This window comes from Pantoea sp. Ap-967 (assembly GCF_011752565.1).
GTDB lineage: Bacteria > Pseudomonadota > Gammaproteobacteria > Pseudomonadales > Pseudomonadaceae > Aquipseudomonas.
In genome coordinates, this window is the sequence record NZ_VWXK01000008.1 from 167788 (window position 1) to 224070 (window position 56283).

The 56283-nt window shown below is 63.9% G+C and carries 51 protein-coding genes and 1 tRNA gene (2 of these 52 cut by a window edge); 22 read left to right on the forward strand and 30 right to left on the reverse strand.

Annotated elements, in window-relative coordinates; genetic code table 11:
• The 7 genes from F3J45_RS11220 to F3J45_RS11250 all read right to left on the reverse strand — a co-directional run.
• A protein-coding gene (locus tag F3J45_RS11220) for a type II toxin-antitoxin system RelE/ParE family toxin (RefSeq protein WP_167061754.1) crosses the window boundary here: on the reverse strand, positions 1–151 show its start. The gene continues 170 nt to the left of window position 1, outside the view; the window shows 151 of its 321 coding nt (coding positions 1–151); its start codon is at positions 149–151; the stop codon falls past the left edge of the window.
• A gap of 153 nt (positions 152–304) precedes the next feature.
• A complete protein-coding gene (locus F3J45_RS11225) occupies positions 305–2005 on the reverse strand; it encodes a SulP family inorganic anion transporter (protein WP_167061757.1) in 1701 nt (566 codons plus the stop codon).
• 197 nt (positions 2006–2202) lie between these two features.
• Positions 2203–2276: transfer RNA gene (locus tag F3J45_RS11230), tRNA-Gly, on the reverse strand.
• Positions 2277–2410: 134 nt separating this feature from the next.
• Positions 2411–3301, reverse strand: coding sequence for an alpha/beta fold hydrolase (locus F3J45_RS11235; protein WP_167061760.1), 891 nt, complete (start codon positions 3299–3301; stop codon positions 2411–2413).
• A 334-nt stretch (positions 3302–3635) separates the two neighbouring features.
• Positions 3636–4328 carry a pseudouridine synthase gene (locus F3J45_RS11240; RefSeq protein WP_167061763.1) on the reverse strand — a complete coding sequence of 231 codons (693 nt, stop codon included), beginning with the start codon at positions 4326–4328 and terminating at the stop codon, positions 3636–3638.
• 173 nt (positions 4329–4501) lie between these two features.
• The gene (locus F3J45_RS11245) at positions 4502–4723 is read right to left on the reverse strand and encodes a cysteine-rich CWC family protein (RefSeq protein WP_167061766.1); all 222 of its coding nucleotides are present in this window, start codon (positions 4721–4723) and stop codon (positions 4502–4504) included.
• Complete coding sequence (locus tag F3J45_RS11250) at positions 4716–6206, reverse strand: sensor domain-containing diguanylate cyclase (RefSeq protein WP_167061769.1); 1491 nt, start codon at positions 6204–6206, stop codon at positions 4716–4718. Before F3J45_RS11250 ends, F3J45_RS11245 begins: the two co-directional genes overlap by 8 nt.
• Positions 6207–6419: 213 nt before the next feature.
• On the opposite strand from F3J45_RS11250, the gene F3J45_RS11255 reads away from it, so the two are divergent.
• On the forward strand, positions 6420–6860 hold the full coding sequence (locus F3J45_RS11255; RefSeq protein WP_167061772.1) for a hypothetical protein: 441 nt from the start codon (positions 6420–6422) through the stop codon (positions 6858–6860).
• A gap of 3 nt (positions 6861–6863) precedes the next feature.
• Here F3J45_RS11255 and F3J45_RS11260 read toward each other — a convergent pair whose 3' ends face one another.
• The gene (locus F3J45_RS11260; protein ID WP_167061775.1) at positions 6864–7976 is read right to left on the reverse strand and encodes an enoyl-CoA hydratase/isomerase family protein; all 1113 of its coding nucleotides are present in this window, start codon (positions 7974–7976) and stop codon (positions 6864–6866) included.
• Positions 7977–8102: 126 nt separating this feature from the next.
• Between F3J45_RS11260 and ung the strand changes: the two genes are divergently transcribed.
• Positions 8103–8798, forward strand: coding sequence for a uracil-DNA glycosylase (gene ung, locus F3J45_RS11265; RefSeq protein WP_167061778.1), 696 nt, complete (start codon positions 8103–8105; stop codon positions 8796–8798).
• 15 nt (positions 8799–8813) lie between these two features.
• Here ung and F3J45_RS11270 read toward each other — a convergent pair whose 3' ends face one another.
• From F3J45_RS11270 to F3J45_RS11295, 6 genes are all read right to left on the reverse strand, one after another.
• A complete protein-coding gene (locus F3J45_RS11270; RefSeq protein ID WP_167061781.1) occupies positions 8814–10493 on the reverse strand; it encodes a bifunctional UDP-sugar hydrolase/5'-nucleotidase in 1680 nt (559 codons plus the stop codon).
• Between the two features lie 113 nt (positions 10494–10606).
• Complete coding sequence (locus F3J45_RS11275; protein WP_205300477.1) at positions 10607–11635, reverse strand: AbrB family transcriptional regulator; 1029 nt, start codon at positions 11633–11635, stop codon at positions 10607–10609.
• Positions 11636–11645: 10 nt separating this feature from the next.
• A complete protein-coding gene (locus F3J45_RS11280) occupies positions 11646–13160 on the reverse strand; it encodes a tripartite tricarboxylate transporter permease (RefSeq protein ID WP_167061787.1) in 1515 nt (504 codons plus the stop codon).
• A gap of 3 nt (positions 13161–13163) precedes the next feature.
• Positions 13164–13622 carry a tripartite tricarboxylate transporter TctB family protein gene (locus F3J45_RS11285; protein ID WP_167061790.1) on the reverse strand — a complete coding sequence of 153 codons (459 nt, stop codon included), beginning with the start codon at positions 13620–13622 and terminating at the stop codon, positions 13164–13166.
• A 148-nt stretch (positions 13623–13770) separates the two neighbouring features.
• Complete coding sequence (locus F3J45_RS11290) at positions 13771–14751, reverse strand: tripartite tricarboxylate transporter substrate binding protein (RefSeq protein ID WP_167061793.1); 981 nt, start codon at positions 14749–14751, stop codon at positions 13771–13773.
• A gap of 31 nt (positions 14752–14782) precedes the next feature.
• Complete coding sequence (locus F3J45_RS11295) at positions 14783–16072, reverse strand: OprD family porin (RefSeq protein ID WP_167061796.1); 1290 nt, start codon at positions 16070–16072, stop codon at positions 14783–14785.
• A 199-nt stretch (positions 16073–16271) separates the two neighbouring features.
• Here F3J45_RS11295 and F3J45_RS11300 point away from each other — a divergent pair, with 199 nt between their 5' ends.
• Together F3J45_RS11300 and F3J45_RS11305 are read left to right on the forward strand one after the other, a co-directional pair.
• Entirely contained in the window at positions 16272–16943 is a 672-nt protein-coding gene (locus F3J45_RS11300) for a response regulator (RefSeq protein WP_167061799.1), read from the forward strand.
• On the forward strand, positions 16936–18315 hold the full coding sequence (locus F3J45_RS11305) for a sensor histidine kinase (protein ID WP_167061802.1): 1380 nt from the start codon (positions 16936–16938) through the stop codon (positions 18313–18315). Before F3J45_RS11300 ends, F3J45_RS11305 begins: the two co-directional genes overlap by 8 nt.
• Positions 18316–18409: 94 nt before the next feature.
• Here the strand turns inward: F3J45_RS11305 and F3J45_RS11310 are convergent, their stop codons facing one another.
• Positions 18410–19219 carry an HDOD domain-containing protein gene (locus F3J45_RS11310; protein WP_167061805.1) on the reverse strand — a complete coding sequence of 270 codons (810 nt, stop codon included), beginning with the start codon at positions 19217–19219 and terminating at the stop codon, positions 18410–18412.
• Positions 19220–19250: 31 nt separating this feature from the next.
• Positions 19251–20192, reverse strand: a complete 942-nt coding sequence (locus tag F3J45_RS11315; protein ID WP_167061808.1) for a folate-binding protein YgfZ — start codon at positions 20190–20192, stop codon at positions 19251–19253.
• A gap of 133 nt (positions 20193–20325) precedes the next feature.
• Between F3J45_RS11315 and F3J45_RS11320 the strand changes: the two genes are divergently transcribed.
• Together F3J45_RS11320 and F3J45_RS11325 are read left to right on the forward strand one after the other, a co-directional pair.
• Positions 20326–20580, forward strand: coding sequence for a succinate dehydrogenase assembly factor 2 (locus F3J45_RS11320; protein ID WP_009684770.1), 255 nt, complete (start codon positions 20326–20328; stop codon positions 20578–20580).
• Positions 20564–21043 carry a protein YgfX gene (locus F3J45_RS11325; RefSeq protein ID WP_167061812.1) on the forward strand — a complete coding sequence of 160 codons (480 nt, stop codon included), beginning with the start codon at positions 20564–20566 and terminating at the stop codon, positions 21041–21043. Before F3J45_RS11320 ends, F3J45_RS11325 begins: the two co-directional genes overlap by 17 nt.
• Positions 21044–21145: 102 nt before the next feature.
• Here F3J45_RS11325 and nadB read toward each other — a convergent pair whose 3' ends face one another.
• A complete protein-coding gene (gene nadB, locus F3J45_RS11330) occupies positions 21146–22750 on the reverse strand; it encodes an L-aspartate oxidase (RefSeq protein ID WP_167061815.1) in 1605 nt (534 codons plus the stop codon).
• 435 nt (positions 22751–23185) lie between these two features.
• Here nadB and rpoE point away from each other — a divergent pair, with 435 nt between their 5' ends.
• The 10 genes from rpoE (at position 23186) to pdxJ (ending at position 33181) form a co-directional block, all read left to right on the forward strand.
• Entirely contained in the window at positions 23186–23767 is a 582-nt protein-coding gene (gene rpoE / locus F3J45_RS11335) for an RNA polymerase sigma factor RpoE (RefSeq protein WP_003252049.1), read from the forward strand.
• Between the two features lie 31 nt (positions 23768–23798).
• Complete coding sequence (locus tag F3J45_RS11340) at positions 23799–24389, forward strand: sigma-E factor negative regulatory protein (protein ID WP_167061818.1); 591 nt, start codon at positions 23799–23801, stop codon at positions 24387–24389.
• Between the two features lie 12 nt (positions 24390–24401).
• Entirely contained in the window at positions 24402–25376 is a 975-nt protein-coding gene (locus tag F3J45_RS11345) for a MucB/RseB C-terminal domain-containing protein (RefSeq protein ID WP_167061821.1), read from the forward strand.
• A 188-nt stretch (positions 25377–25564) separates the two neighbouring features.
• Entirely contained in the window at positions 25565–27004 is a 1440-nt protein-coding gene (locus F3J45_RS11350) for a DegQ family serine endoprotease (RefSeq protein WP_167061824.1), read from the forward strand.
• A gap of 189 nt (positions 27005–27193) precedes the next feature.
• Positions 27194–28984 carry a translation elongation factor 4 gene (lepA, locus tag F3J45_RS11355; RefSeq protein WP_205299734.1) on the forward strand — a complete coding sequence of 597 codons (1791 nt, stop codon included), beginning with the start codon at positions 27194–27196 and terminating at the stop codon, positions 28982–28984.
• Positions 28985–28989: 5 nt separating this feature from the next.
• The gene (lepB, locus tag F3J45_RS11360) at positions 28990–29844 is read left to right on the forward strand and encodes a signal peptidase I (RefSeq protein WP_167061845.1); all 855 of its coding nucleotides are present in this window, start codon (positions 28990–28992) and stop codon (positions 29842–29844) included.
• Between the two features lie 162 nt (positions 29845–30006).
• Entirely contained in the window at positions 30007–30696 is a 690-nt protein-coding gene (gene rnc, locus F3J45_RS11365) for a ribonuclease III (RefSeq protein ID WP_167061848.1), read from the forward strand.
• On the forward strand, positions 30689–31591 hold the full coding sequence (era, locus tag F3J45_RS11370; protein ID WP_114171483.1) for a GTPase Era: 903 nt from the start codon (positions 30689–30691) through the stop codon (positions 31589–31591). Before rnc ends, era begins: the two co-directional genes overlap by 8 nt.
• A gap of 123 nt (positions 31592–31714) precedes the next feature.
• A complete protein-coding gene (gene recO, locus F3J45_RS11375) occupies positions 31715–32398 on the forward strand; it encodes a DNA repair protein RecO (RefSeq protein ID WP_167061850.1) in 684 nt (227 codons plus the stop codon).
• A gap of 60 nt (positions 32399–32458) precedes the next feature.
• Entirely contained in the window at positions 32459–33181 is a 723-nt protein-coding gene (gene pdxJ, locus F3J45_RS11380; protein WP_205299733.1) for a pyridoxine 5'-phosphate synthase, read from the forward strand.
• A gap of 77 nt (positions 33182–33258) precedes the next feature.
• Here pdxJ and F3J45_RS11385 read toward each other — a convergent pair whose 3' ends face one another.
• Entirely contained in the window at positions 33259–34641 is a 1383-nt protein-coding gene (locus F3J45_RS11385; protein WP_167061854.1) for a heavy metal sensor histidine kinase, read from the reverse strand.
• Entirely contained in the window at positions 34638–35312 is a 675-nt protein-coding gene (locus F3J45_RS11390; RefSeq protein ID WP_167061856.1) for a heavy metal response regulator transcription factor, read from the reverse strand. The genes F3J45_RS11385 and F3J45_RS11390 overlap by 4 nt, the downstream gene beginning before the upstream one ends.
• Before the next feature lie 199 nt (positions 35313–35511).
• On the opposite strand from F3J45_RS11390, the gene F3J45_RS11395 reads away from it, so the two are divergent.
• Positions 35512–35715 (forward strand): hypothetical protein, encoded by a 204-nt coding sequence (locus F3J45_RS11395; RefSeq protein WP_167061858.1) that lies wholly within the window; start codon positions 35512–35514, stop codon positions 35713–35715.
• A 30-nt stretch (positions 35716–35745) separates the two neighbouring features.
• Here F3J45_RS11395 and cmoB read toward each other — a convergent pair whose 3' ends face one another.
• Entirely contained in the window at positions 35746–36702 is a 957-nt protein-coding gene (cmoB, locus tag F3J45_RS11400) for a tRNA 5-methoxyuridine(34)/uridine 5-oxyacetic acid(34) synthase CmoB (protein ID WP_167061861.1), read from the reverse strand.
• Positions 36699–37502: a carboxy-S-adenosyl-L-methionine synthase CmoA gene (gene cmoA / locus F3J45_RS11405; RefSeq protein WP_370526368.1), complete on the reverse strand. Its 804-nt coding sequence runs from the start codon at positions 37500–37502 to the stop codon at positions 36699–36701. Before cmoA ends, cmoB begins: the two co-directional genes overlap by 4 nt.
• Before the next feature lie 178 nt (positions 37503–37680).
• Here cmoA and F3J45_RS11410 point away from each other — a divergent pair, with 178 nt between their 5' ends.
• Positions 37681–38844, forward strand: coding sequence for an alpha-xenorhabdolysin family binary toxin subunit A (locus tag F3J45_RS11410; protein WP_167061883.1), 1164 nt, complete (start codon positions 37681–37683; stop codon positions 38842–38844).
• A complete protein-coding gene (locus tag F3J45_RS11415; protein WP_167061901.1) occupies positions 38834–39754 on the forward strand; it encodes an alpha-xenorhabdolysin family binary toxin subunit B in 921 nt (306 codons plus the stop codon). The genes F3J45_RS11410 and F3J45_RS11415 overlap by 11 nt, the downstream gene beginning before the upstream one ends.
• A 6-nt stretch (positions 39755–39760) precedes the next feature.
• On the opposite strand, the gene F3J45_RS11420 is transcribed toward F3J45_RS11415, so the two are convergent.
• The 5 genes from F3J45_RS11420 to F3J45_RS11440 all read right to left on the reverse strand — a co-directional run bounded on the left by F3J45_RS11420 (position 39761) and on the right by F3J45_RS11440 (position 48965).
• Entirely contained in the window at positions 39761–40153 is a 393-nt protein-coding gene (locus F3J45_RS11420) for a protease inhibitor I42 family protein (protein ID WP_167061905.1), read from the reverse strand.
• Between the two features lie 134 nt (positions 40154–40287).
• The gene (lon, locus tag F3J45_RS11425; RefSeq protein WP_167061908.1) at positions 40288–42708 is read right to left on the reverse strand and encodes an endopeptidase La; all 2421 of its coding nucleotides are present in this window, start codon (positions 42706–42708) and stop codon (positions 40288–40290) included.
• Positions 42709–42886: 178 nt separating this feature from the next.
• Positions 42887–45298, reverse strand: coding sequence for a glucose/quinate/shikimate family membrane-bound PQQ-dependent dehydrogenase (locus tag F3J45_RS11430; RefSeq protein WP_167061911.1), 2412 nt, complete (start codon positions 45296–45298; stop codon positions 42887–42889).
• A gap of 27 nt (positions 45299–45325) precedes the next feature.
• Complete coding sequence (locus F3J45_RS11435; RefSeq protein WP_167061914.1) at positions 45326–46672, reverse strand: carbohydrate porin; 1347 nt, start codon at positions 46670–46672, stop codon at positions 45326–45328.
• A 289-nt stretch (positions 46673–46961) separates the two neighbouring features.
• The gene (locus tag F3J45_RS11440; RefSeq protein ID WP_167061917.1) at positions 46962–48965 is read right to left on the reverse strand and encodes a TonB-dependent receptor; all 2004 of its coding nucleotides are present in this window, start codon (positions 48963–48965) and stop codon (positions 46962–46964) included.
• 165 nt (positions 48966–49130) lie between these two features.
• Between F3J45_RS11440 and F3J45_RS11445 the strand changes: the two genes are divergently transcribed.
• Both F3J45_RS11445 and F3J45_RS11450 read left to right on the forward strand, forming a co-directional pair.
• Positions 49131–49352: a VF530 family DNA-binding protein gene (locus tag F3J45_RS11445; RefSeq protein WP_023378991.1), complete on the forward strand. Its 222-nt coding sequence runs from the start codon at positions 49131–49133 to the stop codon at positions 49350–49352.
• A gap of 1 nt (position 49353) precedes the next feature.
• The gene (locus tag F3J45_RS11450; RefSeq protein WP_167061921.1) at positions 49354–49989 is read left to right on the forward strand and encodes a Pr6Pr family membrane protein; all 636 of its coding nucleotides are present in this window, start codon (positions 49354–49356) and stop codon (positions 49987–49989) included.
• A 100-nt stretch (positions 49990–50089) separates the two neighbouring features.
• Here the strand turns inward: F3J45_RS11450 and F3J45_RS11455 are convergent, their stop codons facing one another.
• From F3J45_RS11455 to F3J45_RS11470, 4 genes are all read right to left on the reverse strand, one after another.
• Positions 50090–50848, reverse strand: coding sequence for a siderophore-interacting protein (locus tag F3J45_RS11455; protein WP_167061924.1), 759 nt, complete (start codon positions 50846–50848; stop codon positions 50090–50092).
• Positions 50841–51386: a PadR family transcriptional regulator gene (locus F3J45_RS11460; RefSeq protein WP_167061927.1), complete on the reverse strand. Its 546-nt coding sequence runs from the start codon at positions 51384–51386 to the stop codon at positions 50841–50843. Before F3J45_RS11460 ends, F3J45_RS11455 begins: the two co-directional genes overlap by 8 nt.
• An 86-nt stretch (positions 51387–51472) precedes the next feature.
• The gene (locus F3J45_RS11465) at positions 51473–54628 is read right to left on the reverse strand and encodes a transglycosylase domain-containing protein (protein WP_167061930.1); all 3156 of its coding nucleotides are present in this window, start codon (positions 54626–54628) and stop codon (positions 51473–51475) included.
• A gap of 131 nt (positions 54629–54759) precedes the next feature.
• Positions 54760–55908, reverse strand: coding sequence for an OpgC domain-containing protein (locus tag F3J45_RS11470; RefSeq protein WP_205300478.1), 1149 nt, complete (start codon positions 55906–55908; stop codon positions 54760–54762).
• Between the two features lie 206 nt (positions 55909–56114).
• Between F3J45_RS11470 and F3J45_RS11475 the strand changes: the two genes are divergently transcribed.
• Positions 56115–56283: the 5' portion of a glycosyltransferase family 2 protein gene (locus tag F3J45_RS11475; protein WP_167061933.1), read on the forward strand. 794 nt of this gene lie beyond the right edge of the window; 169 of the gene's 963 nt are visible here — the first part of the coding sequence; its start codon is at positions 56115–56117; its stop codon lies beyond the right edge, outside the window.

Sequence of the window (56283 nt, forward strand, 5' to 3'; positions counted from 1 at the left end):
CAACGCGAAGCTTGCGTAGGCCTCCGGTTCCCTCGATCAAGTCACCGGACTCCGGTGCGGCCATCAGCTTGATCTGTAGAAGCCGATAGGCATCGTCCTCAAGGAGTTCCTTCACCCTTCTCGAAAAAATAGGTGTTTCAATGAAAAGCATAGCAGGATGTGCGCCATTGGCGTAGTCGCTGGTCGCACAGCGCTACGGGAAGGAAGATATCCTGGCGCATGAACCTACGCCGGAACGTTAGGCTAGTGGATCGCGCAATGGTTGGGAGCTAGCCCACTTCCGGTTCAGATGTAGTCCGTTTCGCTATTGCGCCCCCGTCGCTCCGCGCTGCCTGTTCCGCCACACCCGATACGCTCGAATCCCAGCCCGCACCGAGCCGAACAGCAATATGTCTTCCATCTCCCGGGCCATGCCTGAGCGCACCAGCATGCGCAGGAAGGTGCCGCGGGCGCGGGCGATGGCGAAGTGCACGCCCTGGGCGGCCAGGGTGTCGCGGACTTCGCGCAGGGCCGAGATACCGCTGACGTCGATGCTGCTCACCGCCTCGGCATCGAACAGCACAGCCTGGGGCTGGGCCTCGCGCTGCACGGCTTCGAGCAGGCGCTGCTTGAAGTAGTCGGCGTTGAAGAACAGGATCGCATCGTCGAAACGGTACACCACCAAGCCCGGCACCGTGCGCGCCTGCGGGTGCTTGCGGATGTCGACCTGGCCCTCGGTGCCTGGCAGCCAGCCCAGTACCGCGTCGGTCGGTTGGTAAATGCTGTAGAGCAGGCGCAGGATCGCCAGGGTCACGGCGAACACGATGCCCGGCAACACGCCCAGGCCCAGTACGCCCGCGGTGGTCAACAGGCACAACCAGAACTCGAAGCGGCTCAGGCGCCGGATACGGCCCAGCGAGCGCACATCGATCAGCCCCCAGCCGGCCATCAGCAGCACCGCGCCCAGTGCTGCCTGCGGAATCCATGCCATGGGCGCGGTGAAGAACATCAGGATCAGGGCGATCACCAGCGCGGCGATGATGCCCACCAGTTGGCTCTTGCCGCCGACCATGTCATTGACCGCGGTGCGCGAGTCGGCCCCGCTGATGGCAAAGCCCTGGGAAATACCGGCGGCCAGGTTGCTGACGCCCAAGGCGACGAACTCGTGGTTGGCGTTGATCGCGTAGCCGTGCCGAGCGGCGAAGCTGCGGGCGGTGAGCATGGCGCTGCAGAAGCTAACGGTGGCGATGCCCAGGGCGTCGCGCAACAGGCTTTTGGTTTCCGCAAGGTTGCTCTGCGGCCAGGCCAGGCTCGGCATGCCCGAGGGCACCGGGCCGAGGATGGCGACGCCGAAGCGGTCCAGGCCGAACAGGCCCGCCACCAGGGTGAACAGCGCTACTGTCGCCAACGCCGCTGGTAGGCGCGGGTAGCGGCGCGGCAGCCAGATCAGCAGCGCCAGCCCGGCCAGGCCAATGGCCAGGGTCAGCCAGTGGATTTCATTCAGGCGCTGGAAGAAGTTGACCACGCTGAGGACGAAACCATCGCCCTCGATCCTGAACCCCACCACCTTGGACAACTGCCCGGCAATCAGGCTCAGGCCGATGCCATTGAGGTAGCCGATCAGGATCGGCCGCGAAAAGAAGCTGGCAATGAACCCGGCCCGTGCCAGCCCTGCGCCAATCAGCATCACCCCGACCAGCACGGTGACGATCACCGACAGCTCGGCGATGCGCTGCGGGTCGCCCATGGCCAGTGGCGCCACGGCGCCGGCGATCATCGCGCAGGTGGCTGCATCGGGGCCGACCATCAATTGGCGCGAGCTGCCGATCAGGGCGTATACCATCATCGGCAGCACACAGGCATACAGCCCATATTGCGGCGGCAGGCCGACGATCTGGGCATAGGCAATGGCGATGGGAATCTGGATGGCGGCCACCGAAAGCCCAGCCTGCAGGTCGGCGTGGAACCATTCGCGGCGGTACTGCAACAGGTTGGCCAGGCCCGGGAGCCAGCGGGAGAGAAACATGCGTCGTCCTTTCGAAATGCTTCACGAGTCCATTGAGCATATGCGCCACTCGTCGTTGCGCATGCAAGCGGATTCAAGCGGATCGAAGAGGAAATGGCCACGGGCCACATCAATGAAAGGACAGAAACGAAAAAAGGAGCCTTGGCTCCTTTTGACAGCGATGACGTTGCTGGAACGCCATGCGGGGACTGCGAATCTGGAGCGGGTAGAGGGAATCGAACCCTCAACTAAAGCTTGGGAAGCTTTCGTTTTGCCACTAAACTATACCCGCATCTGGTGTACAACTTTTACCAGAGGCTTTTTACCAGAACCCTCCTCGAATTAGAAGCCCCGGTTATAAAAAGAGCCGCAAAAAGCTGTCGGCGCCCATAGCCTGCGGGTGAGGGCTACAGAACGCCGATGCGCTCAAATGGCAACTGCATGCTGGCCCTGCTGCATGAATGAATAAGACGGTTGGCGGGACTCGCGCACGGTGGGCTTGAGGAAATCGAGCATCACGTTGCGGGTGTCTTCGCAGGCGTTCTTGTTTTCCATATCAAGGAAGTGCCCGGCATCGCGAATCACGCTGAAGTGGCTCTTGCCAACGTGCTGGCCAAAATGGCGGGCATCCTCGACCGTGGTGTACTCGTCCCGGTCACCGTTGATGAACAGCACCGGAATGTCGATGTTGCGCGCACCTTTCAGGGCGCGTTCCAGGTCATGCTGCAGCACCTGGTTGATGTGGAAGTGCATCTGCGCGTACTCGTGGCTGTCCAGGCTGCTCACGTGGCGGTAATTGAAGCGCTTGAACAACGACGGCAAGTGCTTGCCGATGGTGTCGTTGACCAGGTTGCCGACCTGGTAGCGATCGCAGGCGGCCAGGTACTTGCAGCCACGCTCCAGGTAGTCGCGCATCGGTTCGTTGATGATCGGTGAGAATGAACTGACCACCGCCTTTTTCACCAGCCGTGGCTGGTGCGCCAGTGCCAGGAGGGTGCAGGCACCGCCCCAGGAGAAGGACATGACGTGGTCGCAGCGGAAGTGCTCGATCAACTCCAGCAGGATATGCGCCTCATCCTCCTTGCTGATCAGCCGTTCCTGGCGGTTGTGTGGCTTGGACTTGCCGGCATAGGGCTGGTCGTACAACACGACGTTGAATTGCGGGTGCAGATTGCGCACCGTCTGGGCGAACGATGCCGTGGTGGCCAGCGACCCATTGATCAGAATGATCGTTTTTTCGGCCGCATCCGCGCGATAGAACTCCGTGTAAACCCGATACTGACCTTGGACATCAAGTACAGCGATTTCTGGCCTCATGTCATCGACTCCTGGCGCAAAAAGGGTATTCGCGTCACCTAGGGTGCACGTTCTTTATGACAGGTAGGCATTCGCCTGAATTAAACCGGGGGGCCCTGTGTCGATCCTTGGCACGCATGTCGACGATTGTTTTTGGCGGGCAATTCACCGTGCCCCAACGCATCGAGGCATTGGGTGGCCGGCAAAAAGTGTCAGGGTCCACTGACTGTGACTGGTTGGTCACTCATGGACTGACGAAGATGGAGTCAAGCAGCGGGTCGGGAATCGCGCAAGTGCCGTTTGCGCAAATTTGTGACTCGGAGCGCTCAGCGGTCGTATGCCTGTATTACGGCATTCAGACCGAGGCGATTTCTTCCGCCGTCAGGGCCCGGAACTCCCCAGGTTGCAGGCAAGGATCGAGCCGGATCGCACCCATGCTTTCGCGGTGCAGGCCGATCACCTTGTTGTCGAAGTGGCCGAACATGCGCTTGACCTGGTGGTAGCGGCCTTCGACGATCGCCAGCCGTGCCTGGCGGGGGCTGAGGATGTCGAGCTGGGCGGGCTGGGTGGTGAGGCCTTCGAAGGCGAAATAGAAGCCTTCGCGGAACTTGGCCACGTAGTGGTCGGCGATGTCGTCTTCGGTGTGCACCAGGTAATGCTTGGGCAGCTTGGTGCCCGGCTGGGTCAGGCGCCGCGACCACTGGCCATCGTTGGTCAGGACCATCAGCCCGGTGGTGTTGAAGTCCAGGCGCCCGGCGATGTGCAGGCCGTCGCGCAGCTCGGCGGGCAACAGGTCGAGCACCGTGCGGTGCTGCGGGTCGTGGGTGGCGCTGACGCAGCCGACGGGCTTGTGCAGCATCAGGTAGCGGGCAGGGCGGCCGGCTTGCAGCAGCTGGTCGTCGACTTCTACCCGGCTGAACTCACGTACCTCGGTGGTTGGCTCGTATGCCACCTCACCGTCCACGCGCACCCGCCGTTGCACCAGCATGAGGCGCACTTGCTGGCGGTTGTAGCAGGGTAGGTTGGCGAGGAAACGGTCGAGACGCATGGCGAAAAGGGGGCAGAGGTGCGGGGGCGCAGTCTAGCGGTTTTCCTTTGGGTGCGGTGCTGGCTTCTTGATCCGATTTAACGAGGAAGCCTGTAGGAGCGGGCTTGACCCGCGAAGCAGGCGACGCGGTGGGTGGCACCGGCTGCGCCGGTGTTCGCGGGGCAAGCCCGCTCCTACAGGGGATTGTGGGCGGCGCCTCGCTCCAGGTCGTCGACTACCGCCGCGCAGCGCGGGCACAGGCAAGCCTTGTCGCGCAGTTCGGCCGGCAGGGCCTGGAGCACCGCGGGGTCGATGCTGACGCTGAAGCACCAGCACGCCTGGGTGGCGCTGCGCGGGTCGGCCAGGGCGCACTGGTTCAGGGCGCCACAGGCGGGGCAGTGCAGGCTGTCATTCATCGTCGGTTCCGGCAGATTCAGTGCAGACACGGTTGCGCCCGGCCTGCTTGGCACAATACAACGCGCGGTCGGCGCGGCTGAGCAAGGTGTGCAGGGTGTCGCCTTGCTGCAGGGCGCTGAGGCCGATGCTGGTGGTCAGGTGCAGCGCTTGCGCTTCGAAGCTGAAGGCCTGCTGCTCGGTGCGGCGGCGGATTTTCTCGGCCACCTCGATGGCCTGCCGGCCCTCGGTTGCGCGCAACAGCACGATGAATTCCTCGCCACCCCAGCGGCACAGTATATCCGACTGGCGCAGGCTGCCTTGCAGCACCTGGGCGAACTGGCGCAGCACTTCGTCGCCTGCCAGGTGGCCGTGGGTGTCGTTGAGGGTCTTGAAGTGGTCAAGGTCGATCAGCAGCGCCACCAGTGCCGTGCGGTCGCGCTGCGCCGCTTGCAGTGCCTGGGCGGCGAGCAGGTCGAAGCTGCGCCGGTTGGGCAGGCCGGTGAGGCTGTCGAGGGTGGCCAGGGCCTCGGTGCTGGCCTGGTGGCGCTTGAGCATGCCGTGCAGCAGCGACAGCACCACCAGGCTGATGGCGGCGCAAATGGCCAGGTTCAGGTACAGCGAGTGGCGAATGCGGTCGAGGGCGCCGGTTTCGCGCTTGTCCACCAGCAGGTACCAGTCCAGCTCGGGCAACTGCCGAACATTGAGAAAGTGGCTGTGGCCCTGGCTGTCGGTGTACTCGTGGCTGCCTTCGCCCGGCACCGGGCTTTGCCCGAGCAGGCTGCCCAGCTCAATGTTGTCGTGCAATGCCTGGCCCACCCGCAAGCCATGGGGGCCACCGTCGGAGCCTGTAAGCAGCACCTTGCCATGGGCGTCGGTGAAGAACACCGAGCGCTGGTAGCGCCGCTGGTAGGTGTCGATCAGTTTGACCACCGCATCCACGCTCAGGCCCACCCCGGCAGCGCCGATGAAGCGCTGCTGGTAATCGAGCACCTGGTAGTTGATGAACACGGTCAGGCTGTCATGGTTGGCCATGTCCAGGTCGACGTTGATTTCATACGGCTCTTTCGCGTCACGCAGGCGGAAATACCAGGCGTCGCGCCAGGTGCCGGGTACCACGTGCTTGAGCACGCCCTTGGCCTGGTAATAGGTAAGGCTGCGGTCGGACACGAAGAACGAGGTGAAGGTTGCCTGCTTGCCCATCACCTCGCGCAGGTAGCGGGTAATGCGCCCGGTGTCCTGTTCACCGGCCAGCACCCAGTCGCGCAGGAAGGTGTCCTGGGCCATCATCGAGGCGATCAGCACCGGGCGGATCAGGTCTTTCTGGATTTCCGAATAGACCGTGTCAGAGGTCAATGGCAGCTCGGTGTTGATGATGCCGTCGCGGATCGCGCTGCGCGAGGCGTAATAGCTGATCAACGAGGTGGCGAGAAAGCCGCAGGCCAACAGCAGCAGCAGGGCAAGGATCAGCGAGCGCTGCGAAAACAGGGCGGAGCGTGAAGGCATGATCTTCCCATGATGTGTGCCGAGGCGCACATTCTAGTGATATGGCGGCAAAATGACTGCATGTATTTAAGGGGTATTTCCACCTGTATCAATTTGTTTCGCCAAGGGCACTGCACCCTGGGAACGTTGTCTGATTCAATGTCGACGAACGCTTTCGTGTCGACGCTCGCCAGCGCCGCTGTTCGAGCACCCCCAGCGGTCCAGGAGGCCGCCATGTCCTATCGTATTCTGTTGATCGCCCTGCTGGGCCTGATGATGTCCGCCTGCGCTCCTTACTACGAGAGCTCGGGCTATTACCGTTCCGATTACTACTCCACTGGCCCCTACGCCTACCCAGGCTATTACGGTTACGACCGCTATTATGTCGCCCCGCGTACCCACTACTACTACCAGCCGGCACCCCGCTACTACCGGCCGGCGCCTCCCCCGGTCTACCGCCCTTATCCGCAGCCGGGAATGAACCAATGGCATGGCAACCCGCGTTACGACTACGGCAACCGCCAGCGCAATGACTACGGGCGTGACCGCGAACGGCACGACTACACCAATGGCAGCCAGCGCTACCAGCATGATCGCTGGCATTCCAATGGCGGCGGCGACAACGACCGCCAGCAGGGCCCAGGCCGTGGCGGTGAACGTAACTGGCAGCGCTGACCGTCAGCCCTGGCCCATGTCTGCCAGTGGGTGACGGCCTTCCCAGGCTTTGCTGAAGTGCGCCTCGACAACCGCCGCTGGCACCTGCGCCACGTCCGGCCAGTGCCAGCGTGGCTGGTTGTCCTTGTCCAGCAGGCGCGCCCGCACGCCTTCGCTGAATTCCGGATGCCGGCAGCAGTTCAGGCTCATGCTGTATTCCATCTGGAATACCTGCGCCAGGGACAGGTGCCGGGCACGGCGAATCTGCTCCCACACCAGGTGCGCCGTCAGCGGGCAGCCTTCATGCAGGCGTTGGCCGGCCTCGGCCAGCACGGGGTCGGCGTGGTGTTTCAAGCCCTCCAGGGCACGCCACGCGGCTGACGCATCGGCCACATCCAGCAATGCGTCTATCGCCTGGCGGCGCGGCAGCCATTGCGCCTCGGGCAATTCGGCCCAGGCGCGGTGTTGTTCAGCCTTGAGCAGGCTGTTCAACTGCAACGCGGTTTGTTCCTGCCAGTTCAGTTGCAGCAATTCCTCGATCAACGCCTCTTGCTGTTGCTCGCCGAAAAAGCGGTCGGCCAGGCCCAGGTCGAGGGCATCGCGGGCATTGATCGGTGACCCGGTCAGCCCCAGGAACAGGCCGAGCTTGCCCGGCAGGCGAGCGAGGAACCAGCTGGCGCCGACATCCGGGTACAGGCCAATGCTGATTTCCGGCATGGCCAGCCGGCTGCTGGGGGTGACGATGCGCACCCCGGCACCTTGCAGCAAACCCATGCCGCCACCCAGCACATGGCCATGGCCCCAGCACAGCAGCGGCTTGGGGTAGGTGTGCAGCAGGTAATCGAGGCGGTACTCGGCGGCGAAAAAGGTGGCAGCCAGGGGCGGCACGCTGGCGGGGTGATCGCGGCAGGCCTGGGCCAGCGCGCGCACATCGCCGCCGGCACAAAAGGCCTTGGCGCCGTTGCCGCGCAGCAGCACGCAGACGATGCCGGGGTCGTGGGCCCAGGCAAGCAGCTGCTCGCCGAGCACCTCGATCATGGGCAGGTTGAGGGCATTGAGCGCCTTGGGTGCGTCCAGGATGGCAATGCCGATGCGGGCGCCATCGGCGCCGGTGAGTACCTCGCAGTGAATGGCCATGGGTAACCTCGCGCAAGTCATCCCCCAAGTATGGCCCGCCCCGGCGAACATGCCGGTCGTCGGTCGGATCGATTGACAAGGGCCGAGGGCTTACCTAGTGTCGCGCCATTGATTACGGATGGCCCCATGACTGACGACGATCGCATCAAACTCGAACCCAGCTGGAAGGCTGCCCTGCGCGCCGAGTTCGACCAGCCCTACATGCACCAGCTGCGTGAATTCCTGCGCCAGGAGCACGCGGCCGGCAAGGAAATCTACCCGCCAGGGCCGATGATCTTCAACGCGCTAAATTCCACGCCCCTGGGCCAGGTGAAAGTGGTGATCCTCGGCCAGGACCCTTACCACGGCCCAGGCCAGGCCCATGGCCTGTGCTTCTCGGTGCAGCCGGGGGTGCCTGCGCCGCCTTCGCTGGTGAACATCTACAAAGAGCTGCAGCGCGACCTGAACATCCCGATCGCCAGCCACGGCTACTTGCAGAGCTGGGCCGAGCAGGGTGTGTTGCTGCTGAACACGACCATGACCGTGGAACGCGCCAACGCTGCGTCCCACGCCAAGAAGGGCTGGGAGTTCTTCACCGACCGGATCATCCAGGTGGTCAGCGAGCAGTGCCCGAACGTGGTGTTCCTGCTGTGGGGCGCCCATGCCCAGAGCAAGCAGAAGCTGATCGATGGCACCAAGCACCTGGTGCTCAAGTCGGTACACCCCTCGCCGCTGTCGGCTTATCGCGGGTTCCTGGGGTGCGGGCATTTCAGCCGGGCTAACGGTTTCCTGGAGCAACGCGGCCTGGCGCCGATCAACTGGGCATTGCCACCCTTGGCCTGAGGCCAGGCCGGGCCTCTAGTTCACCAAGCCGATGCGCGGCGCCTGCTGGCCTCCCACGGCGATACCGCGCTCATCCTGCAACCGGGTGTACTGGGTCAAGGCATCCAGGTCCAGTATGCCGGTGTCTTCCTGCCGTGCCGCAGTTTCGAATACCTTGAAACCGTTACCACCATAGGCAAGGAAACTGTTGGCCACCACGCGGTAGTGGTTCTCGGGGACCACTGGTTGGCCATTGAGCCGCAGGCTGCCTGGCACCACGCGGTTCTGCTCCGGTGCGCCAGGGTCCCACTCATAATAGAAACCGGTGGACACCTGTAGAGGCAGGAAGGTACCCAGGGACCATTGCTGGTTGAGTAACGCTACGAGCTGCGCCCCCGTCAGGTCCTGAAGCACCAGGGTGTTGGAAAAGGGTTGCACGGCATACAGTTGCTCAAAGGTCAGGAAGCCACCCTTGGGCTGGTGCAGGTCGGCACGCAAGCCACCCGGGTTGGCGAACGCAATCTGTGCGCCCTGTTCGGCAGTCCTTGCCAGTTGGGCGTCGGTGATCAGGTTACCCAAGGTGCTTTCCCCCGCAGCATTGTGTACGCGAGTCAGTGCCGGTAATGCGAGCTGCCCGACCCGTTCGCTCAGCCTGGACTGTGTCCGTTCGCGAAGCTCACTCACCAGCGCGACCAACCCATCGTTGGGCTTCAAGCGCTCCGGGTCCACGATCAGGTTCCTGGTGGAAATCCCTGTGACCTCGTGCGTTCCAGGGGTGACGTCCAGCGTCAACTGTGTAAGAAACTGCCCGTACTCACCTGCCTGGGTCACGGTCAGCTCGCCGACGCTGCACTGGTAGCCCTGGTGGGTATGCCCGCTGACCAGGGCGTCCACGGCACCTTCCAGCCGTTTCGCCACATCCACGATGCGGCCCTCCAGTTGCTTGCAGTTACGCTGATCGAAGGGCTCTTGCGTGTGCCCGCCCTGGTGAATGACTGCCACGATGGCATTGACCCCCTGGGCTTGGAGCTCGGGGAGCAGGCTGTTGATTGCATCGGCCTCGTCGATGACCTTAAGGCCCGCGAACCCGCTCTTCGTCACCACGGTCGACATTTCCTTGAGCACCGCGCCGACGAAGGCGATTTTCACGCCTTTGGCGTGCGCTATGTGGTAAGCCGGCAGCAGGCGCTTGCCGGTATCCGTGTCGATCAGGTTGGCGGCGATGTACGGAAAGCCACTGCCCGTGTAATCCCCGCGCAGTTTGCAGGCTTTGTCCGGGCGTGGTGATTCGCAGCCGCCGTTTACCTGCCTCAGGAGCTCGACTTTGCCAGCGTCGAATTCATGGTTGCCCGCCGCGCTGGTGATCATGCCCATCTTGTTCAACGCCTCGAGCACCGGTTCATCGGCCCATAGCGAGGAAATGGCAGGGCTGGCGCCTATCAGGTCACCCGCGCCGATGAACAGCAGGTCAGGGTCTTCTGCCCGCAGTTCGTCAAGCAGTGCACCCAGGGCGGCGACTCCGCCGTAGGGGCGGTCGTCCAGTGCATCGCCAGTGTTGCGATAGCGTTGCGGGCTGGCCTCCAGATAGCCATGCAGGTCGTTGATGGCAACCACATTGATACGGGTAGTGGGAAGCGATGCGGCAATCGAGTAGTTTGCGCCCATTGCCAGGCATGCCCAAGTGATGGCCATGCATCCAGTACGTCTTGGACTCATTCATTTCTCCGATCTGAACTTGGCTTTGTTTGCCTGCCCCGGCTGTGGGCAGGCAAGCAAAACTTAATGGCGGTGCAAGGCTCAGAACATCGGAAAAGGCGTGTTGTGTGCGTCTACCGTGCGGATTCAGCGGTAGTTCTTTTCCAGCAGCGGAACAACGGCTCGGCCAGAAACAGCACGAACAGCAAGCGCATCACCTGCAGCGCTGTAACCAGTGGCACCGACAGCTGCAAGGTTTCCGCCGTCAGGCTCATCTCCGCGATGCCGCCAGGCATCATGCCCAGGGTCAGCGAGCGCAGGTCCAGTTCAGTCATCACGCTCAAGCCCCAGGCCGCGCTGCCGGCAATCGCCATGCACAACCCCGTGGCCACCAGCGTGCGCCCAAGAAACGACGGCGCACGGCGAAAGAACGCCCGGTTGAAGTGGCAGGCCAGGCCGCTGCCGATCAGCCATTGGCCGATCTGGCTGGCGCCATTGGGCAAGGCGATCTGCAGGTTGCCCGCCAGGCTCAGCGAAGCCGCCACCAGCAAAGGCCCGAACAGCCATGGGTTGGGTTGGCGCAAGCGTTGCCAGGCAAACCCCATGGCCACGCCCAGCGGCACGATCACCGCCAGCCAGCCCCAGCTCACGCTGCCGGCATGGTTCAGCGGCACGCCATCACCGAGCAGGAACTTGAACAGCGCCGGTACGCACAGCACCACGGCCAGCACGCGCAGGCTCTGGGCCGCTGCTACCTGGCTGAGCACGGCGCCATTGCGCGCGCCGAGGTTGACCATTTCCCCCGAGCCGCCGGGCATGCTGGCGAAAAACGCCGTGGCGCGGTCCTCGCCGGTGCGCCGCAGCAGCCACACGCTGATCCCGCTGGACAGGGTGGTGAACAGCGCGCCGAAGACAATCAGCAGAAAGTGGCTGGCAACCTGTTCGATCACCGCCGGGGTGAAATGCAGGCCAATGCCGATGCCGATGATGCATTGGCCGCACTTGCGTCCGTTGGGGATTTCCGACAGCTGCCAGGGCGTCAGGCAGCGCACCAGGATGATCGCCAACAGCGAGCCGACCATCCACGGCAAGGGCCAGCCGACCTTGCTGGCGGCATAACCGCCTGCAAGGCCGACCAGCCCGGTGGCAACGAACAGTGGCATTGGCCGCCGGTCAGGCATCGGCCAGGGCCCGGCGCTGTTGGCTGCGCTTGCGCCAGATGCGCAGCAGCGGCAGGGTCAGCATGCAGATCGTCAGCACCCACACCGACAGGCTGATCGGGCTGGACCAGAGGATGCCCAGTTCGCCGTTGGAGATCGACAGCGCGCGGCGCAGGTTCTGCTCCATCAGCCCACCGAGGATGAACCCGAGCAGGATCGGCGACAGCGGGAAGTCCAGCTTGCGCAGGATGTAGCCCATGATGCCGATGCCCACCATCAGGAACAGGTCGAAGGTGGTGGCGTGCACGGCGTAGACGCCGATGGCGGTGATGATGGCGATCACCGGCACCAGCGCCCAGTTCGGCACGGCAAGGATGCGGGTGAAGATGCGGATCATCGGAATGTTCAGGATCACCAGCATGATGTTGGCGATGAACAGCGAGGCGATCAGGCCCCAGACGATGTCCGGTTGCTGTTCGAACAGCAGCGGGCCTGGGGTGATGTTGTACAGGGTCAGTGCACCGATCATCACCGCCGTGGTGCCCGAGCCTGGTACGCCCAGGGTCAGCATCGGCACCAGGGCGCCGCAGCAGGAGGCACCGATGGCGGTTTCCGGGGCCGCCAGGCCACGGGCGTCACCCTTGCCGAATTTGCCCGTGGTGCCGGCAATGCGCTTCTCGGTCATGTAGGCCACGGCGCTGGCCAGGGTGGCACCGGCACCGGGCAGCACGCCCATGATGAAGCCGAGCAGGCCGCAGCGGATATTCACCACGAACACCGAGGCCGCTTCCTTGAAGTTGAACAGCATGCGCCCCGTGGCCTTGACCGCCTGGTGGCCATGGTGGGTTTTTTCCAGCAACAGCAGGATCTCGCTGATGGAGAACAGGCCCAGCACCAGCACCACGAACTGAATGCCGTCGGCCAGGTGCACGCTGTCACCGGTGAAGCGGTACACGCCGCTGTTGGCGTCGATGCCGACCGCCGACAGGAACAGGCCGATCAGCGCGGCGATGAAGGTCTTCAGGGGTTTGTCGCCGGCCATGCCGCCCAGGCAGACGATGGCGAACACCATCAGCACGAAATATTCCGCCGGGCCAAAGGCGATCGCCCATTTGGCCAGCAGCGGGGCGAACAGGACCATGCCGCAGGTGGCAATCAGGGCGCCGATGAACGAACTCCAGGCCGACAGCGACAAAGCCACGCCAGCCAGGCCCTGGCGCGCCATGGGGTAGCCGTCCAGGGTGGTCATCACGGTCGACGCTTCGCCCGGGATGTTCAGCAGGATCGAGCTGATCCGCCCGCCGTACTCGCAGCCCAGGTACACCGCAGCCAGCAGGATCAGCGCCGACTCAGGCGGCAGGCCGAGGGCGAAGGCGATCGGAATCAGCAAGGCCACGCCGTTGATCGGGCCCAGGCCCGGCAGCAGGCCGACCACGGTGCCGATCAAGGTGCCAGACAAGGCGGTGACCAGGTTGTAGGGGCTCAGGGCGACGCCGAAGCCCTGGCCCAGGTAGCTCAAGGTATCCATGTGTCAGTTCTCCAGTACGCTCAGCAGGCCCAGGGGCAGGGGGACGTCCATGACGCGGTCGAACAGCCAGTACAGCAGCAGGCTCATGCCCACCACCACCAGGCTGCTGTGCAGCCAGCGGCCGCCGTACAGGCGGGCCATGGGGATACCGACCAGAATGGCGCTGAGGATGAAGCCCAGGGGTTCGAAGGTGCCGGCGAACACGATCAGCAGGCCGACGCACACGCCGATCTTGATCAGGGTTTCCCGGTCCAGTTCGGGTTCGTCGTCCTTGCGCACGATGGGCGTTGGGCGAACGGCCAGGTACAAAAGGCCCAGGCTCATCAGGCCGAGCATCAGCAGCGGGTAGGCGCGCGGGCCCACTGGCTCATAGGAAAACGCGGCCTGGTAGGGCCAGGCCATCACGGCCAGGGCGGCGCACACCGCCAGCAGGGCCAGGGCGAAAATGCGTTGCAGGATCATGCAGAAATCCTCGTGGTTTAAGGCGCGACACGGGCCCTGTGGGAGCGGGCTTGCCCGCGAACACCGGCATAGCCGGTGCCATGCATCGCGGTGCTTGCTTCGCGGGCAAGCCCGCTCCCACAGGGATCGATGACAGCTCTCGGGTGGCTTACTGAATCAGCCCGAATTCCTTGGCCAGCGATTTGTAGTCCGCCACCTGCTTCTTCACATAGCCGTCCAGTTCTTCACCGGTCATGGCGAACGGGAACAGCTCGCGCTGGTCACGCAGCTTGGCGAAGTCTTGCGAGGCCAGCATCTTGTCGAAGGAGTCCTTCCACCAGGCGTATTCCTCGTCGCTCACCTTTGGCCCAAGGTAGAAGCCACGCACCACTGGCCAGACGATGTCGTAGCCCTGTTCCTTGGCGGTGGGGATGTTCTTCATCTCCGGCTCGTCCAGGCGGTTTTCCGAGAACACCGCGAGAATGCGCATGTTGCCGCTCTGGATGTGCGGCATGGAGTCGGAAATGTCGGTGGAGCCCACCTGGATGTGCCCGCCCAGCAGCGCGGTGGCGATCTCGCCGCCGCCTTCCAGGGCCACGTAGCGCAGGTCGCGCGGGTTGATGCCGGCGGCCTTGGCGATCAGTGCGGTTTGCATCCAGTCCTGGCTGCCGACGGTGCCGCCGGAGCCGATCACGACCTTGCTCGGGTCCTTCTTCAGGGCGGCGACCAGGTCGTCGAGGGTTTTGTAGGGCGAGTCATTCTTCACCGCGATGGCACCGTAGCTGGTGCCGACCGCCGCCAGCCATTTCACCGCGTTCTCGTCGAAGCGGCCGAACTTGCCCTGGGCCAGGTTCAGCAGCGAACCGCTGGACCAGGCCACCAGGGTGCCGGCGTCGGCCGGGCGCTGGGCGACCACGGCGTTGTAGGCCACGGCACCAACGCCGCCGGGCATGTAGGTGACGCGCATCGGCTTGCTGAGGATCTTTTCCTGCACCAGGGCGCTCTGCACCAGCTTGCAGGTCAGGTCGAAGCCGCCGCCGGGCGAGGCCGGGGCGATGCATTCAGGGCGTTTCGGTTCGGCGGCGAGGGCATTGCCGGCCAGCAGCAGGCAGCCGGTGGCGAGGACGAGGCGGCGCAGTGAAAAGGTCATCGAATGTCTCCGTGAGCGTTGTTGTTATGGGTTACCACAGCGCGACGCTGTAGCTCACCAGCAGCCGCACTTCGTCGGCGTCGCGGGCGAAGTTGGAGCGGAAGGTGGCGTTGCGCAGGCGCACGGCGACGTTTTTCAGCGCGCCGCTTTGTACCACGTACTTGAGTTCGGTGTTGCGTTCCCACTCCTTGCCCTCGCCACCGGCGGCGCGGCTGACGTTGTCGCCGTTGATGTAGCGGGTCATGAAGGTCAGGCCAGGGATGCCGAGTGCGGCGAAGTTGTAGTCGTAGCGCGCCTGCCAGGAGCGTTCGTCGGCCCCGGCGAAGTCGTTGATCTGGACGAAGTTGACCAGGTACGGGTCGGCGCCATCGATGTACGGGAAGGCGCTGTCGCCCGACAGCTGCTGCCAGGCGGCGCTGACCTTGTGCCCGCCCAGGCTGTAGCTGAGCAGGGTGTTGAAGGTGGTGTTGTCGATGCGCCCGGCCTTGGCCGCGCCGGCATCGTCGCTGATCGCCAGGCGCACATCGGCGCCGAAGGTGCCAGGGCCCCAGGGCTGGCTGGCGACCATGCCGATGAAGTGCTGGCGGTAGATGTCGTCGAGCTGGGCGAAGTGGTAGCTGCCGGCGATACGGTCGGTGAACTTGTAGTCCAGGCCCGCCAGGTCGAGGTTGTCGGCGCTGAAACTGCCACCGAAGCGGCCGTTCTTGTTGTTCAGGGCCAGGTCTTCCCAGTTGGTGTCGTTGCGGTCCTTGGCTTTGTCCAGGCGCCCGCCGGTGAAGGTCAGGCCCTTGATTTCCTGGGAGGTGAGCAGGCCGCCTTCGAAGGTCTGCGGCAGGATGCGCCCGTCGTTGGGCTGCAGGGTCGGCAGTTCGGGAATCAGCGTGCCGACTTTCAGTTCGGTCTTGGAGATCTTCACCTTGCCGGTCAGGCCGAGCTTGGAATACTCGTTGGCCGCCTTGCCGTCGTCATGGGTGGGCAGCAGGCCGGTGCCGGTACGGTCGGGGCTGGAGTCGAGCTTGATGCCCAGCATTCCCAGGGCGTCCAGGCCGAAGCCCACGGTGCCGTCGGTGTAGCCGGACTCGAAGTTGAGCATGAAGCCCTGGGCCCACTCGTCGCGCTTGGACTGCTGCGCGCTGGTGCCGTCGCGAAAATCGCGGTTGAAGTACATGTTGCGGGTTTCGAAGGTGGCCGTGCTGTCTTCGAGGAAGGCGGCCTGGCTCAGCGGGGCGACGCCGGCGAGCGCCAGGGCGCTGGCGATGGCAGAGGGGCGTGCGGACAGGGAACGGCTAGGCGCGAACGCCTGAGGCTGCAATGACAGCATCGGGATGACTCCGTTTTTTATTCTTGTTCGTTGCACCTTGCTGGTGCTTTTTTCGGCGCGTGGGGCAACCGTGGTGCGATGCTAGGTAACGAACCTTTCGTGAACCTTTCAGCGCGAAAGGTTTGTTACAAGGGGCTTCACAGCCTTGACTTCAGCGGTACACTCCGCGCCACCGCCCCACCCGAGCAGGGAGAATCCGATGCGTGTGCTGCTGGTCGAAGACCATCTGCAACTGGCTGACAGCGTGGCCCAGGCCTTGAAAAGCCATGGCCTGACCGTGGACGTACTCCACGATGGCGTGGCCGCCGACCTGGCCCTGGCCAGCGAGGAATACGCCGTTGCCGTTCTTGACGTGGGCCTGCCGCGCATGGACGGTTTCGAGGTGCTGGCGCGCCTGCGCAGCCGTGGCAAAACCCTGCCGGTGCTGATGCTGACCGCACGCAGCGACGTCAAGGACCGGGTCCACGGGCTGAACCTGGGCGCCGATGACTACCTGGCCAAGCCGTTCGAACTCACCGAGCTGGAGGCGCGGGTCAAGGCCCTGTTGCGGCGCAGCGTGCTCGGTGGCGAACGCCAGCAACGCTGCGGGCCGCTGGTGTACGACCTGGACACCCGGCGTTTCAGCCTGGGGGACGACAACCTCACCCTGACTTCCCGCGAGCAGAGCGTGCTCGAAGCCCTGATTGCCCGCCCGGGCCGGGTGATGAGCAAAGAGCAACTGGCAGCCCAGGTGTTTGGCCTGGACGAAGAAGCCAGCCCCGATGCCATCGAAATCTACATCCACCGCCTGCGCAAGAAACTCGATGGCCACCCGGTGGCCATCGTCACCTTCCGCGGCCTGGGCTACCTGCTTGAGCACCGCGATGCGTGACAATGGCAGCCTGCGCGGGCGGCTGGTGGGCAACCTGGCGCTGCTGCTGGTGGTGCTGATGCTGGCCAGCGGCCTGAGCGCCTACTGGAATGGCCGTGAAGCGGCCGATACCGCCTACGACCGCACCCTGCTGGCCTCGGCGCGGACCATTGCCGCCGGGCTGTCCCAGCGTGACGGTACCCTGAGCGCCGATGTGCCCTATGTGGCGCTGGACACCTTTGCCTACGACAGTGCCGGGCGAATCTACTACCAGGTGCTGGACATCGAGCAGAAGCTGATTTCCGGTTACGAGCACCTGCCGCCACCGCCGCCCGACACCCCGCGTACCGACGATTACCCAGCCCTGGCGCGCTTCTACAACGCCACCTACCTGGGCCAGGACGTGCGCGTGGTCAGCCTGCTCAAGGCGGTGAGCGAGCCGAACATGAACGGCATGGCGGAAATTCGCGTGGCCGAAACCGAGGAGGCGCGGGTGCGCATGGCCAGGGGGCTGATGGCCGATACGCTGCTGCGCCTGGGCATGCTGGCGCTGGGGGCGCTGGTGATGGTCTGGTTTGCCGTCAGTGCCGCGCTGCGCCCGCTGGAGCGCCTGCGCACGGCGGTGGAGGAGCGCCAGCCAGACGACCTGCGGGCGCTGCCGGTGGTGCAGGTGCAGCGCGAGCTGGGGCCTTTGGTGCGGGCTTTGAACCACTTCACCGAGCGCTTGCGTGGGCAGTTCGAGCGCCAGGCGCAGTTCATCGCCGAGGCCGCCCACGAACTGCGCACGCCACTGGCCGCGCTGAAGGCGCGGGTCGAGCTGGGCTTGCGTTCGCAGCAGCCGCAGGAGTGGCGGCAAACCCTTGAAACAGCAGTTCAGGGCACCGACCGCCTGACCCACCTGGCCAACCAGTTGTTGTCGCTGGCCCGGGTGGAGAACGGTGCCCGGGCGATTGCCGAAGGCGGGGCGCAGCGGCTGGACTTGAGCCAGCTGGCCCGTGAGCTGGGCATGGCCATGGCGCCGCTGGCGCACAAGCGCGGGGTGGCGCTGGCGCTTGAGGCCGAGGCGCCGGTGTGGTTGAAGGGCGAGCCGACCTTGCTCAACGAGCTGCTGAGCAACCTGATGGACAACGCGCTGGCGCATACGCCGGCGGGCGGTAATGTGATTTTGCGGGTATTGGCCCCTGCCGTGCTGGAGGTCGAGGACGATGGGCCCGGAATTCCCGAAGATGAGCGCGAGCGCGTGTTCGAGCGGTTTTACCGGCGCGGGGTGCAGGGCAGTGGGCTGGGGCTGGCCATCGTTGGCGAGATTTGCCGGGCGCACCTGGCACAGATCAGCCTGCATGATGGCGAGAAAGGTGGGTTGAAGGTGCGGGTGAGTTTTATTGCCGATTGATGGGCTGCCTGGGCCGGCCCTTTCGCGAGCTGCGCTCGCTCCTACCCGGTTGGCGCAACCCTGTAGGAGCGAGCGCAGCTCGCGAAAAAATGCGTTAGCGCAACATGCTCCGCGCTTCCAGCAACTCGCCCATCTCAAGCTCCGTGCCAAACGGCAAGCCCAGGTGCCGATAGGCCGGCAGTGCCGCCAGTGGCCGGCTGCGCCCGCGCAGGCTCAGGCACTTGGCGATCTGCACCACGTCGATGTAGTCGACCTTGTCGGTGCTGCGGTCAAGGTCCTGTACCTGGCTTGGCAGGTTGACCAGTTGCTCGGGGAATTCCCACGAAGAGAGAATCTTGTCGCCCAGCACCGGCTGGATCTGTTCGATCACGTAGTGCAGGCACACCGGGTCCGACAACAGCTCGTTGTGTTCCTCGGCATAGATCAGCACCGGCAGCGCGCCGATCTGGTTCACCAGCCCGCCCAGGGTCGCCTGGTCGGGCTTCAACTGGGGCGTGTAGCGGCGGCACAATTCATAGCTGATGCCAGCCACTTCCAGGCTGTTCGACCAGATATCGCGCAGCTTTTGCTCCACTGCCGAAGAACGGGCATGGAAGATCTGCTCGATCACCAGGCCAATGGCCAGGTTGCAGCTGTAGTTGATGCCCAGGCGGGTAATGGCGGTGTGCAGGTCGGTGACCTCCACGGCCGCACGCAGCAGCGGGCTGTTGACCACCTTGATCAGGCGTGCCGAAAGGGCGGCATCGCGGCCGATCACCTTGCTCAGGGCGGCAACGCTGATTTCGCTGTCTTCGGCTGCCTCGCGAATGCTCAAGGCAACCTCGGGCAGGGTCGGCAGGACCAGGTCATCGTTGTCGATGGCAGCGAGCAACTGCGCTTGAACCATCTCGGCCAGCTTGTTCATGAACGTCTCTACGGCAAGGGTGGTGCACTCTTCAGCGCTGGATTTCGCGGTCGCGGTCCAGCGCGTAGGGCAGGCTCAACAGCTGCAGGCGTGGGCCTTCCAGGCTGCCCAGGTGCAGGTTGTCGTCCTCCACCGAATCGGCGCTGAGCACCGCCAGCAGCTCGCAGCCCTGGCCGGTGCTGGCAGCCAATACCACCTCGCCGACCGACGAGCCGTGGGTGGGCGAGAAAATCTCCTCGCCCGGCGCCGGCACGGCTTGCTGGTCGAGTGCCAGGCGGTACTGGCGGCGCTTGAGCTTGCCCAGGTACTGCATGCGCGCGACGATTTCCTGGCCGGTGTAGCAGCCTTTCTTGAAGCTCACGCCATCGACAGCTTGCAGGTTGATCATCTGCGGGATGAACAATTCCCGGGTTGGGCCCATGACCTGGCCGATGCCGGCACGGACCTGCCCCAGCAGCCAGTCGTTGAGGCTGCCTTCGGGCAAGGCGGCGGCCAGTTGCTCGCGCACGCTGGCGGCGTTGTCCGCCGGCACCCAGAGCTCGACGCGGCCAGGAGAGACGGCAATGGCGATCAGGCCATCATGGCGCACGGTGCTGCCAGGCTCGTCCGGCACGACCAGGCCCAGTGCTTGCAACGCGGCCTCGCCACCCTGCAGGCCGAAGCGGGCCCAGGCCGCGCTTTCATCGGTCAGCGTGGCCTTGGAGAACACGGCGTATTTCTTCAGGTCGGCCAGTTGCGGCTCCAGCAGCTCGCTGGCCATGGCCAGCAGGAAGCCATTGCCTTCGGGCAGGATGCGGAAGCTCGACTGCATGCGCCCCTTGACCATGCAGCGGGCACCGAGGCTGGCATGCTCAAGGCTCAGGTAGTTGATGTTGCAGGTCAGCTGGCCCTGCAGGAACTTGCCGGCGTCGGAGCCGCGGACGGCGAGAATGCCCTCGTGGGACAGGGGGCTGAAGAAAGCGGAATCGGCCATGGGTCATCGCGGTGGCTAAAGACTGGCGGCCATCATAGAACGCCGGTAACAAAATAGGTAGGTGACTAGACCAACGCCCGGTGTCGCTTCGCGCGCTGCGCGGTATACTGCGCGACCATTCGAGGAGGGCCCCATGGTCGAACAAACAGAACTCAACCGGCTTTTCTGGCACAGCCGCCGTGGCATGCTGGAACTGGACGTACTGCTGGTGCCATTCACCCAGGAGGTCTACCCGACCCTCAACGAAGCCGACCGCGAGCTCTACGTGCGCCTGCTCAGCTGCGAGGATCAGGACATGTTCGGCTGGTTCATGGAGCGCACCGAGTCCGAAGACCCGGAGCTGCAGCGCATGGTCCGCATCATTCTGGACCGTGTCCAGCCCAAGTGAATGCTTCGAGTGCCGCTGGCAGGGCTCGCGCCTGTTGCTGGTGGCCTACCTCGGTTGCCAGGCCCTGGCCCTGCTGGCCTTGTGCTTGAGCGCCTGCCCCTGGTGGCTGGCCTGTGCTGCCGCCGCCGCTTGCCTCGCCCACGCTGGCTGGGCTATTCCCCGACGTATTCTGTTGACCGATCCCCACGCCGTGACCGGCTTGCGCCGCGATCCCCAGGGCTGGCGGGTGTTCAGTCGCGCGCAAGGTTGGCAGCCGGTGCGCCTGTGCCGCGACAGCGTGGCGGTGCCGGCGTTGGTGGTGGTGCGGTTCGCCAGGGCAGGGGCATGGTTCGGCCAGAGCCAGTGCGTGCCGCGTGATGCCCTGGGGGCAGACGCGCATCGGCGGTTGCGGGTGAGGCTGAAGTTCAGCCGAAGAAGGTTTGGCCTCCCGGTAGGCGCGAGCAAAGCTCGCGATGCGATCTAACTGGCTTAGGGTATCAGCCTGCCTGTGAGGCCCCATCGCGAGCTTTGCTCGCTCCTACCAGGTTTTTTGGGCAAGCCCTCTGTGAAGAGGGCGGCTTAGTGCTCAAAGGGGGCTGAGGATGGTATCCCTGGCCTCTGGCAGCATCCCTGGGTAATCCAGGGTGTAATGCAGCCCGCGGCTCTCCTTGCGCTGCATCGCCGAGCGAATCATCAGCTCGGCCACCTGGGCCAGGTTGCGCAACTCGATCAGGTCGCGGCTGACCTTGTAGTTGCTGTAGAACTCGTCGATCTCATCAAGCAGCAGGCGCACCCGGTGCTCGGCCCGCTGCAGGCGCTTGCTGGTGCGCACGATGCCCACGTAGTCCCACATGAAACGCCGCAATTCGTCCCAGTTGTGCGCAATGATCACGTCTTCATCGGAGTCGGTCACCTGGCTGGCATCCCAGCAGGGCAGGGCCTTGGGCATGCCGATCTGCTCCAGGTGAGCTTGGATGTCCGCTGCCGCGGCGCGGCCGTAGACGAAGCATTCGAGCAACGAGTTGCTGGCCATGCGGTTGGCCCCGTGCAGGCCGGTGAAGCTGGTTTCGCCGATGGCGTACAGGCCCGGCACATCGGTGTGGCCGCGATCGTCCACCATCACGCCACCACAGGTGTAGTGGGCTGCCGGCACCACCGGGATCGGCTGGCGGGTGATGTCGATGCCAAAGGCCAGGCAACGCTCGTAGACCGTGGGGAAATGGCTCTTGATGAACTCGGCTGGCTTGTGGGTGATGTCCAGGTACACGCAGTCCACGCCCAGGCGTTTCATTTCATGGTCGATGGCGCGGGCGACGATGTCACGCGGGGCCAGTTCTTCGCGTGGGTCGAAGCGCGGCATGAAGCGCTCGCCGTTGGGTAGGCGCAGCAGGGCGCCTTCGCCGCGCAGGGCCTCGGTAATCAGGAAGCTCTTGGCCTGGGGGTGGTACAGGCAGGTGGGGTGGAACTGGTTGAATTCCAGGTTGGCCACCCGGCAGCCGGCGCGCCAGGCCATGGCGATGCCGTCACCGCAGGCGCCATCGGGGTTGCTGGTGTAGAGGTAGACCTTGGCCGCGCCGCCGGTGGCCAGCACGGTGAAGCGGGCGCCAAAGGTGTCGACCTCGCCGCTGTTGCGGTTCAGCACGTAGGCGCCCAGGCAGCGTTCGCCAGGCAGGCCCAGGCGCCGCTCGGTGATCAGGTCGACCGCCACCCGTTGCTCCAGCAGCTCGATATTCGGGCGCTGCCGGGCACGCTCCAGCAAGGTGGTGAAAATCGCAGCGCCGGTGGCGTCGGCGGCATGGATGATGCGCCGGTGGCTATGGCCGCCCTCGCGGGTCAGGTGAAACTCGAAACCGCCATCGTCGACACTGTGGTGCTCGTCACGGGTGAACGGCACGCCTTGCTCGATCAGCCACTGGATGGCTTCGCGGCTATGTTCCACGGTGAAGCGCACCGCCGCTTCGTCGCACAGGCCACCGCCGGCATTGAGGGTGTCCTCGACGTGCGACTGCACGGTGTCGGTGTCGTCGAGCACGGCAGCGACGCCGCCCTGGGCCCAGAAGGTCGAGCCGTTGGCCAGGTCACCCTTGCTCAGCACGGCAATGCGCAGGTGGGCGGGAAGGTTCAGTGCCAGGCTGAGACCGGCGGCGCCGCTGCCGATCACCAGGACATCATGTTGGAATTGTTGGCTCATGTCGGGACACTAGTAATCTTTGGAAGGGGCGCGGCACAATAGTCACGCGCAGATGGCATTGTGAAACTATCGTGAACGCAGGCCGGGTTGCCTTTATAGCAGCCTGCGGTGGCCAATTTCCATGCCACTGGGGACGTTACGGCATCTTCGTGGGAACTTTCCGACACGGCCGGAAATCCTATGAAGGCTGCCCGCACGCCACACATTGCCGCGGCGACGCAGGGCGGCAGCTCTTTCCGGGCTGACACCTGCGTAATTCGAAACCTGTTTATCGACGCAGCGGGCCGTGACCGCGCCGCGTCTTCCGTGCGAGCCGACCAAGGGCCGCAGGAAACTTGCTTGGAGGGGAGAACTTTTGCGCAAAGCCCGAGTCTATGGTTGCAAGCCTGAACGATGGCTGTTGCAACGCTCCTTCGAGTTCACTGAGGAGTGTTCATGCTAACCCAGGAAGAGGATCAGCAGCTTGTAGAGCGCGTACAGCGCGGTGACAGGCGAGCGTTCGATCTGTTGGTGCTGAAGTATCAGCACAAGATTCTCGGGTTGATCGTGCGGTTCGTTCACGACACCCACGAGGCCCAGGATGTAGCACAGGAAGCCTTTATCAAGGCCTACCGTGCGCTTGGCAATTTCCGCGGTGACAGTGCGTTTTATACCTGGCTGTACCGCATCGCCATCAACACGGCGAAGAACTACCTGGTGTCCCGTGGAAGACGGCCACCAGACAGCGATGTGAGCTCCGAGGATGCGGAGTTTTACGACGGCGATCATGGTCTCAAGGATCTCGAGTCCCCAGAGCGCTCGTTGTTGCGGGATGAAATCGAAGGCACTGTCCATCGCACCATCCAGCAACTGCCTGAAGATTTGCGCACGGCCCTGACCCTGCGTGAGTTCGATGGGTTGAGTTACGAAGACATTGCCAGTGTCATGCAATGTCCGGTGGGTACCGTGCGCTCTCGAATCTTCCGCGCTCGGGAGGCCATAGACAAAGCCCTGCAGCCGTTGTTGCAGGAAACCTGAGACAGCGGCGACAGCCAAGAGAGGAACCGCCATGAGTCGTGAAGCTTTGCAGGAATCGCTGTCCGCGGTGATGGACAACGAAGCGGACGAACTGGAATTGCGTCGGGTGTTGAACGCCGTCGACGATGCCGAAACCCGTGCCACCTGGTCGCGTTACCAGGTTGCCCGTGCAGCGATGCACAAGGAACTGCTGCTGCCCAAGCTGGATATCGCCTCGGCGGTGTCTGCGGCGCTGGCCGATGAGGCCGTGCCGGTGAAGGCCAAGCAGGGCCCATGGCGCACCGTTGGCCGCCTGGCCGTGGCCGCTTCGGTGACCGTTGCCGTGCTGGCCGGTGTGCGCCTGTACAACCAGGATGAAATCACCGGTGCCGAGCTGGCTGCCCAGCAACCTGCCCAGCAGGGCCTGAGCATGCCACAAAGTCAGGGCCCGGCCGTTCTGGCAGGCTATAGTGAGAGCAGTGAGCAACCGACCGGGCCAATGGCCAACGGCGTGCTGCAGAACCAGGCCGGCTGGGATCAGCGTCTGCCAGGCTACCTGCGCCAGCATGCCCAGGAATCCGCGCTCAAGGGTACTGAAACCGCCTTGCCGTATGCCCGCGCCGCCAGCCTGGAAAACCGCTAAGTAAGGAGGATCATGCGCGCGCTACCTCTCCTGTCGCTGCTGATTGGCAGCTGCATGACGGTGCCAGCGTTGGCAGCCAACTCGTCGCCCGAGGCGACGCAATGGTTGAACAAGCTGGCACAGGCCGAGCAAAAGCAGAGTTACCAGGGCTCCTTCGTTTACGAACGTAACGGCAGCTTTTCTTCCCACGATATCTGGCACCGTGTGCAGGACGGCAAAGTCAGCGAGCGCTTGTTGCAGCTCGACGGCGCCGCCCAGGAAATCGTGCGCGTGGATGGTAGGGTACAGTGCGTCAGTGGCGGCCTTGCCAATGGCGCCAGTGGCGTGAACAACCCGCCAGACGCTGCGCAGCGCTCGCTCGATCCCCTCAAGCTGATGAGCTGGTACGACCTCAGCGTCGCGGGCAAGGCCCGTGTCGCTGACCGTGACGCGGTGGTCATTACCCTGACCCCGCGCGACCAGCATCGCTACGCTTTCGAACTGAACCTGGACCGCCGTACCGGCCTGCCGCTGCGTTCGTTGATGCTCAACGACAAAGGGCAACTGCTGGAGCGCTTCCAGATGACCCGCCTGGACACCGACACCCCGCCCAGCGACCAGGACCTGCATGCCAGCGCCACCTGCAAGCCGGTGGAGCGGGTGGCCAGCAGTGCCAGCGAGGTGGTGGCCGGGTGGCGTTCGGACTGGCTGCCGCCAGGCTTCGAGCTTATCAACAGCTCGGTGCGCCGTGACCCGGCGCGTGACAGCACCATCAGCAGCCTCATGTACGACGATGGCCTGGCGCGGTTCTCGGTGTTCCTTGAACCGGTGAAGGAAGATGCCGGCACCGATGTGCGCACCCAGCTGGGCCCGACCTCGGCGGTATCGCGGCGCCTGAACACGCCCAAGGGCAAGGTTCAGGTCACCGTGGTCGGCGAGATTCCGCTGGGTACGGCAGAACGTGTCGCACTGTCGATGCGCCCACAGGATGCCCAGGCAAGCCAGTAGTGGCGTGCCCTCACGGCCCTGTACAAGGGCGATGCCAAGGCGGACGGACACGCTGCTGAAATGAAATTAAAGCATTGTCATTTGCAATCCTTTGGCAAATTTTCTATAGGTCAGGCTTTCAGGAGCCTGGCCTTTCCTGCGTTGTGCAGGGGCTATTTCCAACTACCGCTCGTTGTGACGGGAGCCGTATGTCAATACCACGCTTGAAATCCTACCTAACGCTGTTCGCCGCCGTGCTGATGCTCGGCCAGGTGCTGACTGCCCAGGCCGATGAAGCCCTGCCGGACTTCACCACCCTGGTCGAGCAGGCCTCGCCGGCGGTGGTCAACATCAGTACCAAGCAGAAACTGCCAGACCGCCGCGTGGCGGCCGGGCAGATGCCGGACCTGGAAGGCCTGCCGCCGATGTTCCGCGAGTTCTTCGAGCGCAACATGCCGCAGCAGCCCCGTTCGCCACGCGGTGATCGCCAGCGCGAAGCCATGTCGCTGGGTTCGGGCTTCATCATCTCCAGCGATGGCTACGTGCTGACCAACAACCACGTGGTGCAGGACGCCGACGAGATCATCGTTCGCCTGTCGGACCGCAGCGAGCTGCAAGCCAAGCTGATCGGCACCGACCCACGCACCGACGTGGCCCTGCTCAAGGTCGATGGCAAGAACCTGCCGACGGTCAAGCTGGGTGACTCGGAAAAACTCAAGGTGGGCGAGTGGGTGCTGGCCATCGGTTCGCCGTTCGGCTTCGACCACTCGGTGACCAAGGGTATCGTCAGCGCCAAGGGCCGTACCTTGCCCAACGACACCTATGTGCCGTTCATCCAGACCGACGTGGCCATCAACCCGGGTAACTCCGGCGGCCCGCTGTTCAACATGAAAGGCGAGGTGGTGGGTATCAACTCGCAGATCTTCACCCGTTCCGGCGGCTTCATGGGCCTGTCCTTCGCCATCCCGATCGACGTGGCCATCGACGTCTCCAACCAGCTGAAGAAAGACGGCAAGGTCAGCCGCGGCTGGCTGGGCGTGGTGATTCAAGAGGTCAACAAGGACCTGGCCGAGTCGTTCGGCCTGGACAAGCCGGCCGGTGCCCTGGTAGCCCAGGTGCTGGAAAACGGCCCGGCAGCCAAGGGTGGCTTGCAGGTGGGTGACGTGATCCTGAGCATGAACGGCCAGCCGATCGTCATGTCCGCCGACCTGCCGCACCTGGTGGGCAGCCTGAAAGATGGCGAGAAGGCCAAGCTGGAAATCATCCGCAACGGCAAGCGCCAGAACCTCGACGTCGCCGTGGGCGCGATGCCTGACGACGATGCCGACATCGGCACCGGCACCGGCGCCGACGGCAAGGCCGAGCGCAGCAGCAACCGCCTGGGCGTGTCCGTGTCGGACCTGACCGATGAGCAGAAGAAATCCCTGGAGCTCAAGGGCGGCGTGGTCATCAAGGAAGTGCAGGATGGCCCGGCAGCGGTGATCGGCCTGCGCCCGGGCGATGTCATCAGCCACCTGAACAACCAGGCCATCGCCTCGGCCAAGCAGTTCACTGAAATCGCCAAGGACTTGCCGAAGAACCGTTCGGTGTCGATGCGCGTGCTGCGCCAGGGGCGCGCCAGCTTCATCACCTTCAAACTCGCCGAATAAGCGGTTTGCCAGGTGAAAAGGGCAGCTTCGGCTGCCCTTTTTCATGAAAGTTCACAATTGCGCGCGCCATTGATGTGTACAGTTCGGCAGAGGAATCTCCCATAACCCAACTGCTTAAGGTACAATTCCCGGCTATTTTTCGGCGGGCGTCCGGCTCGCAGCCTTTTCGAGTGTTGACCCGTGAGTGATTTGAGTCATATCCGCAATTTCTCCATCATCGCCCACATCGACCATGGCAAGTCGACCCTGGCCGACCGTTTCATCCAGATGTGCGGTGGCCTGTCGGCTCGCGAAATGGAGGCCCAGGTACTGGACTCCATGGACCTGGAGCGCGAGCGCGGTATCACCATCAAGGCCCACAGCGTCACGCTCAACTACAAGGCGCAGGACGGCAAGGTCTACCAGCTGAACTTCATCGACACCCCCGGCCACGTCGACTTCACCTATGAAGTTTCGCGTTCGCTGGCGGCCTGCGAAGGCGCGCTGCTGGTGGTGGACGCAGGCCAAGGCGTCGAAGCCCAGTCGGTTGCCAACTGCTACACCGCCATCGAGCAGGGCCTGGAAGTCATGCCCGTGCTGAACAAGATGGACCTGCCCCAGGCCGACCCGGACCGCGTCAAGGACGAGATCGAGAAGATCATCGGCATCGACGCCACCGACGCCGTGGCCTGCAGTGCCAAGAGCGGCATGGGCGTTGACGAGGTGCTCGAACGCCTGGTGCAGAGCATTCCGGCCCCGGAAGGCGATATCGACGCGCCGTTGCAGGCGCTGATCATCGACTCCTGGTTCGACAACTACCTGGGCGTGGTCTCGTTGGTGCGCGTGCGCCATGGCCGCGTCAAGAAAGGCGACAAGATCCTGGTCAAGTCCACCGGCAAGGTGCACCTGGTCGACAGCGTCGGCGTGTTCACGCCCAAGCACACCCAAACCGCTGACCTCAAGGCCGGCGAAGTGGGCTTCATCATTGCCAGCATCAAGGACATTCACGGTGCCCCGGTGGGTGACACCCTGACCCTGTCCACCACCCCCGAGGTGGCGGTGCTGCCTGGCTTCAAGAAAATCCAGCCGCAGGTTTACGCCGGCCTGTTCCCGGTCAGCTCCGACGACTTCGAAGACTTCCGCGATGCCCTGCAGAAGCTGACCCTGAACGACTCGTCGCTGCAATACATGCCGGAAAGCTCCGACGCCCTGGGCTTCGGCTTCCGTTGCGGCTTCCTCGGCATGCTGCACATGGAAATCATCCAGGAGCGCCTGGAGCGCGAATACGACCTGGACCTGATCACCACCGCGCCAAGCGTGATCTACGAGCTGGAACTGAAAACCGGCGAAACCATTGTCGTCGACAACCCGTCCAAGCTCCCGGATGTCTCGGCCGTGGCCGATTTCCGCGAGCCGATCGTGACCGCCACCATCCTGGTGCCGCAGGAGCACCTGGGCAACGTCATTACCCTGTGCATCGAAAAACGTGGCGTGCAGCGCGACATGCAGTTCCTTGGCAGCCAGGTGCAGGTGCGCTATGACATGCCAATGAACGAAGTGGTGCTGGACTTCTTCGACCGCCTGAAGTCCACCAGCCGCGGCTACGCTTCGCTGGACTATCATTTCGATCGCTACCAGTCGGCCAACCTGGTCAAGCTGGACGTGCTGATCAACGGCGACAAGGTCGATGCCCTGGCATTGATCGTGCATCGTGACAACGCGGCCTACAAAGGCCGTGCATTGACCGAGAAGATGAAGGAGCTGATCCCTCGGCAGATGTTCGACGTAGCGATCCAGGCAGCCATCGGCGGCCAGATCATTGCCCGGACAACCGTCAAGGCACTCAGAAAGAACGTACTGGCCAAGTGCTACGGTGGTGACGTCAGCCGTAAGAAGAAACTGCTGGAGAAGCAGAAGGCCGGTAAGAAACGCATGAAACAGGTGGGCAACGTGGAAATTCCACAGGAAGCCTTCCTCGCCGTGCTCAGGTTGGATAGCTAGGTCCTATGTCGCTAAATTTCCCGCTGTTGCTAGTCATCGCCGTCTTCGTTTGCGGTCTGCTGGGCTTGATCGACCTGCTGTTCCTGGCCCCGCGCCGGCGGGCAGCGGTCGCCACCTACCAGGACAGCGTCACCCAGCCAGAAATGGCGGTGGTCGAGCGCTTGAGCAAGGAACCGCTGCTGGTGGAGTACGGCAAGTCGTTCTTCCCGGTGCTGTTCATCGTGCTGGTGCTGCGCTCGTTCCTGGTGGAGCCGTTCCAGATTCCTTCCGGGTCGATGAAACCGACCCTGGAAGTGGGCGATTTCATTCTGGTGAACAAGTTCTCCTATGGCATCCGCCTGCCGGTGATCGACAAGAAGGTCATCGAGGTCGGTGACCCGCAACGCGGCGATGTGATGGTGTTCCGCTACCCAAGCGACCCGAACGTCAACTACATCAAGCGCGTGGTTGGCCTGCCGGGCGACACCATCAGCTACACCAGCGACAAGCGGTTGTTCGTCAACGGCCAGCCGATTGCCGAGCAATTGGTCGGTGCCGAGCCGGGGACCCTGGGCAGCGCCGAGCTGTACAAGGAAAAACTCGGCGAAGCCGAGCACCTGATCCGCAAGGAAATGACCCGTTATCGCATGCCGCCGGATCAGCAATGGACCGTGCCGGCCGGCCATTACTTCATGATGGGCGACAACCGCGACAACTCCAACGACAGCCGCTACTGGGACGACCCGAAGATTCCGAAGGAACTTCACGGCATGGTTCCGGACCGCAACATCGTCGGCAAGGCTTTCGCGGTATGGATGAGCTGGCCAGAGCCCAAGCTCAGCCACTTGCCCAACCTGTCGCGGGTCGGCCTGATCCATTGATACCCTTCGGCGCTGTCCTGCAGACAGCGCCGAATGCTTTTCTGACATAGGCTTGTGTTCTCAGGGAACGAGAGATTCGCCGCTCGCTGCGTCGGACCACAGGCAAACAGTCTTTCAGGATGTTGATTTGAACAACGCGTTGAACAACCAGCGGGTGGCTGCATGAGTGCTTCCCTTGCCCGTCTCGAGCGCAAGCTCGGCTACACCTTCAAGAACCAGGAGCAGATGCTGCTGGCCCTGACCCACCGCAGCTACGCCGGGCGCAACAACGAGCGCCTGGAGTTCCTGGGTGACGCCATCCTCAACTTCGTCGCCGGCGAAGCGCTGTTCGAGCGCTTCCCGCAGGCCCGCGAAGGCCAGCTGTCGCGCCTGCGTGCCCGCCTGGTCAAGGGTGAAACCCTGGCCCGCCTGGCCCGCGGCTTCGACCTGGGCGACTACCTGCGCCTGGGCTCGGGCGAGCTCAAGAGCGGCGGTTTCCGCCGTGAGTCGATCCTCGCCGACGCCCTCGAAGCGCTGATCGGTGCGATCTACCTGGACGCGGACATGCAGACCGCGCGCGAGCGCATCCTCGCCTGGCTGACCGACGAATTCGAAGGGCTGACCCTGGTCGACACCAACAAGGACCCGAAAACCCGCCTGCAGGAATTCCTGCAATCGCGCAGCTGCGAGCTGCCGCGTTACGAGGTGGTCGACATTCAGGGCGAACCGCACTGCCGTACCTTCTTCGTCGAATGCGAAGTGGTGCTGCTGAACAACAAGAGCCGTGGCCAGGGCGTGAGCCGGCGTATCGCCGAACAGGTCGCCGCCGCCGCCGCATTGATCGCCCTGGGCGTGGAGAATGGCAATGACTGAGAACACCCCAACCCGCTGTGGCTATGTGGCTATCGTCGGCCGCCCGAACGTGGGCAAGTCGACCCTGCTCAACCACATCCTCGGCCAGAAGCTGGCGATTACCTCGCGCAAGCCGCAAACCACCCGCCACAACATGCTCGGCATCAAGACCGAGGGTGACGTGCAGGCGATCTACGTCGATACCCCGGGCATGCACAAGGCCAACGACAAGGCCCTGAACCGTTACATGAACCGTAACGCCTCGGCGGCCCTGAAGGACGTCGATGTGGTGATCTTCGTGGTCGACCGTACCAAGTGGACCGACGAAGACCAGTTGGTGCTTGAGCGCGTGCAGTACGTGACCGGCCCGCTGATCATCGCGGTCAACAAGACCGACCGCATGGAAGAGAAGGCCGAATTGATCCCGCACCTGCAGTGGCTGCAGGAGCAACTGCCGAACGCCGAGGTGATGCCGATTTCCGCGCAGCAGGGGCACAACCTCGAAGCGCTGGAAGCGCAGATTGCCAAGCACCTGCCGGAAAACGACCACTTCTTCCCGGAAGACCAGATCACCGACCGCAGCAGCCGCTTCCTCGCCGCTGAACTGGTGCGCGAGAAGATCATGCGCCAGCTGGGCGCGGAGCTGCCGTACCAGATCACCGTGGAGATCGAAGAGTTCAAGCAGCAGGGCCATGTGCTGCACATCCACGCGCTGATTCTGGTGGAGCGTGACGGCCAGAAAAAAATCATCATTGGCGACAAGGGTGAGCGTATCAAGCGCATTGGCTCCGAGGCGCGCAAGGACATGGAAGTGCTGTTTGACTCCAAGGTCATGCTCAACCTGTGGGTCAAGGTCAAGGGCGGCTGGTCCGACGACGAACGCGCCCTGCGTTCGCTGGGCTACGGCGACCTGTAACGATCCCGGGCAAGCCGTTTAACCTGTGGGAGCGGGCTTGCCCGCGAATACGATGGTGAATTCACCGCCGCATTCGCGGGCAAGCCCGCTCCCACAGGTACATCTGGCCTTCAGAGACAGCGCATGGATCAACCCACCCCCCAACCCGCCTACGTCCTGCACAGCCGCGCCTACAAGGAAACCAGCGCCCTAGTGGACTTCTTCACGCCCCAAGGCCGCTTGCGTGCAGTACTGCGCCGTGCGCGGGGCAAGGGCGGCAGCCTGGTGCGGCCGTTCGTGCCATTGGAAGTGGAATTGTTCGGCAAGGGCGAGCTGAAGAATGTCCGGCGCCTGGACACCGTGGGCATCGCCGCCTGGTTGCATGGCGATGCGCTGTTCAGCGGCTTGTACCTCAATGAACTGCTGATGCGCCTGCTGCCCGCCGAAGCGCCGCAACCTGAACTGTTCGAGCACTATGCCCTGACCTTGCAGGCACTGGCCGCCGGCAGGCCGCTGGAGCCTTTGCTGCGCTCGTTCGAGTGGCGGCTGCTGGAAGACCTGGGCTACACCTTTTCGCTCAGCCACGATGTCAACGATGAACCGGTCGAAGCCGATGGCCTTTACCGCCTGCGGGTCGATGCCGGCCTGGAACGGGTCTACCTGGTGCAGCCGGGGCTGTTCAACGGCGCCCAGCTGCTGGCCCTGGCCCAGGCCGACTGGGAGGCGCCCGGCGCGCTGCTGGCGGCCAAGCGCCTGATGCGCCAGGCACTGGCGGTGCACCTGGGGGCAAAACCGCTGGTCAGCCGGGAACTGTTTCGCAAGCGCTGAGCACGACGTATGCTGTGGGGCTCAATCACAGGAGAGCCTTTCGTGACTCACAGCAACCGCATGCTTCTTGGCGTCAACATCGACCACGTGGCGACCCTGCGCCAGGCCCGGGGCACCCGCTATCCGGACCCGGTCAAGGCCGCACTGGACGCCGAGGAAGCGGGTGCCGACGGCATTACCGTGCACCTGCGCGAAGACCGCCGGCACATCCAGGAGCGCGACGTGGTGCTGCTCAAGGACGTGCTGCAGACGCGCATGAACTTCGAAATGGGCGTTACCGAAGAGATGATGGCCTTTGCCGAGAAGATCCGCCCGGCGCACATCTGCCTGGTGCCCGAAACCCGTCAGGAGCTGACCACCGAAGGTGGCCTGGACGTGGCGGGGCAGGAAGCACGCATCAAGGCCGCCGTTGAGCGCCTGGCGCGCACCGGCGCGGAGGTTTCGCTGTTCATCGATGCCGACGAGCGGCAGATCGAGGCCTCGCGCCGGGTAGGCGCGCCAGCCGTGGAGCTGCACACCGGGCGCTACGCCGATGCGCAAACCCCGAGCGAAGTGGCCGACGAGCTGCAGCGTATCGTCGATGGCGTGGCCTTTGGCGTGGGCCAGGGGCTGATCGTCAATGCCGGGCATGGCCTGCATTACCACAATGTCGAGGCGGTGGCGGCGATCAAGGGGATCAATGAACTGAATATCGGCCATGCGCTGGTGGCCCATGCCCTGTTCGTTGGCTTCAAGGCGGCGGTGGCTGAGATGAAGGCGTTGATCGTCGCGGCTTCGCGCTGATCCGTTGGTTGTCAGTGCCGGCCTCTTCGCGGGGCAAGCCCGCTCCTACAGCGAACAGGCCGGCACTGGCAACCCATTCACTCTGATCGAAACACCAGGGTAAACCGCGTTGGCCCAGCAGGGCTGCTGCAGACCTCGACCCGCCCCCCATGCAACTGCATGATCGACTTGACGATCGCCAGCCCCAACCCCGTCCCGCCTTCGAGCCGCGAACGCCCGGCACCCACCCGGTAGAAGCGTTCGAACAACTGCGGCCAGTGTTCCTCGGCAATCCCCGGCCCCTGATTCTCCACCCACACCCGCACTTCGGCGCCCTGGCGTTCGATGCCCAGTTGCACGGCTTGCCCCTCGGCGCCATGGCGGATGGCATTGTTCAGCAGGTTGGACAGTGCCCGTTGGAACATCAACCGGTCCACCAACGCCGTTGCCCACCCCTGCAATTGCAGCTCGATGCCCTTGGGTTCGGCCGTGTAGGCGAACAACTCACTGACCTGCGCCGCTTCATCGGCCAGCGCCAGCGGCTTGAGCAGCACCTGGGCCTGGGGTTGGCTGACCTGGGCGAGAAACAGCATGTCGTTGATGATGCGGTTGAGGCGGGTCAGTTCCTCGATGCTGTCCTCCAGCACTTCGCGGTAGTTCTCGCTCTGCCGCTCGCGGGCCAGGGTGACCTGGGCCTTGCCCATCAGGTTGCTCAACGGCGTGCGCAGTTCGTGGGCCAGGTCGTCGGAGAACTGTGACAGCTGGCGAACGCCCTGGTCGAGGCGTTCGAGCATGACGTTGATGCTACACGCCAGGTCCGCCAGTTCCTGGGGCAAGCCGGCCACGGGCAGGCGGTGCTGCAGGTCCTGGGCCGAAACCTGCCCGGCAATGCGGCGGAACCTGCGCAGCGGCTTGAGGCCGCGCTGCATCAGCCACCAGGCACCGGCGCCGATCAGCGCCAGCAGCAGCGGCAGCGCCAGCAGGGTGGAGTTGAGGTAGGCCTGGAGCAGGGCGTTGTCGTCTGCGCGGTCGAGCGACATCATCACCCGCACCGGGGTGTCGTCGCGCAGGCGCATCAGCTGGGTGGCGGTGAGGATCTGCCGGCCGCTGCCGTCGCGCCACGGGTGAAAGCCCAGGCGGGCGTCGGTGGGCAGCTCGCTGACCCGTGATTCAAGGGCCGGCCCCAGGCTGAGCAGGTGCGGGTGGCGGCCATCGAGGGCCAGCACGCTGAGGCTCAGGTTGTCGTGGCCCATCACCAGGTCGAGCAGCGGGTGGGCGCGGTTGCCCAGGTCTTCGTTGCGCAGGTCGACCCGCAGGTTGTGCGCTACCTGCAGCATCTTGCGCGCCAGGTCCTTGCGCGCGCGGCTGTCCAGCTCATGGTCGAGGGCGAACACGGCCAGGCAGGCCAGCAACAACACCAGCGCGGCGCCCATCAGGGTGACGCCCAGGCCCAGGCGCAGCGACAGGCTGGCGTTTTTCACACGCGGGCCTCAAGCACGTAGCCGACGCCGCGCAGGGTGTGGATCAGCTTGTCGTCGAACGGGTCGTCGATTTTTGCCCGCAGGCGGCGGATCGATACCTCGACCACATTGGTGTCGCAATCGAAGTTCATGTCCCAGACCAGCGAGATGATCTGCGTGCGTGACAGCACCTCGCCGCTTTGGCGCATCAGCAGGTGCAGCAGGGCGAACTCCTTGGCGGTGAGGTCGATACGTTGCCCGGCGCGATAGGCGCGGTGGCGGCCGGGGTCCAGCTCCAGGTCGGCGACCCGCAGGGTGCTCGGTTGCAGTTGCTGGTCGTTGCGCCGTAACAGGGTGCGGATACGGGCCAGCAGCTCGGGAAACTCGAACGGCTTGAGCAGGTAGTCGTCGGCGCCTAGATCCAGCCCCTTGACCCGGTCGGCCAGGCGGCCGTGGGCGGTCAGCATCATGATGCGGGTGGCGGATTCGGCGCGCAGGCGCTGCAGGACCGTCCAGCCGTCGAGCTCTGGCAGGTTGACGTCGAGGATGACCAGGTCGTAGGGCTGCTGGCGCGCCAGGTGCAGGCCGTCGGTGCCGGTGTGGGCACAGTCGACCACGTAGCCGTTTTCGCGCAGGCCTTGGTGCAGGTAGTCGGCGGTTCGCAGTTCGTCCTCGATGATCAGCAGGCGCATGGGGCGGGCTCGGTGTGTTGGAAAGGGCGGGATTCTCAAGCCTGAAGGGGGTTGAGGGTCAAGGGGCGGGATGTTACGGAATGAGAATGGCCCGGCAACACCCGATCACATTGCAAGACTGTAATGCGCGCCTCACCTTGGTGTTAGCTGCCCTAGGGCAGGCTTGCCCTGTCAGATCGACTAACACGAGGCAAGCACGATGAACCTGAGCAAATACCTGCTGCTGGCGGCCATGGCCCTGGGCAGCGCCAGCGTCTACGCCGAAGGCGGCGCAGAACGTTCGAAGCAGTTCTGGGAGGCCTTCCGCCAGGACCAGGCACGCCTGTATGGCGACCCGCAGCAGGCCATCGCCGAGCGCGAGCGCAAGGCCCAGGAGAAAGCCCGCGAGGTGGCCAAGGATTGACGCCGGGCGCCGCTGGCGCGACCCCAAACGCTATTTACGCGCCAGTAACGTGGCCCGGCGTGGCGCTGGCAAGCCTTCGATGGTTTTGCCATGGTCGTTGGGGTCGAGGAAGTCGCCCAGCGACTGGTAGCGCATCCAGTCGGTGCTGCGCTGTTCCTCGACGCTGGTGGTGCTTACGTCGACGCAGCGCACATCGCTGAAGCCGGCGCGGCGCAGCCAGCGCTCCAGGGCCGGAACAGACGGCAGGAACCAGACATTGCGCATCTGCGCGTAGCGGTCCTCGGGCACCAGCACCTGGTTTTCATCACCTTCGATCACCAAGGTTTCCAGCACCAGCTCACCGCCCTTGACCAGGCAATCCTTGAGCGCCAGCAGGTGCTCGATGGGCGAGCGGCGGTGGTAGAACACGCCCATGGAAAACACCGTGTCGAAACCTTCCAGGTTGGCTGGCAGGTCTTCAAGGGCAAACGGCAGGTGCCAGGCTGGCAGCTCGGGCAGGTACTGCTGCACGGCCTGGAACTGGCAGAAGAACAGCCAGTTGGGGTCGACGCCGATGACCATGTCGGCGCCGGCGCCGAGCATGCGCCACTGGTAGTAGCCATTGCCGCAGCCCACGTCGAGCACGCGCTTGCCCTTGAGGTTCAGGTGCGGGCCGACCCGTGACCACTTCCAGTCCGAACGCCATTCGGTGTCCACGTGCACGCCGAACAGGTCGAACGGCCCCTTGCGCCAGGGTGACAGCCCCATCAGCGCCTGGCGCAGCTGGGCGCGGGTGGCATCGTCGCAGGCGCAGTCCAGGCGCAGGCCGCTGGCCAGGTCGACGTCACTGGGCGTGAGCGCCGGCAGGGCGTCGAGGGCGCCGCGCCAGCGGTCGAGGTCGCCATGGCCTTTTTCCAGCTTGGCATCCAGTTGCGCTTGCAGGCCCTGGGACCAGGAAGCCAGGGGCGTACCCGCCAGGCGGCGGACGAGGGGGGAAAGATCGATCATGGCAGGGCTATCAGCGAGGCGAAGTTGAGGCATTGGAACCAGGGCACGACCTTGGTGAAACCGGCCGCGTGCAGGCGCTCCTTGTGCGCCTGCAGGGTGTCGGGCTTCATCACGTTCTCGATGGCACTGCGTTTCTGGGCGATTTCCAGTTCGCTGTAGCCATTGGCCCGCTTGAAGTCCAGGTGCAGCTCGTTGAGCAGGGTTTGCTCCTCGTCATCGGCGAAACGCAGTTTCTCCGAGAGGATCAGCGCGCCGCCGGGCAGCAGCGCCTGGTGGATGCGCGTGAGCAGCTCCAGGCGCTGCTCGGGGGCAATGAACTGCAGGGTGAAGTTCATTGCCACCACCGAGGCCGGCGCGAGCGGCAGGCTGAGGATGTCGGCCTCCAGCACTTGTACCGGCAGCAGTTCCTGGAACATCGAGTCCTGGGCGGTGAGGTATTGGCGGCAGCGCTCGACCATGGCCGCGGAGTTGTCCACGGCGATGACCTGGCAGCCGTCGCTGCGCACATGGCGGCGCAGCGCCTGGGTCACCGCCCCCAGGGAAGCCCCCAGGTCGTACAGTGCGGTGTTGGGCTGGGCGAAGCGCGCGGCCAGCACGCCGAGGTTCTCGACGATGGTCGGGTAACCGGGCACCGAGCGCTTGATCATGTCCGGGAACACGCGCACCACGTCTTCGTTAAACACGAAGTCGGGCACTTGCTCCAGGGGCTGGGCGAAAAGGCGGTCGGGTTGTTTGCTCACGGCGGGCTCGGTGCGGAAACGGGGGCGATATTCTAGCCAAATCAAGGGCGTAATGCCTATTTATCGGACTGCCGTCCTGCCAGGGGCGACGGGAGGGAGATTTCCCCGTTTAAAAGGTCTGACGACCGTTGCTGATGAATTCGTGACTACGCTGCTGTGCCTGCTGATTATAGCCCCGACCGGAAAAGCCTATCGTCGTCTTCTGCAGCGTGATGTAGGTAATTAACGGAGGCATTAGATGACTGAAATAACCCATCCTGAACAAAGGCTGTCCTTTCAGCAATTGAGCGAAGAGCAGCGCGCCCAGTATGTGCCGGAGCAAGTTTTTGATCTGCGAAAGAACGAGCCGGCCTTTATCTTCAATCGGGATAATCTGATCGCGATCAAGCGCTACGAAAAAGCGATTCGCAAACTTCCTACTGCTGATGCAGCCATCCCCGAATCCGTGATGAGCCTGGTGAGTGCCAGCAAGCAGGATATTGACGTTCTCTTTGACAACCTGCGCAAGCATGCCGATTCTTGGGACGGTGTGGAAGATGCTTGCAAGAGTTTGGGGGCGGATCTTCAAATTTTTGCAGAGACCTTGGTCGCTGAGGCGACTAAGTTGATTGCACTGATCAAGACGATGGACACCTGGGATGCCACTGCCGGCCAGCACGCTATTGTGCTGCCAGTGAGGGACGGCGAGACCTTCAAGCAGGCCGTTGCACGGCACATGGGCGTCATTGGCGAAGACATTGCCTACAAGCGCAAGAGTATTCAGCATGTAAAACAACTGGTCGATCACTTCGGCGACGCCATCAGCGAAAACTTGCTACCGATGGCGCGTGATTTAAGAGAAAAAATGCTGCACAGCCAGTTCACCGAGGCGCTGACACAGTTAGATGCCAAAATCACGGTGTTGGACAGTGAGATACAAAAAACACTCGATGAGTACAACCGTTTGGTCGGCCTGTCTTTTACCGGCCTGGTGTTTGGCCCCCTCGGATTGGCGATCACCGGTGGTATTTATGGCAAGCAAGCGGAGGCAGTGCGGGCTGAAAAAAACAAAAAAATCCGCGCGCGCAGCGAGTTGGTCAAACAGAAGTCCGAGTTGCAGGGCTACTTCCCGATCATTGAGAAAGTCACTACGGACATCGCTGACATGGCATTTCGCTTGGTCGACGTGCGCACGGCTACTGCCAACTTGGAGGACGTCTGGGTATTGCTGGATGCCTATGCGAAGAATTCGCAGAGGCGCGCAGAGGCCGTTTCAACCAATCATGATGTCAAGCGCTTCGTCGAGCAATTCGAGCGAGTGATCAATCCATGGAAAAACATTCAAGGTATCTCAAAAGATATCTCAAAATTGTTCAATGAGACGTTGATAGATTTTGAAAGGGAGTTCCAAAATGGTAAATGAAACGCGTAGCCTGCCAGATGTAAACGTGATGACCCAGGCCGAGGATAAAATCCGCACGCTTTATCACGGTCATACAGCAACTGTTCTACCGGCGGTACGGGAACGCCTGCTCGACCTCGCCTCCTTGGTAAAAGCCGGAAACGACATGCTGCGAGAAAGTGTGCTTTCCAGTCTGGTTTCGCTGAACCTGGAGTTTGACCAATATCCGGCGTCGGAAGAGGACGATCTTCTGCGCCTGCGGCAGAGTGTGGCGGCCGACATGGCGCAAGTGGTCCTGGCGGCCGAGCGCGTGCAGGGTTACCGCGACCCGAATATCGCCGCTTTGAAGGCGGAACAGGGGAAGGTCGTGTTGCAGGTTCAAACTTCCATTGACGCCCAGAAAGCGCTTGTCGCCGCCCAGGAGGCCCGCCTGAAGGAGATAGACGCTTTACTCCAGACCCTGGAGAAGCCATCTGTAACCCAAGCACTGCGCGGCTTGCTGCCTGAACCGAAGGATATCGAAGTGGTTATCGGCACCCTCAAGGATCCAACGGTAAGTCCGGAGTTGGTGAAGGCTGCCCTCGAGAATCTCAATAAGCACCTGGATCTACTTGAACAGGGGCGCAAACTGTCCGACGTGTTCATGAGCCGCCGTCGTCTCGGTGAGGCGTTGAATGAGCAGCGCATCACTTTGGAGCAGATCCAACTGCAGTTGTCGAAGGAACAGGCTGGACAACTGCAATATGAAAGCATTGAGCAACTGCTGGCCGAGCGACAGACCTGGTTGCAGCAGGTGAACCGGTTCTGTGACAGTTGGAAGGCACTGTCGCAAACCGTCGCTGCAGCCACACAGCCACCTGCGCTTAAATCTGCACTTGAAGAGGTCCGCGACTACCTGGTGTCGGTGCGCCGCGCCATCGAGGCCGTTTGAAACCGCTCAATCAACCCTGACTTTGCAATCGAACGTCTGCACCGGTTGCACCTGCGATGCCCAAGGCTGCTGATACACCAGTATCAAGTGGCCTTCGCCGGCGCCATGAGCTTGGAAGCGCCAGGTTGAAAGCCCGGCCTCGCCCACGATGTCAGCGTCCTCGGGGGCGCTGTACACCTCGGGGCCAAGGCCCTTGAGGACATTGGACGCCGGGTTCTGAACCCGCCAGCGGTAACCGGTGGACGGGTTGCTGGGCAGGGTCAGGGTGAGGGTCTGGCCGACCTGCAGGCGCTTGGGGCATTCGCTTTCGGCGTCCAGTTCGACATTCGGTTGCGGCTGCTGGGCGCAGGCGGCGAGCAGGGCGAGGCTCAGGGGAACGAGCAGACGGGGGGCGGTCATGGTGGCTCCGAAGGCTGGCGATGGCCTGAGGATAACCGATGATCGAGGGGTTTTGTGTTGTGGTTGCTGGCCTCTTCGCGGGGCAAGCCCGCTCCTACAAGAGCGGGCTTGCCCCGCGAAGAGGCCGGCACTGGCTAGAACAGAACCTTGGCCACGTCGGCGAAGCGCTTGGCGAAATGCACGGTCAGGCCTTCACGCAGGTAGTCCGGCAGCTCCTCGAAGTCCCCGCGGTTAGGCTCGGGCAGGATCAGTTCGAAAATCTTCTGCCGCCGCGCCGCAATCACCTTCTCGCGCACCCCACCAATGGGCAGCACCTGGCCGGTCAGGGTCAGCTCGCCGGTCATGGCCACGCCTTTCTTCGGCGCTTGGTCGCGGGCCAGCGACAGCAAGGCACTGGCCATGGTGATGCCGGCACTCGGGCCATCCTTGGGCGTGGCGCCTTCGGGAACGTGCAAGTGGATGAAGGCTTCGTTGAAGAAGCCCGGGTCGCCGCCGTACTGCTTGAGGTTGGAGCTGACATAGCTGTAGGCGATTTCGGCAGACTCCTTCATCACGTCGCCCAACTTGCCGGTGAGCTTGAAGCCGCGGTTCAGGGTGTGAATGCGGGTGGCCTCGATCGGCAGGGTGGCGCCACCCATGCTGGTCCAGGCAAGGCCAGTGATCACGCCCTTGCCGGCCAGCACCTGTTCACTGCGAAACACCGGCATGCCCAGGGCGGCTTCAAGGTCCTTGTTGCCGATTTTAAGCTTCGCCTGCGGGTCGTCCAGCAGCTTGACCACGGCCTTGCGCACCAGCTTGCCCAGCTGTTTTTCCAACTGGCGCACACCGGCTTCGCGGGCGTAGCCGTCAATCACCGTGCGCAGGGCGCTGTCGCTGATGCTCAGGCTGGTCTTGGCCACACCGGCCTTGTCCAGCTGCTTGGGCCACAGGTGGCGCTTGGCGATGGCCAGTTTCTCTTCGGTGATGTAGCCAGAGAGGCGAATCACTTCCATGCGGTCGAGCAGCGGGCCGGGAATCGAGTCCAGGGTATTGGCGGTGCACACGAACAGGACCTTGGACAGGTCCAGGCGCAGGTCCAGGTAATGGTCGAGGAAGTCGACGTTCTGTTCCGGGTCGAGGGTTTCCAGCAGCGCCGAGGCCGGGTCGCCCTGGTAGCTCTGGCCCATCTTGTCGATCTCGTCGAGCATGATCACCGGGTTCATCACCTCGACCTCCTTCAGCGCCTGCACCAGCTTGCCCGGCTGGGCGCCGATGTAGGTGCGGCGGTGGCCCTTGATCTCGGCCTCATCGCGCATGCCGCCGACGCTGAAACGGTAGAACGGCCGGCCAAGCGACTCGGCGATGGACTTGCCGATACTGGTCTTGCCCACCCCGGGCGGGCCGACCAGCAGCACGATGGAGCCGCTGATTTCACCCTTCCAGGCGCCCACGGCGAGGAATTCGAGGATGCGTTCCTTGATGTCGTCCAGGCCTGCATGGTGTTGGTCGAGCACCTTGCGCGCATGCTTGAGGTCGAGCTTGTCCTTGCCGTACACGCCCCAGGGCAGGGCGGTGGCCCATTCCAGGTAGTTGCGGGTAACGGCGTACTCAGGCGAGCCGGTTTCGAGGATGGCCAGCTTGCCCATTTCCTCGTCGATGCGCTTTTTCGCCTGGTCGGGCAGGGTCTTGCCTTGCAGGCGCTGCTGGAACTGTTCCAGGTCGGCGCTGCGGTCGTCCTTGGTCAGGCCCAGCTCCTGCTGGATGACCTTGAGTTGTTCCTTGAGGAAGAATTCGCGCTGGTGCTCGCCGATCTGCCGGTTCACCTCGGCGGAAATCTCGTTCTGCAGGCGCGCCACTTCGACTTCCTTGCGCAGCATCGGCAGCACTTTTTCCATGCGCTTGAGCATGGGCACGCAGTCGAGCACTTCCTGCAGCTGGTTGCCGGTGGCGGAGGTAAGCGCGGCGGCGAAGTCGGTGAGCGGCGATGGGTCGTTGGGGCTGAAGCGGTTGAGGTAGTTCTTCAGCTCTTCGCTGTACAGCGGGTTGAGCGGTAGCAGTTCCTTGATCGCGTTGATCAGGGCCATGCCGTAGGCCTTCACTTCGTCGGTGGGCTCGGCAGGCTGGCGCGGGTACTCGACTTCGACCAGGTACGGCGGGCGGTGGTGCTTGAGCCAGGTGCGGATGCGCACGCGGGTCAGGCCCTGGGCGACGAACTGCAGCTTGCCGTTCTCGCGGCTGGCGTGGTGCACCTTGACCAGGGTGCCGTATTCCGGCAGCGCCTTGGTGTCGAAGTGGCGGTGGTCTTCTGGCGGCGTGTCCATGAAGAACAGTGCCAGCGAGTGGTGCTCGGTCTTGGCCACCAGGTCGAGGGTTTCGGCCCAGGGCTCTTCATTGACGATCACCGGCAGCACTTGCGCGGGGAAGAACGGGCGGTTGTGAATCGGGATTACATAGACCTTGTCCGGCAGCTGTTGGCCGGGCAGGGCGAGGGCGTGGCCGGTATCGGCCTTGGCATCGAGGTGTTCGACTTCGCTGTGTTCGTCGGGTTGTTCCGGGAAATCCTGCTGGTCGCTCATGGGGCACCTGCGTGAATGACTATGGTGCTTAGATGGGGCGGGGGGGGATGGGTTTCAATGGTAGATGAAGGGCACGGGGAGGGTTTCATCTTTGCTGGCCAGTGCCGGCCCTTCGCGGGGCAAGCCCGCTCCTACAGAGGTACGCGATCCTCTGTCGGCGCGGGCTTGCCGGTGGATGTTACTCGGCCAATTTGTAAGCGATGATGTAATCGCCCATCTTGGTGCCCAGCGAGCCGTGGCCGCCGGCGACGATCAGCACGTATTGCTTGCCGTCCTTGCCGGTGTAGGTCATCGGCGTGGCCTGGCCACCCGCTGGCAGGCGGGCCTTCCACAATTCCTTGCCGTTGTTCACGTCATAGGCACGCAGGTACTGGTCGAGGGTACCGCTGAGGAAGCCGACACCGCCTGCGGTGACGATCGAGCCGCCCATGCTCGGTACGCCCACTGGCATGCCGATCGGCACCGGGGTGCTGTCACGGGTGGTGCCGTTCTTGCGCTTCCACACCACCTTGTTGGTGAACAGGTCGATGGCGGCCACGTAGCCCCAGGCCGGCGCCTGGCACGGAATGCCGATGGGCGACATGAACGGGTGCATGATGACCGCGTAGGGGGCGCCAGTATTCGGCTGCACGCCGCTGGTTTCGCTTTCGCGCTTGCTGCCGGCGGCAACCTGTTCGCGTGGCACCATCTTCGACACGAAGGCCATGTAGTTGGGCGAGGTGAACAGCAGTTGGCGCACCGGGTCGACCGACACGCTGCCCCAGTTGAACACGCCGACGTTGCCTGGGTAGACCAGCGAACCCTGCTCGGACGGCGGGGTGTACTGGCCTTCGTAACGCAGTTCGCGGAACTGGATGCGGCACAGCATCTGGTCGAACGGCGTGGCGCCCCACATGGCCTGTTCGGTCAGGTCCGGGCCCAGCAGGTTGAGGTCGGAACGGGCCTGGGTCGGTGCGGTGTGGTCACCCTTGACCGCGCCTTGCGGGGTGGGGATTTCACGAATCGGCACGATCGGCGTGCCGTCGCGGCGGTCGAGCACGTACAGGCTGCCCTGCTTGGTCGGCACGATGATCGCAGGCTTCACGCCGTCCTTGGTTTTCAGGTGCACCAGGGTCGGTTGGCTGCCAACGTCCATGTCCCACAGGTCGTGGTGGGTGAACTGGTAGTTCCAGCGGGCCTTGCCGGTGGCCAGGTCCAGGGCGACCACGCCTGCGCTGTATTTCTCGGCGCCTGGGGTGCGGTCGGCGCCCCATTGGTCGGGGGTCTGGTTGCCCAGCGGCAGGTAGACCATCCCGAGGTCTTCGTCGACGCTGGCCAGCGACCACATGTTGGCCGAGTTGCGGCTGTACTGCTTGCCCGGTGCCAGTGGCTTGGTGTCGTCTGGGTTGTTGCTGTCCCAGTTCCACACCAGGCGGCCATCGTGCACGTCGTAGGCGCGGATCACGCCGGACGGTTCGTTGGTCGACTCGTTGTCGGTGACGTGGCCACCGATGATGACCAGGCTGCGGGTGATGGCCACCGGCGAGGTGGAGTAGTAGCCGCCTGCGGTGAACGGGCCGATGCCGGTGGTCAGGTCGATTGCGCCCTGGTTGGCGAAGCCTTCGCAGACCTTGCCGGTGTCGGCGTTGATGGCGATCAGGCGGGCATCGGCGGTGGGCAGGTAGAGGCGGCGCGGGCAGGCCTGGGCCACGGCCTGGCCTGCATCGGTTACCTTCGGCGCCGGGCTGCCGTCACGGCTGACGTAGCTGTTCTCGTCGTAGTACGAGACGCCGCGGCAGGTCATGTGGGCGAAGCCCTTGAAGGTGCCGACCGGGGTCTTGATCTGCGGGTCGTAGCGCCAGATTTCGGCGCCGGTGTCCGGGTCCAGGGCCAGCACCTTGCTGTGGGCGGTGCAGGCATAGAGCATGCCGTTGGCCTTGAGCGGGGTGTTCTCGTTGGTGAGCTCCACCGGGTCGTTGGCGGTGGGCAGGTCACCGGTGCGAATGCGCCAGGCCTCTTCAAGGCGGTAGGCGTTCTGCGGGGTGATCTGGCGCAGCGGCGAATAGCGGTCGCCGTGCTCGGTGCGGCCGTAGGCCTGCCAGTCGCCGTCCGGCATGGCCGGCGCGGCGCTGCCCATTTCGCTGTTGTCGCGGCCCAGTTCGCCGAACACTTCACCGGGGTGGGTGAACTGGCTGCCCACGGCGCTGGCGCCAGAGGCCAGCACGGCAACGCTCAACAGTGCGGTGTTGAGCCCGGCTGCCGGGCCGATCAGCGGGCGCCGTGCCCAGGGCAGCAGCAAGACCACGCCGATGGCGAACCAGATGGCCAGGCGCGGCACCAGTTGCCACCAGTCCAGGCCCACTTCCATCAGCGCCCACGCAGTGCTGCCCAGCAGCACCAGGCCGTACAGGCCCAGGGCGAGGCGACGCTGGGCCACCAGCAGGGCGCCCGCCACGGCAAAGCCGATCCCGGCGACCAGGTAGTACAGCGATCCGCCCAGCTGGCTCAGCTTGATGCCGCCGGCCAGCAGGGCCAGGCCCATCAGCAACAGCAACACGCCCATCAGGCGGGGTAGCCAGCGGGTTCCAGGGTTGGCACCGTCAGTGCTCATCTTAGGTTCTCCGTTCAGTGCAAGGGGTTAGAAAGTGCTTTGGATCTTCAGGCCGCCGACCAGGGCGTCGTCGACCTGCGACACCCCGCCCGGATGGCGGATGTACTGCAGGTTCGGGCGCACCGTGAGCCAGTCGGCCAGGTGAATGCCGTAATAAAGTTCGGCGCTGTACTCGGTGTCTTGCACCGGCAGGTAGCCCGGGTTGTCGTAGTCGTCCAGGCCGGCCGCCTGGTTGGCCAGGCGGGCGTTCTTGCGGTAGGCGGGGTTGGCGTGCACGCGGGCGACGGCAAAGCCGATGTCGTCCCTGGCGCGGGCATCGAAGGGGCCTTTATACACCAGCCCTGCCTGTAGGTAGTTGTCGATGACATTGGTCTTCTTGTCATGCACCGTGGCGTTGGCGAAAAGGCTCAGGCCGCGGGACTGGTCGGAGGCCTGCGAGGTCACCTGCTGCTGCGCGCCGAGCCACATGCCGTGCTTGCTCGAACTGCTGCGGTAGGCGGCGCCGCTGATGGCTGCCGGTTGGCCGTTGCTGTCCTTGAGAACATCCTGTGCCTTGGCATTACTGTAGTAGTAGCCGGCGCGATATTCCCCTTTCAGACCTTGGATGCGCGGGCTCCATACCAGTTCGATCGGCATCACCGCACCTTGGGTGCCACTGCCGCTGAGCTTGAAGCCGTTGCCGGACTCAAGGTTGGAGGGGTTCTGCTCGTACACGCCAACCTGGGCGTACAGTTCGGGGCTGAGGTTGTACTTGGCCCGCAGGGCCCACTGGCTGACCGGCCAGTTGTACCAGATGCCACCCACCCAGTTGCCCACCTGGGAGCCGCAGAAGGCCAGGTTCTGGAAGTCGCAGGGGAAGCTGTTGAAGTCCTCGCCTTCGCCGAAGCGGCCGAATTTCACATCCAGGGCGCCGTCGAAGTATGTCTGCTTGATCCACAGCTGGGTCAGCCGCCAGGTTTCGCCACGGCCCCAGACTTCCTGGGCAGAGGTGAAACCGCCGACGCGCGGGTCGTTGATGCGGTCGTTGCTGATGTTGTCGCCATGGCGCTCGGTGACCGTCAGCTGGAACTCGGTGGCATCCCAACCGAGGATTTTCTGCAGGTCCAGGTGGCTGCCAAAGGTGAACTGGTCGCTGTAGCGCGCGGTGCGGTCATGGTCGTAGCCGCCGTGCAGGTTGCTGCCCATCTCGCCGGTGTAGCCGAGGGTGAAGTCGTAGCCTTTTTCCAGCAGGGCAGTGCGGTTGCCGCCCCAGTCGCCGAACATCCAGGGGGAATCCTTGGCGAAGGGTTCGCTGGCACTGGCAGTGTTCGGCAGGCTGGTGGCGAGGGCGATCAACGCCAGGCCGGTGTAGCGGGTTTTGGGCAGTTGGAACATGAGATAGCGCTATCTTCTGATTATTGAGCAAATGCCTAGCGCACCGAGCCGATGACGCCTCGGTGGAAATGGCAAAAGGGAATGCTGGGTGAAGCGATTCAGCTTGCGGCGGGGAGGATATAGCGGAAGTTGAAATAAAAAAAGACAAATTGTCGCAGGGGATTGTTGCAGGTTTGGCAACAGTGTTTGCCACTTCGCGGGCAAGCCCGCTCCCACAGGGTACTGCACAGGTTCAATGGCAGTGCAGTACCTGTAGGAGCGGGCATGCCCGCGAAGGATCAAAAACCCATCAGAAGGTTGTACGCAGCCCTACTTCAACGCTACGCCCTGGCGCCGGGGCGATGTCGCGCAGGATCGAGCTGGCATAGCGCACGGTCTGGTCGGTCAGGTTCTCCCCGCGCACGAACGCCAGCCACTGGCTCTGGCCGATGTCGAAGCGGTAGCCGACACTGGCCCCCAGGGTGGTGTAGCCATCGGTGCTGGTTTCGTTTTCAGGCTTGCGGTGCTGCGCCGCGGCATGTTCCACCTCGACCCGCGCCTGCCAGCGGTCCAGTTCCCAGACCAAGGCGCTGTTCAGGCGCAATGGCGCGATGCGAGGCAGCGGCTCACCGCTGTCGAGGTTCTTGGCCCGGGTGTAGTCGCCCGAAAGCTCCAGGGCAAAGCTGCCGTAGCGGTTCTCCACCAGCTTCCAGCGGTCCTGCGCCTCGATGCCGTAGAAGCGTGCACGCACGCCCTCGTAGCGGTATTCGGGGATGTCGCCGTCCTCGCCTTCGCGCAGGTTGCCCGTGCCGATCAGGCCGATGTAGTTGTTGAAGTGGCTGTAGAACACCCCCACGCTGCCCTTGTGGGTGCCATTGTCGAAGCGCAGGGCCAGGTCACTGGAAATGGCCTTTTCCTTGTTCAGGCTGGCATCACCCAGCTCGAAGGCGCCGGTGGCCACGTGGGCACCGTTGGCATACAGTTCATAGAAGGTGGGGGCCCGCTCGGTGTAGCCCAGGTTGGCGGCCAGCGACCAGATCGGGTCAAGTTGATACACCGCTCCCGACGACAGGCTGAACGCGTTGAAACTGCTGGCGCTGTCGGCGTCGACGAAGTTCTCGTTGCCCTTGGCGTCGGGGTCGACACGGGTGTGTTCGATGCGCGCGCCCAGGCTCAGGTTCAGGCGCTCGGTGGCTTGCCACTGTTCAAGCATGAACAGCGCCAGGCTGTCGGTGTCGGTTTGCGGCACGAAGGCTTCTTCGCCCAGGGCCGAGAATTCGTTGCGGCTGACCTGCGCACCGATCACCCCCTCCAGCGGGCCCAGCGGCTGGTGGCGGGCTTCGATACGGGCCTCGTAGCCTTTGTTCTTGAACGTGGTGCCGACTTCGCCGTCCTCGATTTCGCGGTGCTCGTAGTCGGTGTAGCCGGCGTCGAGTTTCACCGAGCTGAACGGGCCGTCCAGGTCACGGATTTCCGAGGCGAAGGCGTAGTGGTCCTGTTTCATGTCCAGGCGCACGCCGGACTCGGCCACCGAGCCGTAGTTGCTGTCGTAGCGGCTGTACGACAGGCCGGCATAGCCATGCTCCCAGTTGTAGGAACCGCCGATTGCGCCCCCGTCCTGGCGGCCGTCGCTGTTTTCCAGGCGATGGCGGCTGCCCGGCTCGTCGGCATCGCGCACCTTGCTGCTGCGGGCGTAGCCGGGGATGCGCAGGTCGTTGAACTGGCGGCTGTTGGCGTCCAGGTGCAAGGCGAAGGTGCCGTCGCCGGCTTCGAGCTTGCCGGCGCTGCTGCGGGTGGTGTCGGCGCCGCCGTAGCGCAGTTCACCTGCGCCGTGGATGCCGTCGATGGGCGAGTCGGGGATGCGGTTGTCGAAGGTGTTGATCACGCCGCCGATGGCATTGCCGCCATACAGCAACGCGGCCGGGCCACGCACGATCTCGACCCGGTCGACGTTGACCGGGTCCAGCGGTACGGCATGGTCGTAGGACAGCGACGAGGCATCCAGGGCGCCGACGCCGTTGCGCAGGATGCGGATACGGTCGCCATCCAGGCCACGGATCACCGGGCGGCTGGCGCCGGGGCCGAACCAGGTGGAACTGATGCCGGGCTGCTTGTTCAGGGTTTCACCCAGGCTGCCGTGCTGCTGTTGCAGCAGGTCGTCACCTTCTAGCACGGTGCTGGGCGCGGCCAGCTGGCGATTGCCCAGCGGGTTGGCGGTAATGACCTGGGGGTCGAGTTCCACCGCCTGGCTGGGCGAGGAGGCCAGCCACAGGGCGATGGCGAGGGGGGAGAGGCGAAGCGGAATGTGCAACATGGGGATGAGGCGTTCCTTGGCAGATGCTTTTATGTTGTTACTGTATAACATCACTATTTCATCACAGAGGTTTTGCGCCTGGCCAGTGCTTTTTCCGAAGGTTTCACCCATCCCACCTGCCACTACACTCGTGTAAGGTGCGCATCTTTCCTACGGAGCACTGGCATGAGCACGGCCCAACACAACGCGCTGCACGGCAAAACCCTCGAACAGATCCTTACCGAGTTGGTGGCGCACTACCAATGGCAGGGCCTGGCCGAGCGCGTGGACGTGCGCTGCTTCAAGAGCAACCCGAGCATCAAGTCGAGCCTGACCTTCCTGCGCAAAACGCCCTGGGCGCGGGAAAAGGTCGAGCAGCTGTACGTGAAGCTGCAGCGCCAGGCCTGAGATGGCCCAGCGTCCTTGGCTGAGCGCAATGGCGCTGCTGGGCTGGTTCGCCCTGGCGGTGCAGGTTTACCTGGTGCTGCTGGCGCGCTGGCAGGAGCAGGCCAGCCTGATCGGTGGGCTGGTGAATGTGTTCAGCTATTTCACCGTGCTGACCAATACCCTGGTGGCAACGGTGCTCAGCTATGGCGCATTTGGCCGCGAGTCCGGCGCTCGGCGTTTCTTCCTGTCGCCGTCGGTGAGTTCGGCGGTGGCCGCCAGCATCGTGCTGGTGGCGCTGGCCTACAGTGTGCTGCTGCGCCACCTGTGGCAGCCGCAAGGCTGGCAGTGGCTGGCCGATGAACTGCTGCACGACGTGATGCCGGCGTTGTTCGTGCTGTACTGGTGGTTCGAGGTGCCCAAGGGCAGCCTGCGCGTGTGGCACCTGGCGGTGTGGGCGCTGTACCCGCTGGTGTATTTCGCCTATGCGCTGTGGCGGGGGAATGAGATCGGGTTGTATGCCTACCCGTTCATCGATGTGGCGCGCCTTGGGTATGGGCAGGTGATGCTCAATGCCCTGGGGGTGTTGGCGGGGTTCTGGGGGATCGGGCTGGTGCTGCTGGGGTTGGATCGGTGGCGGGGGCGTTGGAGGTTGGGGTGACCTGGGCCGGCCTCTTCGCGGGGCAAGCCCGCTCCTACAAGCGCATTCCTTTGTAGGAGCGGGCTTGCCCCGCGAAAGGGCCGGCCCAGGAAAGCGCCGATCACTCGTCGTCGGCAGTTCCATCGGCGCGCCAATAGGCCGCCGCTTTCAACGCATCCTCCGCCACGCCCTTGTCCAGCAACAGCGCCTTGGCCTGGCGGGTCAGCGACTTCTCCAGCGCTACCCAGCTGTACAGCTTGCCCGATGGCAATGCCAACCCTTGCAGCAACGCCAGCAGGTCTTCATCGCGCTTGACCCAGCGCACTTCCACTTCGGCCTTGCTCGGCAGTGGCTGGCGCTCCTGTTCATCTTCGATCTGGATCACTGCCAGCACCCGCCGCCCGGCTGGCAGTTCCTCAAGGCGCCGGCCAATGGCCGGAATGGCCGTTTCATCACCCACCAGCAGGTAGCTGTCGAAGATATCCGGCACCACCAGCGACGCCCGCGGCCCGGCGATGTTCAGGGTCTGCCCCGGCGCCGCCTGGGCGGCCCAGGTGGAGGCAGGGCCGTCGCCGTGCAGCACGAAGTCGATGTCCAGTTCGTTGTTCACCAGGTCGATGCGCCGTGGCGTGTACTCGCGCATGGTCGGCCGGGCGCCGCCGTCGCGGCCCAGGTTGCGGGCGTCGATGGCCTGCTGCTGTTCGGCGGTTTCGGCGAACAGCAACTTGACGTGGTCGTCGCTGCCCACGCTGGTGAAACCCTGCAGTTCCTCACCGCCAAGGGTGATGCGGCGCATGCGTGGGGTCAGGTCGGTCACCCGCAGCACGTGCAGGCGACGTTGGCGGATTTCGTGGTTGACGCGGTGGATGGTGTCACTCATGGGGATTCTCCCTGACTGGATCGGCCGGCCCGCAGGCGATGGCCTTGGCAGTGTCGTTGAGCAGGTTGCGTACCCGTTCGATTTCTTCCGGTGTCCAGCGCCCGCTGTGCATGTGCAGGGCGTGGCGCAGGTTACCGACGGCTTCGTGGATTTCAGGTGGGCGGTCATGGCCGCGCAGGGCGCGCTTGCTCACTTCGATGCGCATGCGCACACCGTCGAGGGCGACCGCCTGGTCGTCCAGCGCCTTGCGGCCGGCGGCGGTGATGGCGTACAGGCGCTTGCTGCCGTGAACCTGCCCGGCGATCAGCTCGGCTTCCTCAAGGAAGTTGAGGGTGGGGTAGATCACGCCCGGGCTTGGGCTGTAACTGCCGTCGAACAAGCCTTCGATCTGGCGGATCAGGTCGTAGCCGTGGCCCGGTTGCTCGGCCAGCATCGACAGCATCAGCAGCTTCAGGTCGCCCGGGGCGAAAACCCGTGGGCCGCGCTCGCCACGGGCGGGGCGACGGTCGAAGGGGTCATGGTGGGAATGGTCGCGCATCAGCAGGCTCCCTGTGTTTAGATATATCGCAAGATATTACTCAAGATATATCTAAACACAAGCCTCTAAATGCCGATGATTATCATCTACGTTTTAGATGAGTCGCTTCCGGCCCCGGGCCCAGGTGCAGGCATGGCCACTTCCGGCGGCTTGCACTCGTTCGGGTTGCCCGGCTGCAGGTACGGCATCAGGATCGGCGCCATGCCCTTGAGCACCTGCACCGGCAGCGCCGAGGTGAACTTGAAGGCCTCGGCCGAGCGCCCGGGCACGAACGCGGTCAGGGTGCCGAAATGGTTCTCGCCAAGGAAGAACACGAAGGTGGCCGTGCGGTTCAGCGAGCGCGAGCCGATCAACCGGCCGCCCGCGCCAAAGCTTTCGATGCGGTTGTCGCCGGTCCCGGTCTTGCCGCCCATCACCAGGGGCGTGCCGTCGTTGAGCTTGAAGCTGCCGGAAATGCGCCGCGCGGTGCCGGCATCGACCACCTGCGACATGGCCCCCTTGAGCGCCCGCGCCACTTCCACTGGCAAGATCCGCACGCCCCGGTCCGGGTCGCTGACCAGCTTGGTTTCGTAGGGCGTGTTGGCGGCAAAGTGCAGGGTGTCGATCCGCAGGGTAGGCAGGCGCACGCCATCGTTCTGGATGATGCCCACCAGCTCCGACAATGCGGCCGGGCGGTCGCCGGAACTGCCGATGGCCGTGGCCAGCGACGGCACCAGGTGGTCGAACGGGTAGCCCACGCGCTTCCAGCGCTGGTGAATGTCCAGAAACGCCTCGATCTCGACCATGGTGCGAATGCGGCTGTCACGCGCGCCCTGGTAGCGGCTCTTGAACAGCCAGCCATACACCTCCTGGCGTTCGAAGCGGCTGGCGTTGACCATTTCGGTCAAGGTCGAAGACGGGTTCCTCAGCAGGTAGCCGAGCAGCCACAGGTCCAGCGGGTGAACCTTGGCGATATAGCCCTGGTCGGGCAGGTCGTATTTACCGGGGCCGTAGGCCTCGTACATTTCCGCCAGCTTGCCATCGGTGAGTTTGCCCACGGCCAGCTTGTCATCCTTGCTGTGGGCGCGCACGAAGGCGTTGAAGGTTTCCTGCCCGGCTTCCGGGAACAGGTAGCGGTGCACCGCGGCCAGGCGTTGCGGGGTGGCGCGCATGCTGTCGAGGAAGGTATCCAGGCGCTGCTGCGAGGTTTTGCGCTGGTATTTCTTCCAGAAACGCATCAGGTAGCTGGTGCCTTCCTTGTCGGCGAAGCGCGCCAGGTACTCCTGGCGGCGCGGGTCGTTGTCGTCCTTGAGCAGCGGTACCCGGTTGAACGGCTGCTGGTAGGTGAAGTACCGCACCAGGTCACGCATCAGGCGAATGAACGGCAGGTTGATCGACTCGCGCAGGGCGTCCTTGAGGGTGGGGTTGCGGTTGTTGTCTTCCTTGCGGAAGTTGTTGAACACGTGCATGCCGCCGCCGGTGAAGAAGGCCTCGCCGGTATTGGCCGAATACTTGCGCTCCAAGGCGGCGTCGAGCATGGCGTCGAGGCTCTGGTTCTTGCTGTTCTGCTCCAGCCATTCCAGCGACCACTGGGTGATGCGGTCGAGCTCGGCGACATCGACCTTCTTCAGTTCGGCAGCAGGCTTGCCGGCATACTTGTCGTGCAGTTCGGCGATGATTTCCAGGTAGGTGGTCAGCACCCGCAGCTTGGCCGTCGAGCCCAACTCCAGCTTGCTGCCTTCGTTGATATCGAAGGGCTGGTTGGTGCTGTCGGTCTGCACCCGCACCCGCGAGCCATCGGCGGTGCGTTCGAACAGGGTAAAGCTGTAGCTGACCTGGTCGGTGGTCTTGGCGGTGAGCAGGCGCTCGCCGATCAGGCCGATCTTCGCCGCGAATTCCGGGTCGGCGAGGTTTTTCAGGTACTGGCTCACCTGCACCTGCAGGTCGGCCTGCAAGGTGCTGGTGGCCGAAACGTCCAGGCGGTCCAGGTCGTACAGCGGGCGGTTGAGCATCGCCGCCAGGCGGTTGCGCGCCAGGCTGATGCCCTTGTTGGTGATGATCGGCACGATGGTCGGCTGCGCCACCCAGTCGCGGTACACCGCTTTGCTGGCCAGCGCCGCGTCGGCCAGCGGCTGGTCGATGACCTTGTTCGCGGCCAGCACGCGGATGTGCGAGTCGGTGAGTTCGGCCAGCTCGACCCGGCCCTTGGACAGGTAATGCGATGGCCGCCGCTGGGCGATCATCAGCGACAGTACCTGGCGCAGGGCCAGGCCCCGCGCGGCCATGCTGTCGGGGTCGGTGGTGGTGGCCGTCAAGGCCTGGTTGACCTGGTCGAAATCAGCGCCGTACCACACCCGCAGGCCTTCGGCCATGCCATGCACCTCACCATGCCCAGGCACGGCCGAGAGCGGCACGCTGTTGAGGTAGTCACGCACGATCCGCTCACGCGCCTCGGTGGTGTCCGGGCCGCCCTGGTAGGCGCGCACGCTGGCCGAAATCATCTGGCGGATCTTCTCGGCGCCAGACACGGTCAGCCCGTCAGGCGAGTGGCGGTACTTTTCCAGCTGGGTGGCCAAGGTACTGCCGCCAGCGGATTGGCCGGGCAGGGCCAGGTACTTGGCCACCTGGCTGTAGGCGGCCTTGGCGAAACGCGGCCAGTCCACGGCCGGGTTGTTCTTCGGGTCCTGGGTGTCGAGCAGGTCGCGGTTCTCGATGAACAGCAGGCTGTTGACCATCACCGGTGGGATCGAGGCGAAATCGGGGTACAGGTGTTGCGGGTAGTTGTATTGATACAGCGCATCGCCCCGGCAATCGGTGATCGACAGGCCCGCCTGGATCTTCTCGATATAGGGCACGAACAGGCCATGTTCGGCGTAACTCATCAGTGCCGGGGAAAACTGCACTTGCTGGCTGATGAGGTAGTCGCGCTTGAGCAGGCGCGGCAGGAATTCGCCCAGGGCGCTGTAGCCCAGGCGCTTGTCGAACGGGCCGTCGCCCGGGTAGACGATGGCGTCGCTGGGGCCGGCGTTCAGCGAGTAGGTGAGGGTGGTGGCCAGCTTGCTGAATTCACGCGATTGCAGGTTGGAAGTGCGGAACTCGTCATAGGCGGCGAAGCCGATGGCAACCAGTGCCACCAGCAGGATCAGGATGATCAGCCGCCACCAGAGCCTGCGCTGACGGGGGGACTTGGCGGGTGGCGTCTCGGCCGGTGGTACCTCGGGTGCTTCCGTTCTGGTTGGTTCCGATTGCCACAGTGCGCCCATAGTCTTCTTTCCGGCCAGGTATTTTCGTGTTGCTTGCCTGAAGCTTAGACGTTGACGGGATGGGGTGAAAAATTTGTAGAAAGCGGGCCGCGTTGCGGCCCTATCGCGAGCTTTGCTCGCTCCTATCAGGTTTACCGGGGCCCGGTAGGAGCGAGCAAATCTCGCGAAAGCACCGCCTGCCCCAGCCGCTTGTTCCAGTCCAACCACCCCGCCAGCATCAGCATCGCCAGCAGCCCACCCAGCGCGGTCAGCAGTTGCACCGGCCAGTGGTCGCCGCCCTGGGCATTGAGCACATCGGCAAGCGGCGCCAGCAGCACGCCCAGGCAGAACACCTCCAGCGAATAGCGCCCGATCCGGCAAACCTGCCGGGCCAGCCAGCCGTGCAGCCATGGCCCGCTGCCCACCAGCCTGGCGGTGCAGTAGGCCAGCGCCAGGAACTGCACCAGGCGCAAGGGCGACAGGTTGGTCTTGTCGATCGGGTAGATCCATTCCCCCAGCCAGCGCGGGATCAGCACATCGTGCACGGCCGGCCAACGCCACGCCATCGCCACCACTGCGCTGGCCAGCACCACGCCGGTGGCGGCCACGAACAACGGCTGGCGCCAGGCCGGGCTGGGCCTGGCAGTGGCCGTGCGCTGCCCAAGCAGGGCCATCGCGCCCCCCAGCACGAACAGCAACTGCCAGGCGAACGGGTTGAAATACCACACCCCGCCTGCCTGGGCCGGCAGGTTCCACTTGAACACCTGCACCAGCCCATAAAGCCCCAGGGACAAGCCCACCGCCAACGCCAGGCGGTGCATCAGCAGCGGCAATGCCACGGGCAAACCAAGCAGCAGCAGGATATACAGCGGCAACGGGTCCATCAGGTTGGGCTTGAAGCGCAGCATCAGCTCGTCCACCAGTGCCTGCTGTGGGTCGTTGAGGAAATAGGTCAGCCCCATGCCCTCGATCATGTCCCGCTGGGCGTGGTGGTTGGCCACGAACACCATGCCCATCAGCAGCACCAGCAGGAAGATATGCGCCACGTACAGCACCCACACCCGGCGCAGAATGCGCACGCTGGCCACCAGCCAGCCGTCACGCCGGGCGACCTTGCCATAGGCCAGCACGGCGGCGTAGCCAGCGAGAAACACGAAAATTTCCGCCGCGTCGCTGAAGCCGATGTTGCGCACGGTGAGGTTGCCCAGCGGGTTGTCGGGAATGTGGTCCCAGAAGATGAACACCAGGGCCAGGCCACGGAAGAAGTCGATGCGAAGGTCGCGGCCTGGGTTCATGGTCATTGCCCCTGTCTGGAAGTATCACAGAAGATCGCCCACGGCCGGGGCGGGTTCCTTGCCGTCTCCGGCGGGTAGACCACCGGTACGCCGCTTGGCCCCTGCAGCGCTGCCTGGCGGCGTCAACTGGCATTTCTGTCAGTGGTGGGGCCCTGGGGTTTCTCCTACGTTGGTATTAATACTAACGCGATGTTGGTAACGGAGCCGCGCAGATGGACATTTCCCTGATCGTGCCAGTGTTCAATGAAGAGAAGGCCATCCGGCCCTTTTATGACGCCGTTCGCCGGGCACTGGCCAACGAGGCCGATCAGGTCGAGCTGTTGTTCGTCAACGATGGCAGCCAGGATGAAACGGAAAAGCAGATTCGCCAGCTCATTGCCG

Excerpts from the sequence above, each read along its gene's own strand:
- F3J45_RS11225 (WP_167061757.1), bottom strand. The coding sequence starts at position 2,005 with ATGTTTCTCTCCCGCTGGCTCCCGGGCCTGGCCAACCTGTTGCAGTAC.
- F3J45_RS11235 (WP_167061760.1), bottom strand. The coding sequence starts at position 3,301 with ATGAGGCCAGAAATCGCTGTACTTGATGTCCAAGGTCAGTATCGGGTT.
- F3J45_RS11240 (WP_167061763.1), bottom strand. The coding sequence starts at position 4,328 with ATGCGTCTCGACCGTTTCCTCGCCAACCTACCCTGCTACAACCGCCAG.
- F3J45_RS11245 (WP_167061766.1), bottom strand. The coding sequence starts at position 4,723 with ATGAATGACAGCCTGCACTGCCCCGCCTGTGGCGCCCTGAACCAGTGC.
- F3J45_RS11250 (WP_167061769.1), bottom strand. The coding sequence starts at position 6,206 with ATGCCTTCACGCTCCGCCCTGTTTTCGCAGCGCTCGCTGATCCTTGCC.
- F3J45_RS11255 (WP_167061772.1), top strand. The coding sequence starts at position 6,420 with ATGTCCTATCGTATTCTGTTGATCGCCCTGCTGGGCCTGATGATGTCC.
- F3J45_RS11260 (WP_167061775.1), bottom strand. The coding sequence starts at position 7,976 with ATGGCCATTCACTGCGAGGTACTCACCGGCGCCGATGGCGCCCGCATC.
- ung (WP_167061778.1), top strand. The coding sequence starts at position 8,103 with ATGACTGACGACGATCGCATCAAACTCGAACCCAGCTGGAAGGCTGCC.
- F3J45_RS11270 (WP_167061781.1), bottom strand. The coding sequence starts at position 10,493 with ATGAGTCCAAGACGTACTGGATGCATGGCCATCACTTGGGCATGCCTG.
- F3J45_RS11275 (WP_205300477.1), bottom strand. The coding sequence starts at position 11,635 with ATGCCACTGTTCGTTGCCACCGGGCTGGTCGGCCTTGCAGGCGGTTAT.
- F3J45_RS11280 (WP_167061787.1), bottom strand. The coding sequence starts at position 13,160 with ATGGATACCTTGAGCTACCTGGGCCAGGGCTTCGGCGTCGCCCTGAGC.
- F3J45_RS11285 (WP_167061790.1), bottom strand. The coding sequence starts at position 13,622 with ATGATCCTGCAACGCATTTTCGCCCTGGCCCTGCTGGCGGTGTGCGCC.
- F3J45_RS11290 (WP_167061793.1), bottom strand. The coding sequence starts at position 14,751 with ATGACCTTTTCACTGCGCCGCCTCGTCCTCGCCACCGGCTGCCTGCTG.
- F3J45_RS11295 (WP_167061796.1), bottom strand. The coding sequence starts at position 16,072 with ATGCTGTCATTGCAGCCTCAGGCGTTCGCGCCTAGCCGTTCCCTGTCC.
- F3J45_RS11300 (WP_167061799.1), top strand. The coding sequence starts at position 16,272 with ATGCGTGTGCTGCTGGTCGAAGACCATCTGCAACTGGCTGACAGCGTG.
- F3J45_RS11305 (WP_167061802.1), top strand. The coding sequence starts at position 16,936 with ATGCGTGACAATGGCAGCCTGCGCGGGCGGCTGGTGGGCAACCTGGCG.
- F3J45_RS11310 (WP_167061805.1), bottom strand. The coding sequence starts at position 19,219 with ATGAACAAGCTGGCCGAGATGGTTCAAGCGCAGTTGCTCGCTGCCATC.
- F3J45_RS11315 (WP_167061808.1), bottom strand. The coding sequence starts at position 20,192 with ATGGCCGATTCCGCTTTCTTCAGCCCCCTGTCCCACGAGGGCATTCTC.
- F3J45_RS11320 (WP_009684770.1), top strand. The coding sequence starts at position 20,326 with ATGGTCGAACAAACAGAACTCAACCGGCTTTTCTGGCACAGCCGCCGT.
- nadB (WP_167061815.1), bottom strand. The coding sequence starts at position 22,750 with ATGAGCCAACAATTCCAACATGATGTCCTGGTGATCGGCAGCGGCGCC.
- rpoE (WP_003252049.1), top strand. The coding sequence starts at position 23,186 with ATGCTAACCCAGGAAGAGGATCAGCAGCTTGTAGAGCGCGTACAGCGC.
- F3J45_RS11340 (WP_167061818.1), top strand. The coding sequence starts at position 23,799 with ATGAGTCGTGAAGCTTTGCAGGAATCGCTGTCCGCGGTGATGGACAAC.
- F3J45_RS11345 (WP_167061821.1), top strand. The coding sequence starts at position 24,402 with ATGCGCGCGCTACCTCTCCTGTCGCTGCTGATTGGCAGCTGCATGACG.
- F3J45_RS11350 (WP_167061824.1), top strand. The coding sequence starts at position 25,565 with ATGTCAATACCACGCTTGAAATCCTACCTAACGCTGTTCGCCGCCGTG.
- lepB (WP_167061845.1), top strand. The coding sequence starts at position 28,990 with ATGTCGCTAAATTTCCCGCTGTTGCTAGTCATCGCCGTCTTCGTTTGC.
- rnc (WP_167061848.1), top strand. The coding sequence starts at position 30,007 with ATGAGTGCTTCCCTTGCCCGTCTCGAGCGCAAGCTCGGCTACACCTTC.
- era (WP_114171483.1), top strand. The coding sequence starts at position 30,689 with ATGACTGAGAACACCCCAACCCGCTGTGGCTATGTGGCTATCGTCGGC.
- recO (WP_167061850.1), top strand. The coding sequence starts at position 31,715 with ATGGATCAACCCACCCCCCAACCCGCCTACGTCCTGCACAGCCGCGCC.
- pdxJ (WP_205299733.1), top strand. The coding sequence starts at position 32,459 with ATGCTTCTTGGCGTCAACATCGACCACGTGGCGACCCTGCGCCAGGCC.
- F3J45_RS11390 (WP_167061856.1), bottom strand. The coding sequence starts at position 35,312 with ATGCGCCTGCTGATCATCGAGGACGAACTGCGAACCGCCGACTACCTG.
- F3J45_RS11395 (WP_167061858.1), top strand. The coding sequence starts at position 35,512 with ATGAACCTGAGCAAATACCTGCTGCTGGCGGCCATGGCCCTGGGCAGC.
- cmoB (WP_167061861.1), bottom strand. The coding sequence starts at position 36,702 with ATGATCGATCTTTCCCCCCTCGTCCGCCGCCTGGCGGGTACGCCCCTG.
- F3J45_RS11410 (WP_167061883.1), top strand. The coding sequence starts at position 37,681 with ATGACTGAAATAACCCATCCTGAACAAAGGCTGTCCTTTCAGCAATTG.
- F3J45_RS11415 (WP_167061901.1), top strand. The coding sequence starts at position 38,834 with ATGGTAAATGAAACGCGTAGCCTGCCAGATGTAAACGTGATGACCCAG.
- F3J45_RS11420 (WP_167061905.1), bottom strand. The coding sequence starts at position 40,153 with ATGACCGCCCCCCGTCTGCTCGTTCCCCTGAGCCTCGCCCTGCTCGCC.
- lon (WP_167061908.1), bottom strand. The coding sequence starts at position 42,708 with ATGAGCGACCAGCAGGATTTCCCGGAACAACCCGACGAACACAGCGAA.
- F3J45_RS11430 (WP_167061911.1), bottom strand. The coding sequence starts at position 45,298 with ATGAGCACTGACGGTGCCAACCCTGGAACCCGCTGGCTACCCCGCCTG.
- F3J45_RS11435 (WP_167061914.1), bottom strand. The coding sequence starts at position 46,672 with ATGTTCCAACTGCCCAAAACCCGCTACACCGGCCTGGCGTTGATCGCC.
- F3J45_RS11440 (WP_167061917.1), bottom strand. The coding sequence starts at position 48,965 with ATGTTGCACATTCCGCTTCGCCTCTCCCCCCTCGCCATCGCCCTGTGG.
- F3J45_RS11445 (WP_023378991.1), top strand. The coding sequence starts at position 49,131 with ATGAGCACGGCCCAACACAACGCGCTGCACGGCAAAACCCTCGAACAG.
- F3J45_RS11450 (WP_167061921.1), top strand. The coding sequence starts at position 49,354 with ATGGCCCAGCGTCCTTGGCTGAGCGCAATGGCGCTGCTGGGCTGGTTC.
- F3J45_RS11455 (WP_167061924.1), bottom strand. The coding sequence starts at position 50,848 with ATGAGTGACACCATCCACCGCGTCAACCACGAAATCCGCCAACGTCGC.
- F3J45_RS11460 (WP_167061927.1), bottom strand. The coding sequence starts at position 51,386 with ATGCGCGACCATTCCCACCATGACCCCTTCGACCGTCGCCCCGCCCGT.
- F3J45_RS11465 (WP_167061930.1), bottom strand. The coding sequence starts at position 54,628 with ATGGGCGCACTGTGGCAATCGGAACCAACCAGAACGGAAGCACCCGAG.
- F3J45_RS11470 (WP_205300478.1), bottom strand. The coding sequence starts at position 55,908 with ATGACCATGAACCCAGGCCGCGACCTTCGCATCGACTTCTTCCGTGGC.